This is a genomic window from Dubosiella muris, assembly GCF_004793885.1.
In the GTDB taxonomy this organism is placed as follows: Bacteria; Bacillota_I; Bacilli_A; order Erysipelotrichales; family Erysipelotrichaceae; genus Dubosiella; species Dubosiella muris.
On record NZ_SRYG01000016.1, the window covers coordinates 1 to 56262 of the forward strand.

At 51.2% G+C, this 56262-nt stretch carries 61 protein-coding genes (1 of these 61 only partly in view); 52 read left to right on the plus strand and 9 right to left on the minus strand.

The window, feature by feature from the left end; genetic code table 11:
• The first annotated feature begins 158 nt into the window (after positions 1–158).
• The 3 genes from E5336_RS08070 to E5336_RS08080 are packed head-to-tail and all read left to right on the plus strand — an operon-like array spanning position 159 to position 2209.
• On the plus strand, positions 159–1619 hold the full coding sequence (locus tag E5336_RS08070) for a DUF1846 domain-containing protein (RefSeq protein WP_135980610.1): 1461 nt from the start codon (positions 159–161) through the stop codon (positions 1617–1619).
• 6 nt (positions 1620–1625) lie between these two features.
• Entirely contained in the window at positions 1626–1910 is a 285-nt protein-coding gene (locus tag E5336_RS08075; RefSeq protein WP_135980611.1) for a hypothetical protein, read from the plus strand.
• Positions 1911–1912: 2 nt separating this feature from the next.
• Positions 1913–2209, plus strand: a complete 297-nt coding sequence (locus E5336_RS08080) for a hypothetical protein (protein ID WP_135980612.1) — start codon at positions 1913–1915, stop codon at positions 2207–2209.
• A gap of 24 nt (positions 2210–2233) precedes the next feature.
• Here the strand turns inward: E5336_RS08080 and E5336_RS08085 are convergent, their stop codons facing one another.
• A complete protein-coding gene (locus tag E5336_RS08085) occupies positions 2234–3748 on the minus strand; it encodes an NAD(P)H-hydrate dehydratase (RefSeq protein ID WP_135980613.1) in 1515 nt (504 codons plus the stop codon).
• Entirely contained in the window at positions 3738–4019 is a 282-nt protein-coding gene (locus E5336_RS08090; RefSeq protein WP_135980614.1) for a Dabb family protein, read from the minus strand. The genes E5336_RS08085 and E5336_RS08090 overlap by 11 nt, the downstream gene beginning before the upstream one ends.
• A 141-nt stretch (positions 4020–4160) precedes the next feature.
• On the opposite strand from E5336_RS08090, the gene E5336_RS08095 reads away from it, so the two are divergent.
• The 14 genes from E5336_RS08095 (at position 4161) to E5336_RS08160 (ending at position 21912) form a co-directional block, all read left to right on the plus strand.
• Complete coding sequence (locus E5336_RS08095; protein WP_168353611.1) at positions 4161–4661, plus strand: signal peptidase I; 501 nt, start codon at positions 4161–4163, stop codon at positions 4659–4661.
• 82 nt (positions 4662–4743) lie between these two features.
• A complete protein-coding gene (locus E5336_RS08100) occupies positions 4744–6360 on the plus strand; it encodes an oligosaccharide flippase family protein (RefSeq protein WP_135980616.1) in 1617 nt (538 codons plus the stop codon).
• A gap of 2 nt (positions 6361–6362) precedes the next feature.
• Positions 6363–8210, plus strand: coding sequence for a tRNA uridine-5-carboxymethylaminomethyl(34) synthesis enzyme MnmG (gene mnmG, locus E5336_RS08105; protein WP_135980617.1), 1848 nt, complete (start codon positions 6363–6365; stop codon positions 8208–8210).
• A 63-nt stretch (positions 8211–8273) separates the two neighbouring features.
• Positions 8274–8567 (plus strand): FtsB family cell division protein, encoded by a 294-nt coding sequence (locus E5336_RS08110; protein WP_135980618.1) that lies wholly within the window; start codon positions 8274–8276, stop codon positions 8565–8567.
• A complete protein-coding gene (locus E5336_RS08115; RefSeq protein WP_135980619.1) occupies positions 8564–9076 on the plus strand; it encodes a hypothetical protein in 513 nt (170 codons plus the stop codon). Before E5336_RS08110 ends, E5336_RS08115 begins: the two co-directional genes overlap by 4 nt.
• Positions 9077–9171: 95 nt before the next feature.
• The gene (locus E5336_RS08120; protein ID WP_168353612.1) at positions 9172–9639 is read left to right on the plus strand and encodes a winged helix-turn-helix domain-containing protein; all 468 of its coding nucleotides are present in this window, start codon (positions 9172–9174) and stop codon (positions 9637–9639) included.
• Between the two features lie 98 nt (positions 9640–9737).
• Complete coding sequence (locus tag E5336_RS08125; RefSeq protein WP_135980621.1) at positions 9738–12146, plus strand: glycogen/starch/alpha-glucan phosphorylase; 2409 nt, start codon at positions 9738–9740, stop codon at positions 12144–12146.
• Positions 12147–12231: 85 nt separating this feature from the next.
• The gene (gene dxr / locus E5336_RS08130; RefSeq protein ID WP_135980622.1) at positions 12232–13365 is read left to right on the plus strand and encodes a 1-deoxy-D-xylulose-5-phosphate reductoisomerase; all 1134 of its coding nucleotides are present in this window, start codon (positions 12232–12234) and stop codon (positions 13363–13365) included.
• A 56-nt stretch (positions 13366–13421) separates the two neighbouring features.
• Positions 13422–14810, plus strand: a complete 1389-nt coding sequence (locus E5336_RS08135) for a hypothetical protein (protein ID WP_135980623.1) — start codon at positions 13422–13424, stop codon at positions 14808–14810.
• A gap of 203 nt (positions 14811–15013) precedes the next feature.
• Positions 15014–16420 carry a PHP domain-containing protein gene (locus E5336_RS08140; RefSeq protein ID WP_370278769.1) on the plus strand — a complete coding sequence of 469 codons (1407 nt, stop codon included), beginning with the start codon at positions 15014–15016 and terminating at the stop codon, positions 16418–16420.
• Between the two features lie 14 nt (positions 16421–16434).
• Positions 16435–18405 carry a methionine--tRNA ligase gene (gene metG / locus E5336_RS08145; RefSeq protein WP_135980625.1) on the plus strand — a complete coding sequence of 657 codons (1971 nt, stop codon included), beginning with the start codon at positions 16435–16437 and terminating at the stop codon, positions 18403–18405.
• The gene (locus E5336_RS08150; protein WP_135980626.1) at positions 18405–18596 is read left to right on the plus strand and encodes a hypothetical protein; all 192 of its coding nucleotides are present in this window, start codon (positions 18405–18407) and stop codon (positions 18594–18596) included. The genes metG and E5336_RS08150 overlap by 1 nt, the downstream gene beginning before the upstream one ends.
• A 183-nt stretch (positions 18597–18779) precedes the next feature.
• Positions 18780–19874, plus strand: coding sequence for a methionine adenosyltransferase (metK, locus tag E5336_RS08155; RefSeq protein ID WP_135980627.1), 1095 nt, complete (start codon positions 18780–18782; stop codon positions 19872–19874).
• Positions 19875–20082: 208 nt separating this feature from the next.
• Positions 20083–21912: an oleate hydratase gene (locus E5336_RS08160; RefSeq protein WP_135980628.1), complete on the plus strand. Its 1830-nt coding sequence runs from the start codon at positions 20083–20085 to the stop codon at positions 21910–21912.
• Positions 21913–21975: 63 nt separating this feature from the next.
• Here E5336_RS08160 and E5336_RS08165 read toward each other — a convergent pair whose 3' ends face one another.
• Positions 21976–22488: an ECF transporter S component gene (locus E5336_RS08165; RefSeq protein WP_135980629.1), complete on the minus strand. Its 513-nt coding sequence runs from the start codon at positions 22486–22488 to the stop codon at positions 21976–21978.
• 230 nt (positions 22489–22718) lie between these two features.
• Between E5336_RS08165 and E5336_RS08170 the strand changes: the two genes are divergently transcribed.
• The 7 genes from E5336_RS08170 (at position 22719) to E5336_RS08200 (ending at position 28721) form a co-directional block, all read left to right on the plus strand.
• Positions 22719–24983, plus strand: coding sequence for a pyruvate formate lyase family protein (locus tag E5336_RS08170; RefSeq protein ID WP_135980630.1), 2265 nt, complete (start codon positions 22719–22721; stop codon positions 24981–24983).
• The gene (locus tag E5336_RS08175) at positions 24976–25875 is read left to right on the plus strand and encodes a glycyl-radical enzyme activating protein (RefSeq protein ID WP_135980631.1); all 900 of its coding nucleotides are present in this window, start codon (positions 24976–24978) and stop codon (positions 25873–25875) included. The genes E5336_RS08170 and E5336_RS08175 overlap by 8 nt, the downstream gene beginning before the upstream one ends.
• Positions 25875–26633: a DeoR/GlpR family DNA-binding transcription regulator gene (locus tag E5336_RS08180; protein ID WP_135980632.1), complete on the plus strand. Its 759-nt coding sequence runs from the start codon at positions 25875–25877 to the stop codon at positions 26631–26633. The genes E5336_RS08175 and E5336_RS08180 overlap by 1 nt, the downstream gene beginning before the upstream one ends.
• A gap of 26 nt (positions 26634–26659) precedes the next feature.
• Positions 26660–27412, plus strand: coding sequence for an N-acetylmannosamine-6-phosphate 2-epimerase (locus E5336_RS08185; RefSeq protein ID WP_135980633.1), 753 nt, complete (start codon positions 26660–26662; stop codon positions 27410–27412).
• Positions 27413–27745: 333 nt separating this feature from the next.
• Entirely contained in the window at positions 27746–28006 is a 261-nt protein-coding gene (locus E5336_RS08190; protein ID WP_135980634.1) for an FRAT-87 protein, read from the plus strand.
• Between the two features lie 35 nt (positions 28007–28041).
• Complete coding sequence (locus E5336_RS08195; protein ID WP_135980635.1) at positions 28042–28329, plus strand: hypothetical protein; 288 nt, start codon at positions 28042–28044, stop codon at positions 28327–28329.
• A gap of 131 nt (positions 28330–28460) precedes the next feature.
• Positions 28461–28721: an FRAT-87 protein gene (locus E5336_RS08200; protein WP_135980634.1), complete on the plus strand. Its 261-nt coding sequence runs from the start codon at positions 28461–28463 to the stop codon at positions 28719–28721.
• A gap of 116 nt (positions 28722–28837) precedes the next feature.
• On the opposite strand, the gene E5336_RS08205 is transcribed toward E5336_RS08200, so the two are convergent.
• Entirely contained in the window at positions 28838–29551 is a 714-nt protein-coding gene (locus E5336_RS08205) for a class I SAM-dependent methyltransferase (RefSeq protein ID WP_135980636.1), read from the minus strand.
• 135 nt (positions 29552–29686) lie between these two features.
• Between E5336_RS08205 and E5336_RS08210 the strand changes: the two genes are divergently transcribed.
• The 5 genes from E5336_RS08210 (at position 29687) to E5336_RS08230 (ending at position 33379) form a co-directional block, all read left to right on the plus strand.
• Positions 29687–29989: a TIGR04076 family protein gene (locus E5336_RS08210; RefSeq protein ID WP_135980637.1), complete on the plus strand. Its 303-nt coding sequence runs from the start codon at positions 29687–29689 to the stop codon at positions 29987–29989.
• Between the two features lie 66 nt (positions 29990–30055).
• On the plus strand, positions 30056–30514 hold the full coding sequence (locus E5336_RS08215) for an RNA polymerase sigma factor (RefSeq protein WP_135980638.1): 459 nt from the start codon (positions 30056–30058) through the stop codon (positions 30512–30514).
• The gene (locus tag E5336_RS08220) at positions 30504–31712 is read left to right on the plus strand and encodes a zf-HC2 domain-containing protein (protein WP_135980639.1); all 1209 of its coding nucleotides are present in this window, start codon (positions 30504–30506) and stop codon (positions 31710–31712) included. Before E5336_RS08215 ends, E5336_RS08220 begins: the two co-directional genes overlap by 11 nt.
• Positions 31709–32533 carry a hypothetical protein gene (locus E5336_RS08225; RefSeq protein ID WP_135980640.1) on the plus strand — a complete coding sequence of 275 codons (825 nt, stop codon included), beginning with the start codon at positions 31709–31711 and terminating at the stop codon, positions 32531–32533. The genes E5336_RS08220 and E5336_RS08225 overlap by 4 nt, the downstream gene beginning before the upstream one ends.
• A gap of 12 nt (positions 32534–32545) precedes the next feature.
• Positions 32546–33379 (plus strand): hypothetical protein, encoded by an 834-nt coding sequence (locus tag E5336_RS08230; RefSeq protein ID WP_135980641.1) that lies wholly within the window; start codon positions 32546–32548, stop codon positions 33377–33379.
• A gap of 23 nt (positions 33380–33402) precedes the next feature.
• Here the strand turns inward: E5336_RS08230 and E5336_RS08235 are convergent, their stop codons facing one another.
• A complete protein-coding gene (locus E5336_RS08235; RefSeq protein ID WP_135980642.1) occupies positions 33403–33882 on the minus strand; it encodes an MGMT family protein in 480 nt (159 codons plus the stop codon).
• A 105-nt stretch (positions 33883–33987) separates the two neighbouring features.
• Here E5336_RS08235 and E5336_RS08240 point away from each other — a divergent pair, with 105 nt between their 5' ends.
• From E5336_RS08240 to E5336_RS08255, 4 genes are all read left to right on the plus strand, one after another.
• Positions 33988–34638, plus strand: a complete 651-nt coding sequence (locus E5336_RS08240) for a response regulator transcription factor (protein WP_135980643.1) — start codon at positions 33988–33990, stop codon at positions 34636–34638.
• Between the two features lie 73 nt (positions 34639–34711).
• Entirely contained in the window at positions 34712–35617 is a 906-nt protein-coding gene (locus E5336_RS08245) for an ABC transporter ATP-binding protein (protein WP_135980644.1), read from the plus strand.
• Positions 35614–36408 carry a hypothetical protein gene (locus E5336_RS08250; RefSeq protein WP_135980645.1) on the plus strand — a complete coding sequence of 265 codons (795 nt, stop codon included), beginning with the start codon at positions 35614–35616 and terminating at the stop codon, positions 36406–36408. The genes E5336_RS08245 and E5336_RS08250 overlap by 4 nt, the downstream gene beginning before the upstream one ends.
• 18 nt (positions 36409–36426) lie before the next feature.
• A complete protein-coding gene (locus tag E5336_RS08255; protein WP_135980646.1) occupies positions 36427–37335 on the plus strand; it encodes a sensor histidine kinase in 909 nt (302 codons plus the stop codon).
• Here E5336_RS08255 and E5336_RS08260 read toward each other — a convergent pair.
• The 3 genes from E5336_RS08260 to E5336_RS08270 all read right to left on the minus strand — a co-directional run bounded on the left by E5336_RS08260 (position 37253) and on the right by E5336_RS08270 (position 38967).
• Complete coding sequence (locus tag E5336_RS08260) at positions 37253–37924, minus strand: hypothetical protein (protein WP_135980647.1); 672 nt, start codon at positions 37922–37924, stop codon at positions 37253–37255. The genes E5336_RS08255 and E5336_RS08260 overlap by 83 nt on opposite strands.
• Before the next feature lie 3 nt (positions 37925–37927).
• Positions 37928–38347 (minus strand): hypothetical protein, encoded by a 420-nt coding sequence (locus E5336_RS08265; RefSeq protein ID WP_135980648.1) that lies wholly within the window; start codon positions 38345–38347, stop codon positions 37928–37930.
• Positions 38348–38415: 68 nt separating this feature from the next.
• On the minus strand, positions 38416–38967 hold the full coding sequence (locus E5336_RS08270; protein ID WP_135980649.1) for a TetR/AcrR family transcriptional regulator: 552 nt from the start codon (positions 38965–38967) through the stop codon (positions 38416–38418).
• A gap of 559 nt (positions 38968–39526) precedes the next feature.
• Between E5336_RS08270 and E5336_RS08275 the strand changes: the two genes are divergently transcribed.
• From E5336_RS08275 to E5336_RS08310, 8 genes are all read left to right on the plus strand, one after another.
• Complete coding sequence (locus E5336_RS08275) at positions 39527–40699, plus strand: MFS transporter (RefSeq protein WP_135980650.1); 1173 nt, start codon at positions 39527–39529, stop codon at positions 40697–40699.
• On the plus strand, positions 40692–41846 hold the full coding sequence (locus E5336_RS08280; RefSeq protein ID WP_135980651.1) for a helix-turn-helix domain-containing protein: 1155 nt from the start codon (positions 40692–40694) through the stop codon (positions 41844–41846). The genes E5336_RS08275 and E5336_RS08280 overlap by 8 nt, the downstream gene beginning before the upstream one ends.
• A gap of 51 nt (positions 41847–41897) precedes the next feature.
• Positions 41898–42566: an HAD family hydrolase gene (locus tag E5336_RS08285; RefSeq protein ID WP_135980652.1), complete on the plus strand. Its 669-nt coding sequence runs from the start codon at positions 41898–41900 to the stop codon at positions 42564–42566.
• Positions 42567–42710: 144 nt separating this feature from the next.
• On the plus strand, positions 42711–43214 hold the full coding sequence (lepB, locus tag E5336_RS08290) for a signal peptidase I (protein WP_135980653.1): 504 nt from the start codon (positions 42711–42713) through the stop codon (positions 43212–43214).
• On the plus strand, positions 43215–43856 hold the full coding sequence (locus E5336_RS08295) for a hypothetical protein (protein ID WP_135980654.1): 642 nt from the start codon (positions 43215–43217) through the stop codon (positions 43854–43856).
• Positions 43857–43986: 130 nt separating this feature from the next.
• Positions 43987–44523, plus strand: coding sequence for a hypothetical protein (locus E5336_RS08300; RefSeq protein WP_135980655.1), 537 nt, complete (start codon positions 43987–43989; stop codon positions 44521–44523).
• Positions 44524–44534: 11 nt separating this feature from the next.
• Complete coding sequence (locus E5336_RS08305) at positions 44535–44816, plus strand: hypothetical protein (RefSeq protein ID WP_135980656.1); 282 nt, start codon at positions 44535–44537, stop codon at positions 44814–44816.
• 12 nt (positions 44817–44828) lie between these two features.
• Positions 44829–45653 (plus strand): hypothetical protein, encoded by an 825-nt coding sequence (locus E5336_RS08310; protein ID WP_135980657.1) that lies wholly within the window; start codon positions 44829–44831, stop codon positions 45651–45653.
• Between the two features lie 108 nt (positions 45654–45761).
• Here the strand turns inward: E5336_RS08310 and hdhA are convergent, their stop codons facing one another.
• A complete protein-coding gene (gene hdhA / locus E5336_RS08315) occupies positions 45762–46559 on the minus strand; it encodes a 7alpha-hydroxysteroid dehydrogenase (RefSeq protein ID WP_135980658.1) in 798 nt (265 codons plus the stop codon).
• A gap of 150 nt (positions 46560–46709) precedes the next feature.
• On the opposite strand from hdhA, the gene E5336_RS08320 reads away from it, so the two are divergent.
• From E5336_RS08320 to E5336_RS08370, 11 genes are all read left to right on the plus strand, one after another.
• A complete protein-coding gene (locus E5336_RS08320; protein WP_135980659.1) occupies positions 46710–47426 on the plus strand; it encodes an ABC transporter ATP-binding protein in 717 nt (238 codons plus the stop codon).
• A complete protein-coding gene (locus tag E5336_RS08325; protein WP_135980660.1) occupies positions 47423–48940 on the plus strand; it encodes a COG1361 family protein in 1518 nt (505 codons plus the stop codon). The genes E5336_RS08320 and E5336_RS08325 overlap by 4 nt, the downstream gene beginning before the upstream one ends.
• Entirely contained in the window at positions 48937–50307 is a 1371-nt protein-coding gene (locus E5336_RS08330; RefSeq protein WP_135980661.1) for an ABC transporter permease, read from the plus strand. The genes E5336_RS08325 and E5336_RS08330 overlap by 4 nt, the downstream gene beginning before the upstream one ends.
• Before the next feature lie 72 nt (positions 50308–50379).
• Complete coding sequence (locus E5336_RS08335; RefSeq protein WP_135980662.1) at positions 50380–50628, plus strand: hypothetical protein; 249 nt, start codon at positions 50380–50382, stop codon at positions 50626–50628.
• A gap of 66 nt (positions 50629–50694) precedes the next feature.
• Positions 50695–51072: a metal-dependent transcriptional regulator gene (locus tag E5336_RS08340; protein WP_135980663.1), complete on the plus strand. Its 378-nt coding sequence runs from the start codon at positions 50695–50697 to the stop codon at positions 51070–51072.
• 40 nt (positions 51073–51112) lie between these two features.
• Positions 51113–53275 carry a peptidase U32 family protein gene (locus E5336_RS08345; protein WP_168353613.1) on the plus strand — a complete coding sequence of 721 codons (2163 nt, stop codon included), beginning with the start codon at positions 51113–51115 and terminating at the stop codon, positions 53273–53275.
• A 79-nt stretch (positions 53276–53354) separates the two neighbouring features.
• Positions 53355–54668, plus strand: a complete 1314-nt coding sequence (gene eno / locus E5336_RS08350; RefSeq protein ID WP_135980665.1) for a phosphopyruvate hydratase — start codon at positions 53355–53357, stop codon at positions 54666–54668.
• Positions 54669–54798: 130 nt separating this feature from the next.
• Positions 54799–54981, plus strand: a complete 183-nt coding sequence (locus E5336_RS08355) for a hypothetical protein (RefSeq protein ID WP_135980666.1) — start codon at positions 54799–54801, stop codon at positions 54979–54981.
• Positions 54978–55196, plus strand: a complete 219-nt coding sequence (locus E5336_RS08360; RefSeq protein WP_135980667.1) for a hypothetical protein — start codon at positions 54978–54980, stop codon at positions 55194–55196. The genes E5336_RS08355 and E5336_RS08360 overlap by 4 nt, the downstream gene beginning before the upstream one ends.
• A gap of 73 nt (positions 55197–55269) precedes the next feature.
• Complete coding sequence (locus E5336_RS08365) at positions 55270–55833, plus strand: histidine phosphatase family protein (RefSeq protein WP_135980668.1); 564 nt, start codon at positions 55270–55272, stop codon at positions 55831–55833.
• A 100-nt stretch (positions 55834–55933) separates the two neighbouring features.
• On the plus strand, positions 55934–56262 hold the beginning of the coding sequence (locus E5336_RS08370; RefSeq protein ID WP_135980669.1) for a hypothetical protein. It continues 457 nt past the right edge of the window; the window shows 329 of its 786 coding nt (coding positions 1–329); the start codon lies at positions 55934–55936; its stop codon lies off the right edge, out of view.

The following is a 56262-nucleotide window of genomic DNA, read 5'->3' on the forward strand; positions in this document are numbered from 1 at the left end:
GGAAAGAGAAAGAAGGCGTGTTTCTGGTTTTGAGAGATCGAACGACCACCTTGCCACTGGCGAGGTTTTTTTGTTTTCGTCTTTTGGAATCTATAAAAAATATACTGGCTTCCTTCCAGAGAACAATGTTATAATCTGAAAAGCAAAGGGGTAATAATGTGAAAATTGGATTTAACAATGAAAAGTATTTAACCATGCAATCCCAGCATATTCGGGAACGAATCGAACAGTTTGACGATAAATTGTATTTGGAATTTGGCGGGAAGCTCTTTGATGATTACCATGCAAGCCGGGTTCTCCCGGGATTTGCGCCGGACAGTAAGCTTCAAATGCTTTTACAATTAAAAGATCAAGCTGAAATTGTGATTGCTATCAATGCCAACCATTTGCATGACAACAAAATGCGTTCGGATTTGCGAATCAGCTATGATGAGGAAGTGTTGCGGCTTATTGATGAATTTACTTGTATTGGCTTGTACGTGGGATCTGTTGTCATTACCCGTTATTCTGGTCAACGGGAAGCCAAACAGCTGGAAACAAAATTAAAACGCCGGAAAATACCTGTGTATCGCCACTATTCGATTGATGGCTATCCAACGAATACGAAGAAAATTATTTCAAAGGAAGGCTTTGGCAAAAACGACTACATCAAAACGAGCCGTCCGCTTGTTGTCGTGACGGCGCCAGGACCGGGCAGCGGGAAAATGGCGACTTGCCTTTCTCAGCTCTATCATGAAAACTGTCACGGGGTAAAAGCGGGGTACGCAAAATTTGAAACTTTTCCGATTTGGAATTTATCGCTCAACCATCCGGTGAACATCGCTTATGAAGCGGCGACAGCCGATTTGAACGATGTGAATATGATTGATCCGTTTCACTTGTCGGCTTACAACGAAATCACGGTGAATTATAATCGGGATATTGAGATTTTCCCCGTTCTTCAACATATGTTTGAAGAAATTTACGGAATGAGTCCGTATAAGTCACCCACAGATATGGGAGTAAATATGGCCGGACTCTGCATTTCAGACGATGAAGCGTGCCGTTACGCTTCAAATCAGGAAATTATTCGTCGCTATTTCGCGACGAAAACACGGTACGTCAATGACCAGTGTTCGGAAGAGGAACTAAAGAAACAAGAGCTTTTGATGCAGCAAGCCCGTATTACGCCAATGGATCGCCCTTGCGTAAAGGCGGCTTATGAAAAAGAGAAAAGTTCAAAGACGTTTTCCGGGGCCATCGAGCTGGAAGACGGTGCGATTGTCACCGGGAAAACCAGTGATTTTATGGGACCTTGCGCGGCGATTGTGATGAATGCCATTAAATATTTGGCCAATATTCCCGATGAGGAAATCCTGATTGACGTCGAGTCCTTCAGCCCGATTCAAACGTTGAAAACAGCTTATCTTGGAAGCGTCAATCCGCGACTGCATACCAATGAAATGCTCATTGCCCTTTCGCTTAGTGCGCGAACAAATCCCAATGCCCGAAAAGCGCTGGAACAGCTGTCGGCTTTAAAAAACACCCAGGCTCACATCACTTCGCGGGTATCCAATGTGGATTTATCGCTATTTACAAGCCTCGGCATTCAGATCACATACGAGGCACAGAAAGGATAGACGATTATGGCAAAACCACTACCATTATCCGGTGTCGGCGTTGTACGAATCATTCTCAAAAACAAGGATGCTTTTCAGTGCAATTTACGCTCCAAAGAAACGCAAGGAGAGCGAACAAGCTATTTATTCGACGTTTTTTATGAAAACGCAGCCGGAACGTTGAATATCGCGGTGGAAAAAGACGAAATTGTGCTTGCCGCGCTGAATCTTTCACTTGGCAAAGTCACGAATTTGAACAACGACGCTAATTTGAAAAAACTTTGCAAGTATGTACTTGAGAAAGCGGCGTAGGAATGAAAGCGATTCTTTACGTTGTAGTCAAAGGCTCTCTTCAAGATGTTCGTGCGATTCAGGAAATTCTTAAAAAGCGAATATCCGATATCTCGTTTTCGCCCGATCGCGAGCAGCCAAGTTTGAACGACTGTATCGAGTTTTACGCGTCTTTTCAAATCGAAAAAGACCAGTTGCCTGCCCTTGAGTGTTTTTTAAACAACGATTGGACAGGTGATTCTGGCGATTTGGAGAGCTACGGGTTCAATACGAAGATGTTTGATTCCCGGGTATATTATTTACGTCTGCAATACGATTAAAAAGCGATCAAATTTCGATCGCTTTTATTTTATGAATTGTTCGAAAACAAAATCTAAATTTTGAATGAGGTCCAGCGCCGTAAAACTAACCGGATTTGCTGCTTGCTTCGCCGCCATGGAATGCACGAGAACACCGAATTGCGCAGCCAGGAAAGGATCTTTGATCCATCCGGAAAGGCCGGTCACAATTCCGGCGAGGACGTCACCCGAGCCTCCTTTGGAAAGCGCGCTGTTTGGCGAAAACAAAACAGAAAGCTGATTTCGATAACCGATGATTGTCGCGCACGACTTCAAAACTAAGACACAATTCGGATGCGCGGCGCAAAACGAAGTCACCGCTTTGTAAGGACGTGTTTTGATTTCCTGCATCGAAAGACCGGTCAAGTCGCTCATTTCCTTGATATGCGGCGTCAAAATGACGGGAGCTTCCCGATCGAGCCAGAATGGATGCTGTCCCGCTGAAGCGATCGCGTCCGCGTCAATCACGACGGTGGCGTCGGAACTAAGAGCAGTCTGAAGCAACGCGTCTGTGGAAGGGCTTTTCCCCATTCCGTTGCCAATGCACAAAACATCAAATCGGGAAAGAATCGGCTGAAGCTGTTGGTATGCGGTCAGAGAAAAGCCATCTTTCGACGCTTCGGCGCCAATCGTCATGATCAGGCTCGAGCGGGTTTGCAAAATCGTCTGAATCGAGTCCGGAACGAATACGCTAAGCAAGCCAATTCCACTATGAAAGCAAGCCGAAGAAGCCATGGAAACGGCGCCAGGCATTTGCGGACTGCCGCCAATCATCAGAGCCCGGCCAAAAGCCCCTTTGTGCTGAAATGGGCTCCGCTTTGGGATTTTTTGGCAAAGGGATGACTTTGAGAGCCACTTGGCTTCTTTCTCATGCAAAACACTTGGAATTCCTATCGGCACACGGTGGAGCATCCCGCAATAAGGGGCGCCCTCCGGGCTGATTTCTCCCCATTTGACGCAATCGAGCGCAAAGGTATGCGCCGCTTTCACCGCAATACCTTGTGCAATCCCCGTATTCCCGTCAAGACCACTTGGAATATCGATAGAAAAAACCGGGCGGCCCGAGGCGTTGATGGCAGCGATCGTTTCGTACCATTGTCCGTGAATTGCCCGGGAAAGCCCCGAGCCGAAAATCGCGTCGACAATGTAGTCGCACGAATGAAGCAACGGTTCCAACGAACAAGCGGATAAGGGGCAAGCCTCGATCGCCAGTTTTTGCACAATATGGAGCTGGACCTTCTCATCCGAAGACATTTGATTTGAATCGGGCAGGACGATTTTTACAAAAAAACCGCGTTCCGAAAGCAGGCGGGCAATCGCCAAGCCATCGGCTCCATTGTTTCCCGGCCCGCAGACAATCAAACCTGTATCGTTTGGATGGATGTGGCTTTGCATGCGTTCGACACAGCCAAGGGCGGCGCGCTCCATCAAAACGAGGGAGGGAATCCCATAGTCGCAAATGGCTTTTTGATCTGCCAATCTGGCTTGTTCGGACGTGCAAATCGGGATGCTATTCCACATCAATCGTTACCGAGTGATCCATATAGGGCGCGAATTCTTTTTTGACAGTCACATGAAACGGATCGTTGGCGTAGCGTTCCAAATCCTGACGCTGGAGTTCGACTTCCAGGAGAACGTCATAGCTTCGCTCAGAATCTAGAAAATCCTCTCCGACAAAAAAAGAATCGGCATACGGAATGGTCTTTGTCGTCATTTTTTTTAAGATCGCGGCGACGGCTTGTTGATTTTCAAGGGTACGATCTTTGAGTTTAATTAAAACAATGTGTTTCATAGTTTCTCTCTCCTTTTTATTTATTGTATTTTCAACGAGATAAAGAATCAAGAAATAGAACGATGATAAGGAAAGAAAAGCGCTAGTTGTCAATCCAGGACAATGATGGTATCGTAATTTTCGTAAAGGGGATAGATGAAGATGAGAAAATCGGAAGAAAAACAAAAAAGGCTCGGATGGATTCGCGGGTTAGGAAACGGTTTGCTGGCGATCGTCATTTTATGCGGACTGGCGATGGTCGTTCCCGGTTTGTTTCGCATAGAAATGTTTAATGTCGTCAGTGGCAGCATGGCGCCGCAAATACCGGTTGGCAGCTTGATTGGCGTACGTTATGAAGCGCCGGAAACTTTGCAGCCCGGGGATGTGATCGCGTTTTTGCATCGCGATTCGGTCGTCACGCACCGTGTGGTCGCAAATGAAAAACAAAACCACGAGCTGATCACAAAGGGGGATGCCAACGCGCAGGAAGACATGGAGCCCGTGGCGTATACGGATCTCATTGGCAAAGTTCGTTTCCATGTTCCTGTGCTTGGCGCTTTGTTTGGCTGGTTTAGTCAAATGGAGGGAAAAATCTTTCTGATCGCGTTAGGGACGATAGGCGCGTTGCTGAGCATGGTTCCTTTTGGCAACAATCGAAATTAAAATGTCTGGTCTGCCGGACATTTTTTGTTTCTCATGTGGGAGAAAAAAGAGTATGGTATAATGGGAAGCTGAAGGAGTATCTATGCAAAAAGAAAATGTAAAAAAATCAATTATATATAGTGGATTGATTGGAACCGGCGGTTATTTTTTCGCGAAGCTTATCAGCCTTTTTTATGTCAGTCCGCTCAATTCCATTTTGGATTCAGCGCAATATACAAACTTTTATGGAACGGCGTACACTTTCTATTCCTATTTTTTAAATATATTTAGCGCTGGTTTCCCATTTGCGGTTGCCACGCTCGTTGCCAAATACACGACGCGTGGGGACGCGAAGACCATTCTGCTCATCAAACGGATCTCGATTTCCTTTTTATCTTTGACGGGATTTATCGGAATGGTCACTATGATGCTCATTTCCTATCCGCTCGCCCATGTCATTAGCGATGGAAACGACGTGAAAACGATGCAGACCGTTCTTTGTATTTTGAGCATCGCTTTATTTCTCGTGCCGGTTTTGTCCGCTTTCCGTGGTTTTGTGCAAGGACGGAAAGAAATCGAAGAATACGCGTTTTCACAAACGTTTGAGCAAATTTTCCGTGTTGGATTTTTGTTGAGTGTTTCCTGCCTTTGCGTGTATGTGCTAGGCATGGAACGGAAATGGGCTTTGTATGCCTCTGTTTCCAGTACGGTCGTGGCGGCGATTGCCGGATTGGCGCAAATTATCGCGTTCGATAAAAAAAAGATGCCGGCCATCCAGCAGCAGGCGAAAATGCAAAAAACCAAAGCGGTACCGGCAAAAAAACTATTTCGGGAATTCATTTTGCTCGCGATCCCGTACTTTGTTGTGGCGGTTCTTGGCTATAGTGACTCGCTCTACAATTCTTTGCTGCTTCCAATCGGATTGCAGTTAAAAGGATACGGGGAACAATACGATTTGATTTTAGCCGGGTTTAACTTTTCCGGTACGAAAATTATCGCGATTCCAATGATTTTGGCGCCGGGTTTTACAGCCGCGCTCATTCCGCACATCACAGTGGCGTTAGAAAACCGAAATATGAAGCTTGTGCGAAGCAATGTGCTGGATTGCCTGAATATCATTTTGTACATTGGTTTTATGCTTTCTTTTTGTATTTTCGTGTATGCGGGACCGATTAACTACGTCATGTTTTCCAGCGCGGATCTTGAACTGTCCACGTCGATTTTAAAGTGGCTGGCGGTTGAAGCGTTTACCGGAACGATTTTACCGGTGATTACCAATTTGATGATGGCGCTTGGTTTGCAGCGGCACGTTTTGAAACGGCTCCTCTACTATACGATTATCAAAGGCGTGCTCATGGTGCCGCTGATGTGGCTTGTCGGATATCCTGGCGCGATCCTTTCCTCGTTGATTGGCGCGACGTATTTGATTTATTCGAATTTGAAAGAGGCGAGCCGTGTATACCAAATCAAGTTTAAAGGATTGATTCACAAGTTTATTCTTGAGATTCTCGCTTGTTTTTTGTTGTGGGGAACCGCGTCGGTTTTGAATTGGATCGGACTGGACGGAACCGAAGGATCCCGCTGGCTTTGTTTTGTGAAACTGGCAATCAACGGATTGATTGCCGTCGGCGTGTATGGCGCGTTTACGGCGCTGATGCAAATTCCGCAAACGGTATTCCACTTGGATTTGAATGCGCATTTTGTTAGAAAGAAGGCTTAAACATGTACGATGTGATTGTTGTCGGAGGAGGCCACGCGGGCATTGAGGCAGCCATGGCGGCTGCCCGGATGAAAAAAAAGACCGCGCTCGTTACGATGGATCTCGATATGGTCGGATCCATGCCCTGCAATCCGAGTGTTGGCGGACCGGCGAAAGGAATCGTTGTTCGTGAAATCGACGCGTTAGGCGGAATCATGCCTGTTGCCGCGGATCGAACCGCCCTCCAGTTTAAGATGCTGAATACGACAAAAGGGCCGGGTGTTTGGTCGCTACGCGTGCAAAGCGATAAAATCGCATACAAGCGATTCATGAAAGAAGCGCTTCTCCAGCAGGAAAACTTGGATATCCTCGAAAAAGGAGCGGCCCGCGTCTGGATCGAGGAAGGAAAAGCGAAAGGAATCGAGTGTGTCGACGGGACGGTTATTCCATCGAAAACAGTGGTGCTGACTTCGGGAACTTATATGACTTCCAGTGTTTTGCGCGGTCATACCGCGACGAAGAGCGGACCGGAAGAGCAGCCGACAATCGACTCGTTATCGGAGAGTCTGCGCGAAGCCGGGATCCGAACCTTCCGGTTAAAGACAGGAACCCCATGCCGGGTAAAAAAAGAAACGATTGATTTTTCCAAAGGAGAAGAGCAGCCGGGAACGGACGCCTTTTTGCGGTTTTCTGAAACGACGCGGCCGGAAGATGTTTTGCCTTTCTCTGAACAGGAGATATGCCATTTGATTTACACCGCGCCGGAAACGCACGAAATCATTTTAAATCATTTGGAAGACTCGGCGATGTATTCGGGACTTGTCAAAGGCGTGGGACCCCGGTATTGCCCGAGCATTGAAGACAAGCTTGTTCGCTTTGCCGACAAACCGCGCCATCAGCTTTTTCTCGAACCCGAGTCAAAAGAGCTGGATACGATTTACATTCAAGGCTTTTCGACTTCCATGCCTTGCGAAGTCCAGGAAAAGATGGTGCATTCTTTGCCGGGTCTGGAACATTGCGTCATTGAAAAATACGCGTACGCGATCGAATACGACGCGATTGATCCACTGCAAATGAAGCCTTCGCTCGAAAGCAAAGTCGTGGAAAACTTGTTTACCGCCGGGCAAGTGAACGGAACGAGCGGCTATGAGGAGGCGGCCGGACAAGGATTGATCGCGGGAGCGAACGCGGCGTTGAAGGTGGCGGGACAGGAGCCTTTGGTTTTGCGGCGTGACGAAGCGTATATCGGAGTCATGATTGACGATTTAAGTACAAAAGGCACCAATGAGCCGTATCGGCTTTTAACGTCGAGAGCCGAATACCGGTTGCTGCTTCGGCATGATAACGCCGATCAGCGACTGCTGGCAAAGGCGCATGCGGTTGGCTTGGTTTCGGATGCCCGCTATGAGAAGTTTCAGGAAAAAATGGCAAAGATCGACGCGGCGAAAAAAGCATTGGCCGAAACGCATATCAAGCCGGATGCGGCGATCAATGCACGGCTGGCCGGGCTGGGCTACGATCCGCTTCGGCATGGATGCTCCGCTCTGGAACTATTAAAACGGCCGAAAATCACGCTTTCGCTGCTGGAGGCGATCACGGCAGACCATTATGATGAGGAAGTGGCAACCGCGGTGGAAATCGACACGAAATACGCGGGCTATATTGAAAAAGCCCGTCGGGACGCGGCGCACATGCAGGCCATGGAAGCCAAAAAGCTTCCGCAGGATCTCGAGTATTCAAAAATGGACAACTTGTCTTTGGAGGCGCGGCAAAAGCTGGACGCGATTCGCCCGCTGACTTTGGGACAGGCTTCGCGGATTTCCGGAATCAATCCAAGCGACATCGCCATTTTGGCAATGTATATCAAATGATGGTATACTATAAAAAACAGATGAGGGAGTGGAGTGATGAAACAGGTAAAAAAGAGAAAAAAAATGTCGAGATTCAAGCGATATTTCATTTCATGCGCTTTGTTGGCTGTTTCGTTCAGTCTTATTTACTTTGGAAGCCAGGAGATTCAGACGACGTTCGCATTGAAAAGCGAAATTCGAAACAACTTGAAAGAATCCGCCAAGCTGGATGATGAAAAAAAGGAACTGGAAACGACAAAAAAGAACCTTTCCAATCCCGATTACGTAGAGTACATCGCCAGAGGAAAATACTTAGTGAGCCGGGAAGGAGAGCAAGTTTTTAAATTTCCAAGCATCGACTTGCAGGAAGAAGAATGAGTTTCGATTATTCCATGTACGAGTGGCGGAAATACAAACAGTATTACACCGAGAAGGAAGATGGATCCATCGAGTTTGCGGCCGGCACGCCATCCCACGTGCGGGAGAGTTACGCGCGCTATGTCCACCAGCAGCAGTCCATGAAGGATTTTGCCACCCGTCGCGATCTCGACCGGAAAAAAGGCACTTTTGATTTTGGGATCGGGCGAAAGAAAAAGGAAAAAGGGAACCCTTCCAGCCTCGTTTCCTTTCAGGAGGCGGTCAATCAAAACGAGTCGCTTGAAAAAAACTGGTTTGATTTGAATGTGATTCATGTTGACGAACGCGGAAACGCCCATGTTGGCATGGAGCACTTCGACGGTTTTTTGATTCGCTACGAGGAAGCAATCGTGCAAGGCAGAAAAGCCGCGCTCATCGGGCTAAAAAACGAGGACCGGTTCGTTTCGATCGTAACCTTAAATCCGGCGGGGAAAATTATCCAGATCCAGGATTTTGTATCAAAAGCGTGATTGTGCGCTTTTTTTGTTTTTATTTTTAATCCAATGGCTTGCATATAAATATATCCATGCGTATCATTGAAATCATAAACAAGGAGAAAAACAAAATGGAAGAACAAGAGAAAAAGATTCCTAAATATTTAGTGATTCCATGGAATACTTCTTTATGTCGTAATGTCACACAGCAATACCCAAACGGAAATATCGAGAAGTGGCAAATCAACGACCAGCGGATCTTCGTCTTTTTTTTGGAAATCGAAGAACCCATCGTTTTATTTCGGAGCGCGGATCTGCTGATCAATTTGAATACCCGACAAGTGTGGCGCGAAGGAGTGGAGCTATCCATCAAGCGCGAAGGGTTTTCCTTGCTAAGACGGCTGGTTCTGGATTATCGCTTAACAAAATCCCGCGAGGAATTGATGATGATTACCAAACGCGGTGCGATGGATAACGCGCTGTCGCATTGCGTGAGCCGGCTCAGAAAAGCGTTAGGGACGTATAGGGGACAGCCCTATATTGACACGGTGACGGGCGTAGGATACCGCTGGCACTTTCCCGTTGTCAAAATTGAATAAATATTTCTTCTTTTCCTTCTTTTTTTTCGATGAATCTTGGGGAAAATGTTTGATTTATGGGATTCTCTTGGTATAATTTAACGACAGGAGGGAATTTTATGTCGAATTTTAGTTCGAAAGAAAAGTTTGTCGAAAGCTTTAAACTGGCAGTATCTGAGCAATATGGTCGGGATTTTGAAGACACGTATCCAGTGGAGCGGTATGTCGTATTGGGGGAGATGATTCGCGACTACGCCGGCATTCATTGGAAAGAGACGAAGAATGCGATCAAGAAATCGCATACCAAACAGCTCTATTATTTTTCTATGGAGTTTTTGATGGGACGGTTGCTGACGAGCAACTTAATGAATCTCGGACTTTATGATGTGGTAAAGGACGGATTGGAAGAATGCGGATTGAGTATTAACGAACTGGAGGAAATGGAAAGCGATGCCGGACTGGGAAACGGTGGACTGGGACGTCTTGCCGCCTGCTTCCTGGATTCGCTGGCTTCTTTGGATCTGGCGGGGAATGGAAACTGTATTCGTTACCGCTACGGTTTGTTTAAGCAGAAAATCGAAAACTTCCGTCAAGTCGAGTTGCCGGATTGCTGGCTGAAAAACGGAAACGTTTGGGAGATCTGGAAACCGCAACACGCCGTGCAAGTCAAGTTTGGCGGCAAGATCGACGCGTACATGGATTATAATGGGAAATTCCACATGGAGTACGCGCCGGATTTTGTCGTGCGGGCCGTTCCGTATGACGAGCCGATCGTGGGATATCATACAAAGACCACGAACACTTTGCGCTTATGGGATGCCGAAGTCGACGAAGACTCGGTACAGTCCGGAAATTTAAGCAAGTATTTGAATGACGTACTGGCGCTGACGACCAACGTCTATCCGGACGATTCCACAACGGATGGAAAAAAACTGCGATTAAAACAAGAGTACTTTTTTGTGTGCGCGGGCATCAACCAAATCATTGAATCGCATTTGCGCGTGTACCCAAGCCTGGACAACTTACCGGAAAAAGTGGCAATTCAGCTGAACGACACGCATCCGGTTCTTGTGATTCCGGAACTGATGCGTGTACTGATGGACGACTACAACTACGACTGGGATCCAGCGTGGGATATCGTACGCCGGACCGTGGCGTATACCAATCACACCGTCATGGCGGAAGCGTTGGAGAAATGGCCGCAAGATATGATGCGGGAGCTTTTGCCGCGCGTATATATGATCATCGAGGAAATCGACCGCCGGTTCCGCTATGAGATCGAGCATCAGGGAAAAGGCTATTTGGCTTCGCAAGTCGGCATTTTAAAAGACAATCAGGTCCATATGGCTCACTTGGCGATCGTGGGCAGCCACAGCGTCAACGGGGTGGCCAAGATCCATACGCAGATTTTGATTGACGATGTCATGAGCGCGTTCGCCGGGTTGTATCCGGGACGTTTCAATAATAAAACCAACGGGGTCACGCATCGCCGGTGGCTGCTGTACTCCAACCCGCAGCTGGCGCGGTTGATCGAGGACACGATCGGGGACGGCTTTATCAAGGATCCGGAACAGCTGACCAGACTTATGGTGCATGTGGACGATCCTCGTCTTCAGGAGCGCTTTATGCAAGTGAAACGGGAGCGCAAGGAAATACTGGCTAAATACGTCAAAGATACGCTGAATATCGACATTGATATTGACTCGATTTTCGACTGCCAGGCGAAGCGTTTGCATGCCTACAAGCGTCAGCTGCTCAACATTTTCCACATCATGCATTTGTACTTGCGGATGAAAAAAGATCCGAATTTCCGAATTTATCCGAGAACGTTCTTCTTCTCGGCCAAGGCGGCGCCAAGCTACGCGTTGGCAAAGGAAATTATTAAGCTGATCAACATGGTCGCGGACAAAGTCAACAACGACCCGGAAATTTCCCGGTTCATGAAAGTGGTGTTCATTCCGAATTATTCGGTTTCCGTGGCCGAGATCTTGTTGAACGCCGCCGATGTCAGCGAGCAAATCTCGACCGCCGGCAAAGAGGCGAGCGGAACCGGAAACATGAAATATATGATGAACGGGGCGCTGACTCTAGGTACGCTGGATGGCGCAAATGTGGAAATCGTAGAGCAAGTCGGTTACGACAACGCGGAAATCTTTGGCCTCCACGTGGAAGATATCAACGAATTGCGGAAGGAAAACTCCTACAATGTTTGGAATCTCTACAACAACAACGCCAATATCCGCGAGGTAATCGAGAGCCTCAAAAACAACACATGGTCGAACGATCCAAACGAGTTCCAGCAAATTTACAACGATTTGATGCTTCGCAACGACGAGTTCTTCGTTTTGGCGGACTTCGAAGCGTATATTTACGCGCAGTCCCTTGTGCAGCAGATGTATGAGGATCGCTCGCGCTGGGCGCGGATGATGCTGGTCAATATCGCGAAATCCGGTTATTTCTCCAGCGATCGGACGATTCGGGAATACGCCAATGAAATCTGGGGATTGACTCCAATTCCATTCGACTAAAACAATCCTTTGAGAGGAACGACAAGTTCCTCTTTTTTTGCGTCGAATTGACGTATAATAAAATCAAAAAACAAAGGAGATCACTATGAAAAAAATATTATTGCTGGGGGCGACGGGGTCCATCGGGCAGCAGACCATCGACGTCATCGAGCAGCACCCCGATTTATTTGAACTCGTAGGTGTCAGCGCCGGAACGAGCGAAGCAGCGCTTCACGATATCGTCGCCCGCCATCCGGGCATTCAAGTGGTTGGAATGGCGGTCGCGCCCGAAACGGCGTTCGAAGGAAAAAAAACATTTGTCGGAGAGGACAATATGACAGAGTGCATTCAGAACTGCGATTACGACTTGCTGGTGAACGCGACCGTTGGATTTCGAGGGTTGAAGCCGACGCTCGCCTCGCTCAACAAAGGCGTCGACGTGGCGCTGGCCAACAAGGAAAGTCTAGTCGCGGGCGGCGCGCTCGTACGCAAGACACTGGAGGAAACCAAGACCAGGTTGTATCCAATCGACTCGGAGCATAGCGCAATCTTTCAATGCCTGCAAGGCAATACGACGCGGGAGGTGTCCCGTCTGATTATTACGGCTTCCGGCGGCAGCTTCCGGGATCTCGACCGCAGCCAGCTGCGCGATGTAAGCGTCGAGCAGGCGCTGGCCCATCCAAATTGGAATATGGGAAAACGGATCACGATTGACAGCGCAACGATGGTCAACAAAGGCTTTGAGGTCATCGAAGCCCATTATTTGTTTGACTTGCCTTTTTCGCAAATCGACGTCGTTCTCCACGCGGAAAGCATTGTGCACTCGATGGTTGAATTTGCGGATCACGCCGTGATGGCACAGCTTGGAAGCGCGGATATGCGTTTGCCAATCCAGTACGCGCTGGCTTATCCGCAACGACTCGATCTCCAAGAGGAAAAGCCGCTGGATATGACGAAAACGAGGGATCTTCACTTTCGGCAAATGGACGAGGCGCGCTTTCCGATGCTGCGCGTCGCCTACGAGGCGGGCGAAAAGGAAGGCAACGCCGGAGCGATTTTCAATGGTGCCGACGAACAAGCCGTGGAAATGTTTTTGCGCGGGAAAATCGGATTTCTTGACATTGAAACGAGCATCCAAAAAGCGCTGGAGCACGTCGAATACATACAGGATCCGGATTATGAGCAGCTGGCGCAAAGCGACTACAAAGCGCGGGAATTTGTGAAAAACTATTGGAGCTAGCAATCTGATTTAAATCTTGATACAATGAAGTGTGTGCGCAGAAAGGATGTGAGCGTATGAACAAACGATTGTGGATCACCATGGCCGGCACGATGCTTGGAATGGGCACCGTCACCGCCGGGATGCCGATAACGGCTCAGGAAACTTTGACAACAGTCGTCGTGCAAGATCCGACCGTCATCACAACGGCCGATCAGTTTATCGACACTTATTGTTCGATCCAGATCCAGCAACTTGATCCGGTGACGAAAGCCGTCATCATGGATCCTGCCACCGCAAAACCGAAAACGACCCCGCAGCTCATCACAGGGGTAGATGAAACCAATTATACGATCGTGCTGGAGGGCGCGGGAAAACTACCTGCGTTTTCCGCCGCTTTTCAGCAAGATGTCAAAACGAAGTTTGGCGAACGGATCGCGCAGGCGAAAGCCAATCCGGGTCTGGGCGTCATTACGCTGACAACCTATGACGACCTGGTGGCTGCCGCCAATCAGGTCAAGGCGAAAATCGACGAGGAAAACGCGAAAAAGGAACAAGAGGCAGCCGCGACGGTGAACCCGCAGCCTACGCCGGAACCGACGCCGATTCCGGAACAACCGGCTGAAAATCCGACGCCGGAACAGCCAGTCGATCCGACTCCGGTCCAGCCTGCTCCACAGGCTCCGGCTGAGCAACCGCAGACACCAGCGGAAGAACAGCCTGGTCCACTTGAGCAACCGGCGCCTGCGCCGACCCCGGAGCAGCCGGCTGAAAATCCGGATTTGCCATCTGTCGAGAAAACTGAGCCAGACGAGGAGACACTCGAGACGCCGGAAGATCCGGTTGAGCAGCCAACCGCTTTCCAGCCGATGACGCTCGCTTTCGTGAGCGAGAACGCCGAACCGGCTTTTGGTGCCGAGCCAAAAACTTCCTTGCTGGCGCAAGCCGCTTTCGAACCGGAAGTGCAGCCGCAGCAAGAGCTCGTTTTACCGACAGCCGCAGCGCCGGTTTTGCCGGTCGAAGCCGCGCCGCAGGTAGCGCAGCCGGCCGAAACGACCGTGGCGAAAAACGAAGCGGTATCGAAAACAGAAGAGCCGACGCCCAAGTCGTCGAGCGCTGCGGATGAATTTATCGCCACGTATGCCAGCGAGAGCGGAATGATGTATCGAAGCGCGACTGGCGCCAATTACACCAAAATCATTTCCGGTTTGTCTTCCTGGAATAAATTGAGCCGTTCGGATAAAGAGGCGGTCAATACCAAGCTACAAAACGCAGGCGGAAAGTCGTATCAGAAGCTGCTGCAGGAAGCGCAGTCGATCCAGTTTGCGACGCCGGCTGTCACACCGGGGCGTCTTGTTCCGCGAATCAACACCGCGACGACGACCCATGCCGGTCTTTACGGTTTGCTTTGTGGTCTGGCGAGCGCTGTGCTTGGCTATTTGTTCACAAAACGAAAAGAATTCTAAAGAGAGTCGTATGACTCTTTTTTTCGTTCGTTATTTTTTATATAATAAAAGATAGCAGAAAGGTTTGTGAAGAAATGAACTCAATCAAACAATATATTGGGCTAATGCTGAAAAGAGCCCAGCTATACCGTAACGGCGGATATAAAAACGCAAAACCTCTCACGCGAACTGTTGAAGATTATCAAGCGCATTTTTTCGCTTTTTTGATCGATGTGAATATTTGTCTTCTTCCTGTCTATATTTGGGTTATTGAGTTTTTGCTCATTTTATGCGGGTTGATCCCGCCCCATTTTTTTGATTTGCTGTTTTACTTAATGTACGCGTTGCTGTTTGTCACGTGTGTGATCCTTCTTTCGGTCGTTACGGCCCGCTTTCAAGGGCAGACGATTGGATATTCCCTGATGGGATTGCGCCTGGTGGGCCGGAACAAGCGGGAAGCTTCGCCTTTGACGCTCATCATGCGGCAGGTTTTCGGCTTTGGCGTGCCGACAATGGTGCTTGGCTTTTTCTTTAAGACGACCGGTATGGTTGGATGGTGGGCGCTCAACGGATTGTGCGCGCTGGCCATGCCAAACCAGCAGACGATCTTCGATCTCGTTTTCAAGCTGATTTTAGTCCGCGATCCGGAAACGAACATCGAGATTCGGGAGAAAGCGGAAGCCGAGCCGGCGAAGGAGAGAAAACCCGCAGTCAAAAAACAAAAAGAGGAGCTGGACGTTTCGCCGATCGACTTGCACATTCGCTCCAATTACAGCGACGACGGCTACTACGACGTGGAGGAGATTTTCAAGCAGGCGAAAAAACTGGGACTGGAAACGATTTCGATTACCGACCATAACTGCGCCCGCGTCAACGCGGCCGCTCCGCGATTCGCGAAACTGTACGACATCCAGTACATTCCAGGCGTGGAATTTGATTGTCAGTACAATGGCGAGCGGCTTCGTATTTTGGGCTACTACATTGACTGGAATCAGGAAATCTTCAACGTTTTGGAGCAGGAATCGTTGCGTCGCGAAAAGGAAATGTCGATTGAACGGGTGAAGAAGTTCGAACAGTATTCGGGCATCGTCATCGACCTCGATTCCCTGATGTCCAATTCCCGGTTCCAGACGATTACCGCGCAGCAAATCACGGAGATGGTTTTCCGGAATCGGCAAACGCGGAAACTACCGTTTGTGACAAAATATTTGGATCGCTGCGCCAACGAGAAAGAGGCGATGGCCCGTTTTAAAAACGACGTGTTCGGTAAAAGCGGTTCATGCTTCGTGGAAGGAAAATATCCTTCCGCTGAAGAAATCATCGACGCGATCCACGACGCCAACGGCATCGCGATCTTGTCCAGCTGGCATTTGGACTACATCGACGACCACACGATCGAGGAGCTGATCGGATTGGGTCTGGATGGAATCGAGTGCTTCTCGCCGGCGATTCAAAAACAGACGATGACCGCGTTGCTGCGGCTTGTTCAAAAAAATAAACTATTCGTTTCCGCCGGAAGCGATTTCCACGGCCCGAACCGGCCTGGACGCGATCTGGGCGTAACGAACTGCCCGGATAAAGGTCTTGCGCTCGTTCGCATCTTTACCAAAGCGGCGGACATGACAAAGTAGAGAGGAGTTCCTTTATGAGTACAAAAGAACCTTATTATTTAACTACGGCCATTGCTTACACATCTGGCCGTCCCCACATTGGAAATACGTATGAAATCATTCTTTCGGATGCGATCGCGCGATTCAAACGGGCCCAGGGATACGACGTGTTTTTTCAAACCGGTACCGACGAGCACGGAATCAAGATCGAGGAAAAAGCGAAAGAAGCGGGAATCACGCCGCAGCAGTTTGTCGACGACGTGGCGGGAACGATTCGCGCCAACTGGGATTTGATGAACACAAGCTATGATTATTTCATCCGGACCAGCGACGAAGACCATGTCAAAGCGGTCCAGAAGATTTTCAAGCGGTTTTACGAGCAAGGCGACATTTATAAAGACGAATACGAAGGCTGGTACTGCACCCCTTGCGAATCGTTTTGGACTGAAAGCCAGCTTGTGGACGGGAAGTGTCCGGATTGCGGCAGACCCGTTCAAAAAGCCAAAGAGGAGGCGTATTTCTTCAATATGCAGAAATACGCGGACCGGCTCATTCAATACATTGAGGAGCATCCGGATTTCATTCAGCCGGAATCGCGCAAAAACGAAATGCTGAACAACTTTTTGCGTCCGGGACTTCAAGATCTTTGCGTATCCAGAACGTCCTTTACATGGGGCGTGCCGGTCGACTTCGATCCGAAACACGTGATTTACGTTTGGGTCGACGCGTTGAGCAACTATATCACAAGTCTTGGATACGACGCGCAAGCCGAGGAACAGTCGGACCAGTTCAAAAAATACTGGCCGGCGACGCACATTATCGGAAAGGATATTTTGCGCTTCCACACGATTTACTGGCCAATCTTTTTGATGGCGCTGGATTTGCCGCTGCCAAAGAAAGTCTTCGGTCATCCTTGGCTGTTGTTTGGCGATGGCAAAATGTCAAAATCGAAAGGCAATGTCATGTACGCCGAAGAGCTCGTTCGCTATTTTGGCGTCGACGCGGTACGCTATTACTGCCTGCATGAGATGCCGTTTGCCAACGACGGAACGATTACGTGGGAATTGCTTATTGAGCGGATCAATTCGGATTTGGCCAATATTTTAGGCAATCTGGTTTCCCGCACGATTTCCATGGTGAACAAGTATTTTGACGGGGAAATTACCAACCCGAAAGTTTACGATCCGGTGGATGAGGGGCTTATTTCGACCGCTCTGGAAACGAAGGAAAAAGTCGAAGAAAAGATGGAAGACCTGCAAGTGGGCGCCGCTTTGGATGAAATATTCAAACTGCTTCGCCGGACCAATAAGTATATTGATGAAACGTCGCCTTGGGTCTTGGCGAAAAACGAAGAGGATCGCGCGCGGCTGGCGACGGTATTGTACAATTTGCTGGAGTCGATTCGAATCGCGGCGGTGTTGCTGGAAAGCTTCCTGCCGGAAACGAGCGAAAAGATTTTGGACATGCTCAATACCGGGCAGCGGTCGCTGGAATCGACTGAGTCGTTTGGCCATTTGGAAACCGGCGGCCATGTCGTGAAGAAAGCGCCAGTCTTATTCGCCCGTATTGATGAAAAGGAATTTTTCGAACAGCTTGAAAAAGATCAGGCCAAAGAAAAGAAAGCGAAAGAAAAAGCCGAGAAAAAAGACGCCAAAGTCGAACCGGTCGCCAATGAAAAGAAGCCTGAAATCACGATTGACGACTTCGCGAAGGTCGAGCTGAAAGTCGGCACGATTATCGAATGCAAGCCGCACCCGAAGGCGGACCGTTTGCTCGTGGAGCAAATCGACTTGGGCGACGAAGTGCGGCAAGTGGTGAGCGGAATCGCCGAACACTACAAGCCGGAAGAGCTTGTGGGAAAACAAGTGATCGTCGTCACCAATTTGAAGCCTGTCAAGCTGAGGGGAGTCGAATCGCAAGGCATGCTGCTTTGCGCGGCCAACGACAAGGATCTTAGCTTTGTCAGTGTGGCCAAAGACATGCCAAATGGCACGACTGTTCGCTAATGAGCGATGAAATGAAAGTCCTGTTCCGCCAGCTGCAGCTGGCGGGGCTTGGAATCGTGATCGGCGCGGTTGGCTTGCTGGCGGATCGAATGCCGATTTTCTATATCGGGATTGGCGTTCTTTTGCTGGGAATCGCCCGTTTTGTGATGCTGAAAAAATATATCCGCGATTTGAACGAGAAAAAGGATTGAAAATCCGGGCGGATTTTGTTTAAATAAAGGCACAATTTGATCAATTATCAAGAGATGAGGTAGAGAGTTAGCTCGGCGACCTCACACCAACCTGATGCAAATTAAGGTGGTCCTGCTAACACCGATAAGAAGTACCGTTCTTTGACGCATGCTTCCGGGCATGCGTTTTTTACAGGAGGAAACATGAAAAACTATATTTTTACAAGTGAAAGTGTAACGGAAGGCCATCCAGACAAGATTTGCGATCAAATCGCGGATGCCATTCTTGACGAAGCCCTCGCCCAGGATCCCGATTCCAACATGGCGGTGGAGGCGACAATCAAAGATGATTTCGTGCTCGTGTATGGCGAGGCCAACACAAAAGCGAAAATTGATTATGAAAAAATCGCGCTGGATACAATCAAAAAAATCGGGTACGACGAGGATTACTACGTGACCGTCGTTGTGAACGAGCAGTCTCCGGAAATTCACAACGCCGTCAACAAGGAGGAAATTTGCGCGGGCGACCAAGGTATCATGTTTGGCTACGCTTGCGACGAGACACCAGAATTCATGCCGATGCCAATTTACTACGCGCATCAGCTGGCGATGCAGCTGGCCAAGGTTCGTCGAAACAATCCGCTTTTGAAACCGGACGGAAAGACCCAGGTCTCGGTGGAATACGTGGACGACGAGCCAAAGCGAATCGACACGATCGTGGTTTCGACGCAGCACGACGCGTCGCTAAGTCAGGAAGAAATCAAAAAGCTTGTGATGGAAGAGGTCATCGCGCCCGTCGTCGACGCGAAATGGCTGGATGAAAACACCAAATATTTTATCAATCCTTCGGGAAGCTTCGTGGTAGGCGGAAGCTTTGGCGATTCCGGAACGACGGGACGAAAAATCGTTTGCGACACGTATGGCGGACGCGGACGGATTGGCGGTGGCTGCTTCTCGTCAAAAGATCCAACCAAGGTGGATCGTTCGGCAGCGTACTATTGCCGGTACGTCGCGAAAAGTATTGTCGCTTCCGGCTTGGCGAAACGGGCGGAAGTGCAAGTGTCGTACGCGATTGGAAAAAACGAGCCAATCAGTATTTGCGTCGACACGTTTGGAACCGGTAAACTAAGCGATGAAAAGCTGCTGGAGGTCGTGGAGAAAAACTTTAATTTCAACGTCGACAACATTTTAAAGGAGCTGGACTTGCGCAAGCCGATTTACAAAAAGACAAGCTGCTATGGACATTTCGGGGATCCGCAATTTACCTGGGAGCAAACCAAGGCGCTGAAGACCGAATAACAACGGAAATCGAGAGAACCTTTTTCGCTTTTTTGGCGGGAAATCAATAAAAAAAGATTTTAAATCGGGAAACAAAAAACAAAATTTTGGTTTTATCCCGATTTTTTTTTGTTTTAGTCAGGCAATTTAAAAGCAATTTGCACGTTGAAAATTTATAATAAAGATATTGAAAGCCAAAGGGGATTTGCGTCTCAAGGAGGATTTATTCATGTATTATTCAAGTGGAAATTATGAAGCGTTTGCCCATCCGCTCAAACCGGAAGGCATTGAAAACAAGTCGGCGTACATCATTGGATCCGGACTGGCCGCGCTTTCGGCTGCCTGCTTCCTTGTGCGGGACGCCCAAATGGACGGAAAGAGAATCCACATTCTTGAAAAAGACGCGCTGCCTGGCGGGGCCTGCGACGGATACCAGTATCCGGGTCTGGGCTATACGATGCGTGGCGGCCGCGAAATGGACAATCACTTTGAAGTCATGTGGGATTTGTTCCGCGACATCCCATCCATCGAAGACCCGAACATGTCCGTTTTGGATTACTATTATTATTTAAACAAGCGCGATCCAAACTACTCGTTGTGCCGGGCGACAGTCAATCGTGGACAAGACGCGCACACGGACAAGAAATTTGGATTGTCCGACAAAGCCCAAATGCAAATCATGAAGCTGTTTTTCACCCCGGAAGAAGAATTGGAAAACAAGAAAATCACCGAGTTTTTTGACGACGAAGTGCTGGACTCCAATTTCTGGATGTACTGGCGGACGATGTTCGCTTTTGAAAACTGGCACAGTGCGCTGGAAATGAAACGCTACATTCAACGCTATATCCATCATATCGACGGTCTGCCGGATTTCTCCGCGCTCCGGTTCACAAAATACAACCAGTACGAGTCGATGATCCTGCCAATGATCAACTATTTGAAAGCGCACGATGTCGATTTCCAGTACAATGTAAAAGTCGATGACGTCATGTTTGAAATCGAGCCGGATCACAAAGTCGTGACTGGTTTGCTTGTGACAGAAGCGGACGGGCAACAAAAACAAATCGACTTGACAGAAAACGATTTGGTGTTCATCACCAACGGAAGCTGCGTGGAAAACTCTTCGTTTGGCTCGCAAAACGAACCAGCCAAATTCAACACCGAGTTAAAACAAGGCGGCGTATGGGATATGTGGAAAAACATCGCCGCGCAAGACAAGTCGTTTGGCCATCCGCATAAGTTCTGCTCGACGCCGGAACTCACCAACTGGGAGTCCGCGACCGTGACGACGCTGGACGACAAGATTCCGCCATATATTGAAAAAATCACGAAGCGCGATCCGTTCTCGGGTCGTGTCGTCACAGGCGGAATCGTGACCGTGATGGATTCAAACTGGCTGTTGTCCTGGACCTTCAACCGGCAGCCTCAATTTAGAGATCAGCCAAAAGACCAGCTTGTCGGCTGGATTTACGGTTTGTTTACGGACAAGCCAGGAAACTATGTAAAAAAAGCGATGCGCGACTGCACCGGAAAAGAAATTTGCATGGAGTGGCTGTACCACCTGGGCGTGCCGGAAGATCAAATTGAAGAGCTGGCAGAAAAGAGCGCCAACACCGTGCCTTGCATGATGCCGTACATTACCGCGTTCTTCATGCCAAGACAAAAAGACGATCGTCCAAATGTCGTGCCGGAAGGAGCGAAAAACTTCGCGTTCATCGGTCAATTCGCCGAAACGCCGCGCGATACGATTTTCACAACCGAATACTCGATGCGCACCGGCATGGAAGCCGTGTACACCCTTTGCGATGTCGACCGCGGCGTACCGGAAGTATGGGGAAGCGCGTTCGACGTGCGTGACTTGCTTTACGCGACAACGAAGCTGCGCGACGGCAAGCCAGTCACCGACATGAAGCTGAATCCAATCGAAAAAGCCGCGTTGCAGGCGGGTATCAAAAAGCTCAAAGGCACCGACATGTACGACTTGCTCGTGCAGTTTGGCAACATTCCGGATGAGGAATTGAAAGAAGAGCTTCCAGACGCCAAAGCGCAAATTATGTAAGCATAAAACCAATCAAAAAGTCTTGTCGTTCGGGCAAGACTTTTTTGAACCGCATTTTTGCGCTTATTCCGCTTTCAAGTGCCGCGTTCTTCCCAAAGCTTTTTGGATGATTGGATAAGCCGCCCAGGCGATGACGATGCCCACCACGCTTTGCAGGATGTTTTCCGGCACGCCCGACAACGCGATGAGCGCGCTGCCCTTCAAAAACCATTTCGCGAAGAAGTAGCCGACCACCATGACGATGGCGCCCAGGCCATAGTAGCCCAGCTTGTATTTCGGACCAAACCGGTGGAACAGCTCGGAAATCAAAAACGCCTCGACGCCTTTGATCAGCAACGTCCAAATAAAATAATACGCGTAGCCGCCCGCAACATCCGCCAGAGCGGAACCCAGGCCGCCAACCAAAAACGCGCAAAACGGATTCAGCATCCCCGCAAACAACATCAAAAAGCCATCCCCTAAATTAAAATAGCCGTCGAGCGGGTTGGGGATCTTAATAAACATCGTCGCCACGAACACGAGCGCCATGCCCAGCGCCGTCAAAACGATTTCATTCGTCGTGTGTTTTGTTTTCATAGCTATACCTCATTTCTGATGTGCCCATCGTATCAGAAATCTGCTGATGAAAAAATATACAATTCTTCAAAATAAATCGTAGACAGAGTGGACAAAACCGCAACAAAAAAGAGGGACAGAACTTGATGTGAACTATTTTGAATAAAAATGAATAAAAAAGAATAAAATTGGATTGAACATTCCAAAATAGATGCTATAGTAAAGGCAGAAAGAATAAGAGGAAGAATGCGATGGCAAAAATCAATATCGACGGCGTGCAAAACGTGGAAATCTCCAAAAAGATCCCTTGCGAAAAGCCGGTTATGGAACAACTCGAAATCATGGAAAGATATACAGACGCCTACAAGGCGAATCAGCACGAGGACAAGGCGAAACGGGAAATCGAATGTCTAAAAACAATTTATCCGACTTTGTTTCGTACCATCGAAGACGACGACTTGATCGCGGGACGACTCGATTTTCTCCCCATTGGATTCGGGGCCGTCACCAGCGTTGGCGGCGTGGGCCACTATTGCGTGTTTCACAAGCTGCGCGCCTTTAAAGAACAACTGCCCGAAAGCGAATGGCACCGTGTGGACGCGCTGTATGATTTCTGGCAGGACCACGACGTCAAGACGTTGTATTGTCAGGACGTTCTCAACGACACGACGACCGGCCGCTTTATCGACTGCAAATATCCATTCATGGCGACCGCCCGCCTTTCGGGCATGATGCTCGACTATCAAAAACTTATGCGGCAAGGCATCGACGGCCTCCAACAGGAAATCGAAAGCCGGCCATCCAACCCGTTCATGGACGCGTGCGCGCAGGCGCTCGATTTGTTCAAAGACGTCCTTCGCCGTCAAATCGAACTCGTCCACGAAGCTAAACAAGGAAAAAGCGCGAAACGGATCCAGGAACTCGAGCAAATGGAAGCCGACCTCGACTTTCTGCTCGACCACAAGCCCGCCACCTTCCGACAGGCGCTCCAGCTGTTTTGGCTGTACGCCTTATGCGCCGGCTGCATCAATTACGGCCGCCTCGACATCGTGCTCGGCCCGTATTTGAAACAGGACATCGACCGGGGAACACTCACGGAAGACGAAGCGTACCGGTTGCTCAAATCGCTTTGGAAAATGATTGAGAACCGACGGACGACCGTCAATGGCCGCATCATTGTCGGCGGCCAGGGAAGAAAAGACAAGGAAGAGTGCGATCTGTTCACGAAGATCTGCTTGCGGGTATGCAAGGACACCCGGTACGTCGAGCCGCAATTCACCCTTCGCTTCGATCAAAACACCGATCCCGAAATCATGGACATGGCCTACGAGTGCATCGCTTCCGGCGCCACGTATCCCACGCTGTACAACGACGATGTCAACGTGCCCGCCGTCCAGTACGCGATGCGCGTGCCCAAAGAGCTTGCCGAGCAATACATTCCGTTTGGCTGCGGCGAGTTCGTCATCCAGGGCAAAAGCGTCGGCACGCCCAACACGCTGCTCAATTTAGTCAAGCTGCTTCAAATCGCGCTCAACGAAGGCGTCGACCCGATGGATGGCGTGTACAAGGCGGGCCCATTATCCCTCAAGCCGCTTTCGGAACTGACGACGTTCGACGCGCTGTACGATCAATACAAAGCCGTTCTCGACTACTATTTTGATTTAAGCGTCGAAGCCCAAAAACATAGTTATGAAACGATGAGCGAGGAAGTGTCGTTTTTATTCAATTCGATTTTGATGGATGATTGCCTTGGACGCCAAAAAGCGCTGCTTGATGGCGGTGTCGAAATTTTAGGCGGCACCAACGAAACGTATGGCAACATCAACGCCAGCGACGCGTTATCCACGATCAAAACGCTCGTATACGACGAAAAGAAGTACACTCTGGAACAACTCAACAAAGCCGCGCTCGCCAATTTTGCCGGCTATGAAAAGCTCCAGAAGGAAATTTTGACGCTGCCCAAATACGGCAACGACGAAACCGAATGCGACGAGCTCGCCAACGATTTGTACGAGTACGTCGCCAAAGGCATCCGGCAAAAAGGAATCGAGGCGGGCCTTGGCTATTACTTGATCGTCATCTCCAACAACCAGACGAACACGGACTGGGGCCATGAAACCGACGCCTCGCTGGACGGCCGCAAAAAAGGCGTGTACATGAATCCCGCCAACAATCCGCAAGGAGGCAATGCCAAAAACGGGCCGACCGCCGTGCTCAAATCGCTCGCCCGCTTCGACGCCAAATACCATGGCGGCAGCGTGCAAAACATCAAGTTCACGCCGCGCATGATGCACGAGGACAAAGAAAAAGTCAAAGCCCTCTTTCAAACGTACTTTAAAAACGGCGGGTGCCAGCTCATGGTCACCGTCGTGGATCGCGGCGTTTTGGAAGACGCGCAAATCCACCCGGAAAACTATCCCGATTTGATTGTCCGCGTCGCCGGATACAGCGCCGTGTTCGTCAATTTGACCAAAGACGTGCAGGAAGAACTGCTCAGCCGGACGCTTTATGATTAGAGTAACCAATATCGAGCGATTCGCCACCCACGACGGTCCCGGCATCCGTACGACGATCTTTTTCAAAGGCTGTCACATGCACTGTCCGTGGTGCGCCAATCCCGAAACGTGGAGCCAAAAAGTCGAGCTGCTTCACGATGAAAAAAAGTGCGTCCACTGTCAAATGTGCCGGACGGTGTGCCCGGCTTCGGCCATCGCGTTTCCTGAAGGAAAATGGCAGATTGACCGGTCGCGCTGCAAAGGCTGCCAGGCATGCGCCCAAGAGTGCCTGAACGACGCGATCACGTTTTCGGGCACGGACTACACCGAAGACGAGCTCGTGGACATCGCGATGAAAGATTGGGATTTTTACGAGGAAAGCGGCGGCGGGGTGACGCTGTCGGGCGGGGAAGTGTTTATGCAGCCCGAAGGATTGAAAACCTTGCTCAAAAAGCTCAAAGCCCAAAGCTTGCATGTGGCGCTGGAAACGACCGGTAGCTACGCGCCGGCCATGCTGCGTGAAGTCGTGGATGACGTCGACTTGTTTTTGATGGACCTCAAGCATCTCGACGCGGGAAAGCTGAACGCCATCACGGGTGGCAACGGCGAGCTGGTCGTCGCCAATTTCCGGTACTTGGCGAAAAATCATCCCGAAAAAATCGTGATTCGCATGCCGGTCATTCCCGGATTCAACGACGAGTCCGAAACGATTGAGGCTGTTCTCGATTTTGCGGCCAGCAACCGCATTCAGGAAGTCGACTTGCTGCCGTTCCATCCACTGGGCGCTTCCAAATGGAAAAATCTTGGACGGCCATACGCGTATGAAAAGGAGAAAATGATGGAAAAACAAAAATTGGAACCGTATATCGAAACCGGCGCGAAAAAAGGCGTGAAAGTGCGGGTGGGCGGCTGATGCTAAGCGCCCAGCGATTGATGCTCATTCGGGAAATGATCGAGCGCGACGCGTTCGTTTCCGTCAAGGAAATCATGGAGCGCTTCGACGTATCCAGATCGAGCGCGATGCGCGACTTGATCGAGCTTGAAAACCAGGGCGTCGTCATTCGGGAACGGGGCGGCGCCGTGCTTAAGGAGCGGGCCGCCACCGTGTCGAGCGCCAACGAAGTCGCCATTCGCGCCAAGGAAAACGTGAACGAGGCGCAAAAGCGGCTTTTGTGCGCCAGAGCGGCGCGAACGATTCACGAAGGCGACTGCATATATGTCGACGGGGGCACGACGACGTTGTTTTTGGCGGAATGGATCGCGACCATGCGTGTCACCGTCATTACGCCGAATACGTATTTTTTGCAAAAGCTGCCCGCCACGTTTCCGGGAACGATTTATTTGCTGGGGGGCGAATTCGGTTTGAACCGGGACATGTCGTATGGTCCGCTGACGATTGAGATGCTCAAACAATTCAATTTTGACTTGGCGTTTTTGACGACCAACGGCATCGACCTGGAACGGGGCGAGGCGAGCGTGTTCGATTTTGAAGTCGGCCAGGTGAAAAAGGAAGTGCTCAAGCGCTGCCGGCACAGCCGCTTGCTTGTCGACGCGTCCAAGATCGGCAAGCGGGCGCTTTGTTCCTGGGCCAGACTGGACGCGTTTCAGGATATTTACATGGACGCGTGCCCGGAAGACGAGCGGCTGGAAAACATTGTGATTTGCGATTGAAGCAGCGGAACAGGAGGAAAGAGAGTATGAAGACAACCGATGCGCGGAAAAAGGAAATTTTGGAAAAGATGAAAGGCGGGCTGATCGTCAGCTGCCAGGTGCAGCATGACGATCCGATCTATACTGACGATATGGTCGTGAAAATGGCGGAAGCGGCACGCTGGGGCGGGGCCGTGGGCATCCGCGCCAATTCGCCCGAGCAAATCAAGGCCATCAAGCAGGCGGTTCCCGAACTGTCGATGATCGGCCTTTGGAAAGTGTGGCACGACGACACCGACGTGTTCATCACGCCGACGATGAAGGAAGTGCGCGCCATCTGGGAAGCGGGCGCGGAAATTATTGCCCTGGACTGCACGGCGCAAACGACGCATGAAGGCACGCAGGCGTGGGACTTGATCAAGGACGTCAAAAAGGAAATCCCGGAAGCGATCGTGTTCGCGGACGTGTCCAACTACGAGGAGGCGAAGCGGGCCATTGAAAACGGCGCCGACATCGTCGCGCCGACGCTGTATGGCTATACGAAGGAAACCGCGCACATTGAAGGACCAGATATGCGGATGTTCGCGAAAATGTGCCGGGATTTCAAGGACGATGCGTACGTGATGATGGAAGGACACATTTACACGCCGGAAGACGCGATGAAGTGCATTTTCCTTGGCGCCCACAGCGTCGTGGTGGGAAGCGCCATCACAAGGCCGCATTTGACAACAAAGCGGTTTACCGATCTGCTGAGCGGCTATCAGGACAACTGGCGGGACGCCGAAAAGGCAAAGCACTGAAAAAGTTGACGAAACTTGTTATGGGGGGAAAAGGCAAAGTCGGGAAAAAAGTTAGAAAGTATTATTTATAGTAATACATATACCTGAAAAACGCGGAATTCATCTATTTTTTAAAGAAAAAGGCAATTTTTAAAAAGATTTAAATTTCATGATGCATATTGCTGTCAATTTCGAATGAAGGTTTGTATTATGAGAATGTAAAGTAACAAGGCATTCAAAAGCCCCAACTCAGACCTGAATTTATGAATTAAAATGATGAAAATGAAAGGTTAAAGCATTCCAGAACAGGCCGAGATAGTAAAAGACTTTACAGTAGGAATGTAGGTAATTATCATGACAAAAGATGAATTCAAAAAAGTATTGACTGACGCAATCGGCGGAAACGCATACGGTGACGAAGTAGTTGCTGACTTGGTTGAACATTTCGACGAGACTGGCAAATACGCCCAGACAGCAAAAGATCGTCTTGACGAGCGTTTGGCAACACTTAAAGGTTGGGAAAAGAAACATCGCGAAGAAGGCGACGCTGCAAAAGCTGACGAAGAAGCAGCAAAAATTGCTATCGTAGAAAAAGCAATGAAAGCAATCGCTTAATTCAAAAAAACTTAACCAAGAAATCATGGATTGAAATGAAATTAGGAGCTGTTCCCGGCTCCTTTTTTCATGCCGATCCAAAGACGAAAATCCAAAAAAACTGGATAGAAAGTCAAAAAGGAAGGATAGGACATTTCAAAGGATTTGAAAGCCGGAAACAAACGAAGAAAGAACGATATGTATTGTTTTCTGTAGAACTTAACGCCAAAAACAAGCCCGATTCTGTCCTTTTTGGCTCAAAAAAGCGATTTTTAAAAAAAATTCAATTTCATGTTGCATCTCGCTGTCAATTTCGAATGAAGGTTTGTATTATGAGAATGTAAAGTAACAAGGCATTCAAAAGCCCCAACTCAGACCTGAATTTATGAACTAAAATGTTGAAAATGAAAGGTTAAAGCATTCCAGAACAGGCCGAGATAGTAAAGACTTTACAGTAGGAATGTAGGTAATTATCATGACAAAAGATGAATTCAAAAAAGTATTGACTGACGCAATCGGCGGTAATGCTTATGGTGACGAAGTAGTTGCTGACTTGGTTGAACATTTCGACGAGACTGGCAAATACGCCCAGACAGCAAAAGATCGTCTTGACGAGCGTTTGGCAACACTTAAAGGTTGGGAAAAGAAACATCGCGAAGAAGGCGACGCTGCAAAAGCTGACGAAGAAGCAGCAAAAATTGCTATCGTAGAAAAAGCAATGAAAGCAATCGCTTAATTCAAAAAAACTTAACCAAGAAATCATGGATTGAAATGAAATTAGGGGCTGGCGACAGCTCCTTTTTTCTATGGATCCGGCAAACAAAAAAGCGAAGAAAACGAGAACTTCGCTTTTTATTTGCGCGCTTTGACAAGCAGCATCATCGGCCGGCGCATCTCCAGCGCGTAGGTTTTCGGATCAAGAAGCTTTGACGAAGGAACGACCTCCTCCACCGCTTCCAATGTAAAGCCGGTTTGGAGAAGCCCGTTCAGCAGCGTCGTCAGCGTGTGATGGTATTTTACGACTTCGCAATCCAAAAAGCGGGTCTTCCGCGCCCCCTCCTGAAAATACGCATCCACTTTCCATACCGGATGGTTGGTGTCTTCGCCAATCCACTGCTGATCGCCGGCGGTAAATACCGGATGCTCGATATTGAACAAAAAGACACCACCCCTTTCCAACGTGGTGTAAACCTGTCGAAAAAGCGTGGAAAGATCGTCCACATAGTGCAGGCACAAGTTCGAGAACACGAAATCAAACGAGCCTTCGAACGAAAAGCTGGACAAGTCGGCTTGCCGGTATTCGATTTTTGGTGAGCGATGCAGCGCCCTGGCTTTGGCAAGCATGTTTTCGCTGAGATCAAGAGCGAGCACAAAGCGAGCCCCATGATCGACAAAATAACGGGCATGCCACCCCATCCCGCAGCCTAAATCAAGAACCCGTTGATTGGATACGTCGGGAAACAGCGCTTGCAGCTGCTTCCACTCGCCCGCGTATTCGAGTCCCTGGCTGCGCTCCATGTTTGCGTAATTCGCAAAGAATGTATCCTCATCGTAAATTCCAGCCATGTTTTCCTCCTTTGGTTCGTCTATGAAAAGAATATAACGATTTCGTTAAAGCACCTTTTCTTATACAATGAGATTATAGTCAAAAGAAGCGCGGAATGAAAGCGCTTTTAAAACGGAAAAAGAAAGAGGGAAACGATGAAAACGATTCGAATCACAGCGATGAAGCAGGTGGAGCATCGTGACTTGATGGAACGATTTGAAAACGAACTTGAGGAAGCGTGCACGATCGAGGTCGGACAAAGCTGGATCGTCGAGAACCTGCGAAAACCGGAAGGCTTTTGCGACAGCGCGTGGCAGACGATTTACCCGTTCGCGATGACGCTGGCGTATGGCGGCGGCGACATTTACGAAGGCTGGATGAAAGACAAGCACGCGGTTATGCTCAGCTGCAACGACGGGTTTCGGCCGGTGAGCTTTTATGTCGAGGCTCTGGATTAAAAAAAGAAAAAAGTTTGTAACGAAAACGGAAAAAAGCGTACCGATAGATGAAAGGAGGAAGAAGAGTTGGACGAGATCTATGAAAAATACGCGCGCTTCGTCTATCGCTACCTTCTTTCTCTAGGCACGGGGGAGGATGTGGCCGAGGAGCTGACGCAGGAAACGTTTTACCAGGCGGTGCAATCCATTCACCGCTTCAAGGGCGAGTCGAAGATCTCGACGTGGCTTTGCGCGATCGCGAAAAACCAGTACGCGATTTGGCGCAGGAAAAATCCCGAGCTGCTCGAGCTCGACGAGTCGTTCATGGCCCGCTCGTTCGGGGAGGAAATCGACAAAGTCGAGCTGCTGAAGCGGCTGCACAACTTGCCGGAAGCGAGCCGGGAGATCTTGTATTTGCGCATATACGGCAACTTGAGCTTCCGCCAAATCGGCGAAGTGTTGTCGGTCAGTGAAAACGCCGCCCGCGTCCAGTACTATCGGGCCCGCGAAAAGCTAAGAAAGGAGTTGGAGGAAGATGGAGCATGAAAAACTGCACGCGCTAGTGAACGACTTGCTGCCAAACTACATCGACCATTTGACGAGTCCGGAAAGCGACAAGCTCATCGAGGACCATCTGGCGCATTGTCCGCGCTGTCAAAAATCGCTTGAACGAATGCGCGAGGAACAAGAAAGCGCCATGGAGGACGCCATCGAAGTCGATTACTTGAAGAAAGTGCGCAAAAAAGGCCGCCGCAACGTGATCGTGGCGGTGTGCGTGGCGCTGCTGGCCGTCAGCGCCGGCATCGGCGTCTGGGTGTTTGGCTGGGGAACGAAAGCCGATCCCGCCACGCTGGGCTACACGGTGGACGTCAAACTGGACGACGTCGTGCTGCAAGTGGCCAGCGACGTGGAAGGACGCAAAGTGTCCCGGGTGGCGTGGAGCGAAACCGACGGGCGCGTGCAAGCCGAAGTGTACACGGTGCCGGGCACGCAGCAGGCGCCGGAAACGGTCGTTTACACAGCCAATGGCGGCGTCGAAAAAGTGGACGTGGGCGGCTGGACGGCGTGGGAAAACAACCAGGCGATTTCAAGCGAGCTGGCCGCCTTGTACGCCCGCCGCGTCGAGTACGTGGGGGACGTGTCGGGCGTGTCCCGGCTGCTGGAGACGATGCGCGTGTCCAACTGGATCGGCGGCTACACGATGGAACTGGACGATACGAGGCTGATCGTCGATGGAGAGCGCGTGATGAACGAGGCGTACACGAAACAAAACGCCCTTCTCCTGCTTTCGTTGATCACCAACGCGAGCGCGCTGACGTGGCGAAGCGGGGACCAGGAGCAGACGATCACCGCCGAACAGCTCAGCGAAGAAGTCGGCCGCGACATCAAGGAAGGCTACCGTTCCGTGGCCGTCCTACAGCAAAATCTGGACCGGCTGGATGAGGAAGGCTACGCGTGGCTAACTTACTATTTGGATTTAACGCTGGAAGACGATTTTTCAAAGGACGAGGTCGTCACGATCGAGGTGTGGCGCGATGGAAAGATGGTGGCGAGCCAGAGCGCGCGGGTGCGGGACTGGCTGCAAGGAGCGAATCGGCTGGAGCAGGCGTTCTGGCTGGAAAAAGGCGACTACACGTGGACGATCACGCTCGATGGACAACAAAGCGGGCCGATGCCGCTGGAACCGCATACGCGTTATACGGCCAAGGCCGGGCAGTGGAAAAAAGAAGGAGAAGGACAATGAAGATCATGAAAGCGGCGCTGGCGGCTTTGCTGGTGTGCGGGTGCGCCAGGCCCGATCCGGCCGCGGTTTCCGGACGGATGGTGGCGATGTTTGAAAAGATGGAGCGAACCGATTCGTACACAATGCACGTAAAGGAAACGGAAGATGACGCGCGCTACGAGATCTTTTACGAAACGTGGAAAGACAAGGACGAAGTGTACAGCTACGTCGACTCGCCGTGGCATCGGATCGTTTCGCGTTTTGACGACGGCCATGCCAAAACGGTGTCGGGAAAATGGAGCTTTGACGTGTTCGAAGTGCAGTCGATCGACCAAACCGGGCAGGCGGGCTCCCGGTATTTGGGCAATGTGTATGAGTATGTCCGCTTTCCGTTTCTCTTTGACGCCGAGTCGAACGTGGACGGATTGAAAGACTTTTTCGACTGGACGATTGAAAAAGACAACACGTACCGCGCCACCTTGCAAAAAAAGCGCATTCCCGAATTGAACGAGGGAATCGTGCAGGAATGGCACGATCTTGGCAAGGATTTGAAAACGCTCGACTTGAAACAGTGCGATTACACGTTCCATTTGAACGGGCAGGATGAGCTCGTCAAAGTGGACATTGTACAGGACTACACGTTTTCCAAAAAAGACGGCGAGCCCGAATCGCGTCGTGTCGAAACCGAGATCGGATTCGCCTACGATCAGGGCAATGAAAAGGTGCGCGAACAAACGAAAGCGCTGCTGGATCAAGACCATCAGATCGGGGACAATGTGCCATGGGATGGAGAAGGCATCCCGCAGCCGGCAGGGGAATTTCCTTTGCCGAAAAACAGTTGAAAGGGGAAAACGATGAAAACGATCAAACGAGCAATCATCGGCCTGGTTTGCGTGGCGCTTTTGGCCGGCTGCGCCAGCGCCGATTCGACCGATGTGACAGAAACCATGATGGACGCGTTAAAGAACGTGGAGGCGACGTCTTCGTACTCGATGCGGACAACATATGAAAAACCGGAAGGTGTGCGTTTTCTTGAAATGGTGTGGAAGACGCCGGAAGCGCAATATGAATATGTTCGAAGTGAAAAGAAAAATCAAATGCCAGCCGATAGCTTGAGGCAGAGGACAAAAGATCAAATCAAGAAAATGACTGGAATTCTCGCCTATGGCGTCTTTGAAGTCAAGTCGGTGCAGACGTATCCGGTGCATGATGCCGAGCAGGATCCGTATACCGAGTCTTTGGAGTTTGATTTGAAGCGTCCGATGCGGCTGGACGATCAGGGACGGTGCATTGGACTGAAAAGCGAATTTGCATGGGAGCAGGACGGGCAGAAAGTGAAGGCTTCCTTGCGCAAGAGCGCGATGCCGCAATTCAACAAGCTCTTGTTGGAGGAGCAGCAAAGAAGCAACGAAAGCATGACTGACTACGATATGAGCCGCTGCGATTTTACGTTTTGGCTGGACGAGGAAGGCCGCTTCCAGAAAATCGAGGCCGACATCGAGTTGAAAGTGAAATATGAAGGTTATGTGGACTGGATCGACCGGTCGGAAAAATACACGGTCGACGTGTCGTACGACGACGTGCCGGAAGCCTTCAAACAAAACACGCAAAAGGTGTTCGAGCGCGATCTCGCGGTGGGGGAGACGATCGAGTGGCCGAAAGAGGACACCATCGAATGGAAAGAGTAAAAGACCCGGAGTTTCCGGGCTTTTTACTGGAACGGGAACAGGGCGGACTCGAAGTCCTGCACAAAGTATTTGATGGGCTTGCGTCCTTTCTGGACGATGACGTGGCCCTCGGCTTCCAGACGTTGTTTTTGGGCCAAAACGCCGCCGGGATACTTCGGATTGAGCTCGCCGCCGGCTTTGAGCGTTCGCCAGTACGGCGTTTTATCCAGGTCGCGCTGCTCGCTCGCCCAGGCGGCAATCGAAACGAAGATGCCCGCCGTGATGGTATCGGTAAAGTCGGCATTGTTTGCTCGGGCTAAAACATCGCGCAGGATGCCGACCGTGACGACTTGGCCGAACGGGACTTGCTTCATGAGCGTGTCGTATGTTTTGGGCGGCGCGAAAAACATCCGGCTTCCGCCGTATTTTTGAATGCTTTCGGGATCCGTGATGACGACGGTTTTTGGCATGTCTTTCGAATCGTCGAGCATCGCGTTGAAATCTTTTTTGGACTCGTTTGCCATGGTTTCACCTCTTTTTTCTTCAGCTTAGCCAAAATAGAAACGACATGCAATGAGACGATTGAAAAAAGTCAGGCAGGCCGGCGTCGTTCGGTATACAATAAATCCATGAAAACGATATTGATCGTCGAAGACGACGAATACATTGGCAACATGATCGAAGCCGCGCTCAAAAACGAAGGATTCGCCACCTGGCGGGCGTATTCGGGCAGCGAGGCGCTCCTCGTCTTTCAAAGCCGGCCTGTCGACCTCGTCGTGCTGGATTTGATGCTTCCTGGACTGTCCGGCGAGGATGTGCTGTCCGCCATCCGGACGGTTCCCGTGGTGGTGCTGAGCGCCAAGAGCGATCTCGACCACAAAGTCGAGCTTCTGCTTCAGGGCGCTGTCGACTACATGACCAAGCCTTTCGAACTGAAGGAGCTCGTCGCCCGCGTTCGCGTCCACTTGCGGCCTGTCGACGCCACGCGCCAACAAACGCTCCGCTACAACGATCTCGCTCTCGTTCAAAACGAGGCAAGGCATGACGGCCAAACGATCAGGCTGACGCCCATTGAAACCAAGATCCTGTCCGCTTTGATGCAGGCGCGCGACGGGACGATGACGCGAACGGCCCTGCTCGATACATTGGCCAGCCAGGATGTGCTGATGAGCGCCTCCACGCTCAAAGTGCACATGTCGCGTTTGCGCGCGAAGCTGAAAACATTGACCGGTACGGACCGGATCGAGGCGCTTTGGGGCATTGGCTACCATCTTTCTTAACAAAAACGTAACCTTTTCTTTCCCGAAAGCGTAACCGGGCTTTGGTACGATGGAAAGGAAGGGAAGTGAAACGATGGAAGATGTTTGTGTATGCCGGAATATTGAAAAAGCGTACGGACAGCCCGTGCTCAAGGGCTGCTCACTCCACATTCCGGCCGGAAGCATTTACGGACTAATTGGAGAAAACGGGGCTGGCAAGACGACGCTCATTCGCATCTTGACCGGCCTGCAAAAGCCGGACGCCGGAACGTATTCGCTCTTTGATGTCGACGCGAGCGACAAGGCGATTCACCTGGCGCGCAAACGCATGGGCGCGATCGTCGAGATGCCCGCGCTCGATCCGGAACTGGACGCGTTATCCAACGTACGCGCCCAAGCCAGACTGCTCGAACTGGAACCCGGGCACGAAAAGGAAGCGCTCGAATGGGTGGGACTGAACGATCCGGGCACGAAGAAGGCGGGCGATTTCTCGCTGGGCATGCGGCAGCGGCTCGGGCTGGCGATGGCATTGATCGGCCATCCCGACTTCATCCTTTTGGACGAGCCGACCAACGGACTCGATCCGCAAGGCATGATCGAGCTGCGGGAACTCATTTTAAAGCTGAACAAGGAGCATCGCATCACGTTTTTGATTTCAAGCCACGTTTTAGCCGAGCTGGCCAAGCTGGCCGACTGGTACGGCTTTTTGAAAGGCGGGAAGATCGTGCTGGAAACAAGCGCGAAGGAACTTGACGAACACGCAAAACCAGTCGTGGAAATCGAGGCGAAGCCGATGGAAAAACTCGTTTCCTATTGGGATCGAAACCGGATGGCGTACAAGGCGCTGGGCGCCGACCGCTGGCGGGTGGAAACCAATCGTCCGGCCGGAGAGCTCGCCCTGGAATTGGCGAAAGCCGGCATCGACGTGCGCTCGATCCAGATCGTCAACGAGGACCTGGAAGCCGTGTACATGCAAATCATGAAAGGCGGGACACGATGAGAGGGTTGTTCTGCGCGGACGGATTTCGGATCCGCCATTCGAAAGGATTTTGGATCGTGACGCTGGCGCTGCTCATACTTTCCGGCATCGTGCTGAGTGTTCGCGCGAACGACGCGGCAACCATGAACGACGGCTTGTGGATCACGCTGCCGGTCGTGGCTTTGGCGCAAAGCGTGTGTATCCCGGTATGGACAGGCAATGACGAGGCCAACGGCCTCTTGCGCAACAAACTCATCGTCGGCAAGACGCGTTCCGCCGTTTTCTTGACATACGCGCTCACGAGTTTGGGCATCACGTTGTGGTTCGAAGCGCTCTTTTTGCTCGTGCAAATCGGCATCGGCACTTTCGTGCTGGAAGCTGCGTCCATCGGAACGACGGTTCTCTTGCTCACAAGCGCGCTAGTCGCGCTGGCGTTTTTCTTTACGCTTGTCAGCGTTTGCCCGATCCAGAAAACGACACGCGTCATTTTGTGCCTGCTTGGATTGATTGCGTTGTTTTTGGTGGCGTTTCAAATCCAGAACCGGCTGATCGAGCCGCCAAAGACGCTCGTGCTCGAACAGCAGGTCAACGGGGAAATGGTCAACGAGCCCGTTTTGAATCCGAAGTTTTTGGACGGAAACGCCCGCGCCGTGGCCGAAACCGCGCTGTCGTGGCTGCCAACCGGCGCGATGATGCAGCTGGTGTTCGGGTTCGTGTGTCCACCTGTCGTTTTGGCAATCCAGCTGTTCGTGGAAGCCATTGTGTTCATAGGCGCGGGCTGGCTGGTGTTCACGCGCAAGGAAGTGCGGTAGAAAAAGGGAGGCGACGGTATGCTTGGATGGCTGGCGGCAGGATTTTTCTTGTGGAAATGGCTTGGTTTGAAACACGCTTTGCGGCGTTTGAAAGAAGAGTGGAGCGCCTGTTCGGCGTCGGAAACGAATCGAAGGCTGCCGGTCGTGGCGTCCGACGCCTCTTTGCGCGCGCTGACAGGCGCGTTGAACGATTCGCTGGAAACGATCCGGAAGGAACGCCTACGTCTGGATCGAAGGGCGCGCTGGCTCAACGAGCAAATGGGAACGATCGCTCACGATTTGAGAACGCCGTTGACGGCTGCGTTGGGATACACGCAGCTTTTTTGGCAGGAAAACGATGAAAGGCAGCGACAGGAGGATGTCCGGGTCGTGGAAGGACGGCTGCGCGCGTTGCAGGCGATGAGTGAGGAGCTGTTCGAGTTCGCCCGTTTGCAGGACGGGGCCAATCCGCTTGCTTTGACCGAGGTGCGTGTCGACCATGTGCTTGAGGAGACGATTGTCGGAATGCGGGCGCTTCTGCAAAAAAAACAGATCGAGCTTTCGCTCGACCTGAATCCGATGGTCGTGACGGGCAACGCGCCGGCGATGGCGCGGGTGTTTACGAATTTGCTGGCGAACGCGGCGAAGTACGCTCCCGACGGCATCGCGATCGCCATGATCGACGAGCGAACGGTCGTGTTTGAAAACGGATTGGGCGCCTTGCGCGTCACAGATGTGGAAAAGCTGTTCGAGCGCTACGCCACGCTGCGCTTTCACAACGATTCGCACGGTCTGGGTTTGCCAATCGCCAGGGGTTATATGGAAAAGATGGGCGGTTCGCTGGTGGCGGAGGTACGCGATGGCGTCATTCGCTTTGCGTGTCGTTTTTCATCGCCCGATAACCGATCCAAATCGTCCAGACGTAGGCGCACGTCTTGGGAATCATGAGCATGCCGATGGCCGGGATTTGCTCGGCCCACAAGACGACGGGAATGTAAAAGGCGAAGCTGAGCACGATCGTGAGCGCCATCCAGCGAAACGGCTTGTCGTTCGTTTGTTTCACTTTGTACGCGAAGAGCACGATGATCAGCAAGCCGAGCAGGGCGAACGGAATGTTGCGGATCACGCCCCAAAGCAATGGAGGTCTGGCGCTGAGCCACTCGTTTTGGGGCAGCATGCAAAGCAGGATGCGCAAACCGGCCAGACTGTACACCAAAGCGCTCAAACCGTTGTGCTGGCGAATGGCGTAGCGTTTGCGCCATACGAAATAGAGCAGGACGTAAAACACGGTCATCGTGATGGAGGTGATCCATTTGCCGATCCCTAAAGCACTCGTGTAGTGGTCCAGTCCTGTCGTGCACAGGGCGATGGCGCGCGGAACGAGGTGGAACGCGTCGCCGGCGCCAAGAACGACGGCCATCCAGCCAAACAGCCGGTACTGGGAGCGGGACTTGCTTTGGCGGATCATGAGGACGCCAAGCGTCGTGACGGTGACAAGGTAGACGATGTCGAACGTGGTTTCAAACAAGGCGCGCATCGGTTATGCTCCTCTCTTGACGGCTTTGCCGTAGCTGCATCCAAACAACAGGCCGGCCCACAGCAGGGAGGCGCCCAGTCCGGTGTAAAAGACGGCGATGAATCCGTCGGGCAAAAGATGGAAGGCGCGGATCGCGATACCGCCCGCCATCATAAAGGCCATGATCAAAAACGATTTGACGTCGAAAAACTTTAAAAAGAACTGGCGTTCCTGAATGTAGTCGAGGATCCGCTTCGTATGTTTGGTGACGAGTTTTCCAAAGACGAAAAGCTGGAAAAGGGCGAACACGACGATGGACAGCAATACGTTGTACCACGTCAAATACGGCGGGTACGTGACGACGCCGATGCGTAAAATGTTAAAACCGGCCAGGCACCAGACGAGGCAGGCGATCAAAAGCAATGTATTCTTTTTAACTTTCATAAAAAGGACTCCTTTCTGAACGTTGTTCACTTTGAGGCAAAAAAATATCCCGCCCGGTGCAAGGAAACTTAATACACCGTGCGGCGCACGATCTCGAGCACGACGTCGGGGTCGAAATCGTGGCGAAGCCACGCCGACATCATGAGCGAAAACAGGACGTGGGCGAACTGTTTTTCGGACAGGCGGGCATTGAAGGCGTCGGGGCGGATGTTGGGATCGCTATGCAAAATGGCGCACAGGCTCGCTTCCATATGTGTCCACGTTTCCTCCATGCGTTTCTTGCCTTCGGATTTTTCGGGCTTGGCGAAACTGAACGCGTGCAGCGTGAAGAATCCGGGATAGGCTGTCTGAGCGTAGCGCATGCGCTCAAACATCCAGCGAACGCACGCTTCGATCGTTTGAAACGATTCGTCGGGCTGGTGGAAGATCTCAAGCCAGACGCTTGCGATCGTTTCCGATACAAGCTCCGCCTTTGAAGGAAAATAGTTGTAAATGGAGCCCACCGACACGTGGCAGGCGGTCGCGAGGGCGCGGATGTTGATGGCGTTCCAGCCTTTTTTTTGCAGCAGCTCGCGGCTGTGTTTTAAAATTTCCTCTTTGGATGTGATGATCGTATTCATGGCTCACCTCAATCTGAACAATGTTCATTATAGTCAAGCGACACGGATTGTCAATCAGAAACCTCAAATCCATCATTCGAGAGAAATCGTTGATTCTTCAAAAATCGTTAGTAAATTCGAGAGAAATCGTTAATTCTTCAAAAAATCGTTGATAAATTCGAGAGAAATTGTTGATTCTTCAAAAAATTGTTGATAATTTCGAGAGAAATGGAGTCGGGATAGTATTGCGAATCATTTTCTCTTTCCGATTTTGATAAACACTTTAAAAATTTTTTATGAAAGCGTTGACAACTTGTTGAAAACTATGTAAAGTAATGAAAAACAAGGAGGAAAGGATATGAAAACATTTACAGTGAAAAACACAATCCAGTTGAATTTGTTCGCAACGTCTTTTCTCCTGACTGAAGAAAACTCCTTTTACGCTGTCCCCGCAGCACCTCGACCGTGCACAATCGAATGAGAAAACACGAACGAAGAGTCTGGGGATAGAACGATTCACATGAAAACCGAAGACGCTTGTTCTTTGGTTTTTTTTGTATTTATTCAAAGGAGAAAAAGTATGACAATCAAAAAAATCAACGCGATCTACTTTTTGATTTTGCTCGCCTATGGCGCGGTGGACAAAATCTACGGATCGTCGTTCATGGAAATTTTATATTCCAGCGGGATCGGTGTCGGTCTGATCAGCGTGCTGTTGTCCATCGAGGACTTCCTGCTGCTCGTTTTCGAGTTTCCTTCGGGAATGATCGCGGATCGCATCGGCCGCAAGAAAGCGAGCGCGATCGGCTTGTTCGTGCTCATGCTTGGCTACATCGCGTTCATCGTATCCAAAAACTTTCTTGTCTTTGTATTGGCCGCCATTTTGAAATCCGCGGGCAACGCGCTCTTTAGCGGCTCGCCACAAAGCTGGTACTACGAGGAGCTGAAAGAAAAGGACGCGCTCAAAGAGCGGGAAACAATCATTCCGGTTTTGCGCGGCGTCATGAACGCCGTATGCATCGGGGTCTTGCTGTTGTGCACGATGTTTTTCGCCGCCTCCCGCACATTGCCAATGCTGCTGGCCATCGCGATCCTGGGCGTGGTTTCCGTCGTGACGCTTGTCGTGGGCAAAGACAACTACGGGACCATCCGGGAGGAAAACGGAAGCGGATGGAAAGAGGTCGTTTCCATTTTCTCGCATCCAGTCTTTCGGCGGCTGGCCGGGTTCAACATGTTGTTCACGATTCCATACGCGGTGTTCATCCTGACGTGGCAGCTCATTTTGCTTGAGCACTTTCATCAAAACGCGTCCATCATTAGCAGTATGATGATCGCAATCATGGGCGTGTTCGCGCTCGCCTCGTTTGTGACGACCGCCCTGCTGAAGCGCTGGAAGCAGACGACGCTCATCAAAGCAACGCTTGCTGTGCTGACCGGGGTGTGCGTGCTCATCGCGCAAGTCCGCTCGCTTGGCGTCTACATCGCCCTCGTACTCTTGTTTGAAGGGGCGCTTGGCATGTACATGACGCTGGAAGACATTTGGATGCAGGAACAAATTCCTTCCGAAAACCGGGCTGGGTTTTATTCGGCCGTCAACGCTTTCACCGCGCTGGCCAACGCCCTTGTTTTGATGGGGCTGGGATGGATCGTCCAGCACACGAGCTTGTTTTTCGTGTACTGGATCGCCGCGATCGTGGAAAGTATGGCTCTTTTGTATTTTGTTTATCGACTGGAAAGGAGAACCAATGATTGAACGGGAACAGACTGGCGCGTTTTTAACCAGGCTGCGCCAAGCCCACGCGTGGACGCAAAAAGACGTGGCCAGCCGGCTGCACGTCAGTGCCCAGGCGGTGTCCAAGTGGGAAAACGGAATGGCCGTCCCGCCGCTGGATTTGCTGCTGGAGCTGTCCAGACTGTATGGCGTAACAATGGAGGAAATCGCGAACGGACGCTTTGAACAGGAGAAAATCGACCACGCCCATTTGGATGTGCACGTGGAAAGATGGGACCGGTTCAACGAGGAAAGCCATCCGGACAACGTCTGGAATCCGTCGTTTCGCGGCGGCGTGCTGGAGAGAAGCGATGGCTCGCTTCTCGTGTCGAGGACGCTCGAACCGGGCGCCAAACAGCATCTCGCCTTCGAGCAAGGCGCTTTGAAAGAGCTTGTCGACGACGCGCTTTTGACGCTAGGCAACGATTGGATGACGATGAACGCCCGTCCGCTCGCGCTGACGATGACAATCTTGAGCGGACAGGAAAATCTTCCCCTGTTTTCCCGGCTTACAGCGCTTGCTCGAACGGCGGGAAGAAAGCGGGGAATGCCATTGATTGAGGCGCAGCGTTCGGTCAAACCGTTCATGAAACCGGAAGAAACGCAAATCGTCTTTACCGGGATCGGGGAGGCGAAGCGGCCTTACGATGCGCGGCGTATCGAGGCGGGAGACTCGATTTACTACTGGCCGTCCAACGGGCTGCACCATCATGGCTTTACGATTGTGGAGGCGCTTCTGGAACGAAGGCCGGAATGGAAAACGAAACGGCTGCTGGATGAACTTTTGAAAGCGCCGGCTTGCTACGCGGGGATGACGAACGGGTACGAGGACATCAAATGTCTGGTCCATATCACGCAGTTTGGATTGGAGCGCAACGTCCGCCGGGTGTTGAAACCGGATCAAAAAGCGGTGTTCGAACTGGACAACGTGAAGATACCTCCCGTTTTCCACTGGCTGAAGCGCGCCCTTTCGTATACGGATGCGGAAATGATGAAAGCCTTCAACTGCGGCATCGGGGTGCTTGTGATCGCCAAAAACGGGGACCCGGCGTATCGCCTTGGTCAAATCGAGTCAAGAAACGACAAAGAGGAGGCGGTCGTGATCCACTCGCCGCTCCACTGGCAGTAGAAAAAAGGGGAAAAGTTCAACGAATCGCTGCGTGTTTTCCAGAAGGATCGCTTGTATCGTAAAAGAGGAAAGCGAGGAAAAACAATGCAGATGATTGGCAGTGATTTTGACGGGACGATCGTCCAGCGCAAAACGATTTCAACGAAAACACGCGAACAAATCGAGGCGTTTCGCAAGCGGGGAAACCAGTTCGTGATCGTGAGTGGACGAACCGTCGCCAAGATGAAAGAAGGACTGAAAAAATACGAGGCCGATTTTTACGACGCGATCATCGCGTGCAACGGCGCGGCGATATTGGATGGGAATTTAAACTGGATCGAAGAACAGACGATGGATGAGGAAACGGTGAAGATGCTGCTGCGCGATTTGGCGGCGTATGCTCCCGTCGCCGATGGCGGCCGGGCCGTGTCGTTTGCGCTTCAGGACGGACAGGGGATGCCGATCCTTCCCGACAATGTGCAGGCGTTTCGCAACGGGCCGTATGTCGATGTCGTCAAGCGGGGCGTGTCCAAGGCGGCCGCGTTGCGCAAGCTGACAGGCCGGTACGAAGTCGAGCGGTTGTTTACGATCGGGGACGGGCTCAACGACATTCCGTTGCTTGATTGCGCAAAGGACAGCTATTCGTTTGCGCACTGCCCGGACGAGGTGAAGGCGCACGCACATACGATCCACACAAAGATCGAGGACGTGCTGGAAGACATTCTTCATATCCAGTCCTAGAACACAGGCCGCTTCGGCAGGGAAACCGGAAGCGGCTTTTTTTATGAAGTCCAAACAAGAATAAACGAACAGGTCAGTTGAAATAATTTGTTTACATGCGACATGTTCATTTTATGATGGAATCAAAGAAATGGGAGTAAGAATATGAAAGGAAAACGAAAGTGGCGGCTTGTTTTTGCCGCGGGGATGATTTTTGTGTTGTTGAATGTTTTTGTGGCGACGTTTGGAATCACGAAAGGACGCTCTATGAACATTGCGGAGTATTCGGTAATCGTGAAGTATAAACTTCCGGTCACGTTGCGCAAATTGAACGCGGGATACGTGTTTCCATTAAAGCGAGGCGAAATCGTCAGTTTTTGGAAAGAGGGACATGAAAATATCGCAAAGCGGGTTGTCGGATTGCCAGGCGAAAAGATTAGCTATCGACAGGGGAATTTGTATATTGAGGATGCGCTTGTGGCGGAACCGTATTTGAAACCCAATCAAAAAGATCAAAGCAATCTTCCTTCTTTTCGATTGCAGAAAGACGAAATCTGGGTCATGGGCGACAATCGAATCGACTCTTACGATTCAAGAAGATTTGGGCCACTAAAAATCAATGAAATCAGAGGAAAGATCTTACCTTTTCATGCAGAAGGAGGGGAATAGATGCGACGCAAATCAATCATCCTTATGCTTTGCGTTTTTGGGTGCTTGTTTGGATGCCAGTCCAAACCGTTGCCTTTGTCGTTTGACGTGCCACCCGCGCTTTGCTTCGAGGGAAAGATTTACTGGCAGACGGAAAGTGAACCGGTTGTGGAAAACCAGACGCCAATCGCCACAGTGGAAGCAGTCAGCTCGGATTTCCCGGACCAAAACAAAACCGTGAATCCAAGCGGCCAGGACTGGGTAGACGCCGCGATCTATCGGAATGGCGACGATTTGATTTTGGAACACGAAGACAACATGGCCCGTTTCGAATACCGTAACGCTCCAACGAAGCAGGAACGGGTGCTGAAAGATTTCGATGAAACCGGTGAAATCGCGCTGCCGGGGTTGACGCTGCCGCACTTTGTGTACGAGAACATGGCGTACTTTTTGCTGGGAAAAGCGAGTGCCGGGGAAGCGGCTTTGCTGGAACCCGCTGGAACGATCAAAAAAGTATGCGAGATCGCCGGGGAAAACTTCGATGGCGTCGGCCATGTGGGCGACGAGCTTTACGCCAGTCCAACGCAAAACCGGTATATGATTTTGCACGATATCCAAAACGACACATACGCATGGTATGAAAATGAAAACTATTTTTATTAGAGGAGAGCGGCTTGTTCTCCTCTTTTTTCGCAAGTGGTAAAAAAGGGAGTGTAAGTGGTTGGGTTTTAAAAAGCGCTGCTTGTTTTAAAAGGGTATAATGATCGTAAGAAGAAATAAAAAGGAGGTTAGGATGAAAAAGAGACGTTTGTATTATGGCCCTGCGCTCATTGACGACTTTGACATAGGAAGTCCGCTCGGGATGGGGAATCCAATGGGATGCGTCATCGAATGGACTTCGTCGGATTTACGCATTCGTGCGCGACATGAGGAATACGCGGAAATTTTATTTGGCAAAGGAATCCGCGAAATCGTCATTCCCTATGTGGATATGGAAAAAGTGACGTTATCCGTATGCAGCCGCATATGGGGAATGAATTTGTTTACGTTAGGACGAAAGATTTATAATTTCGACGTGCAGATTTTAACGAAACAATGGGAAACGATGCATTTGGAATTTGCGGCATGCTTCGAATTTCGGACGATTTTGCAGCGTATGAGCGAGCAGGGGGCAACCGTATGCGATGCATTAAACATTTATTCGATGTTTCCCGACAAGCATTCGTTTGAAAAAGGGTTTGGCGACTATTTTGAAACGCATTTCGCGGCGCTGGCCGAACAATACGGGCTCGACGATCCGCGCGTTGGATTTACAGAAGGCAGAATGTGAGGAGAACGAGGATGGAGAACATAAAAGCAAAACTCCTGGAACCGCGCGTCATCAAAGTGTGCAACGGGCTGGCGGTAGCCGGCCTCGTCATCGCGGCCGCGATGATGTACGCGGTCAATCGGGATGTGACGTTCATGGATGCGTTTCAGTTTCTATTTGTCTTGTGGATGTACATGACGCTGCTTGGAACGAAAAAAAAACACATTGTGGCGCATGACGTGGTTTTGATGGGTGCGACTTTTTTGTACGCGCTGGCGATGATCGTGTATTTTGGACAGCATTTGCGGTTTTAAAGGGAGAGTTTCATGAAAAAGAAAGGAAACGTCTGGGCAAAGGCGCTGACGCTCGGGATGCTGGCCGGGTTGGCGGGCTGCTCCGCTCCCAGTGTGGATGACAAAGTCGTTCAAGGACTTCACAAACTCGATGCCCAAGCCGAATACGCGATGGATGTGGATTGGGAACTGAACACGAAAACCGATTGGAAAAACGACAATGACGCCCAGAAAACGCTTGTCTGGAAGTCAGGGGGCGCCATCTACGAATACGACCGGTTTTTCATGGATGACGGTTTGGAAAAAGCGGAAATCATGAAAACAGTCGACCACGACACGACAATCCTGACGCTTGTTCCCGATGGAAAAGGGGACACGGTTGTCGAATCGGTCATGAAAGCAAGCCATCTCGACGAGCCGTTTTTACGTCCTTTGCTGGAACGGCTCCTCTTTCCATTGGATTTGGATGCGCAAGGAAACATCACGATCCCATCCATGTTTCGGCGCGATGATTTCAACACCGAATTCCGGCTCGTGCTGACGGAACTGACGTCCTTCGCGAACGCCTACGCCGACGAGTTTCGCCAGCGCCATCTTGATCCCGGCGATCCAGAGCTGACATGGGGGCCGTATCATATGATTTATGATTTCAAAACAGAAAAGGACCGCTTTGCTCAAATCGACATCGACGAGGAAAGCGCGGGCCGGCTTGGAACGCGGGAATTTCATATCAACCAAAAAGGAACGGTCACGTTTCCGCCCTTCGCCATGACTTCCTCGCAAAAGCGGACGGTGGAGGCGCTGTTTGCCCGGCCGGTTCAGAAAGGCGATCGTGTGGAACTTGAAGTTTTGGGATAAAAATCCGAAAACTTTTTATTTTCGAAAGTTTTGGGAAATAAATCCAAAAAATTCAAAAGAAAAATGGTGCACCGGGTTTCCGGAACACCATTTATCGTTCACGTGCTCTTAGCGCTTGGTACCGCCGCCAGCCAAATCGCCAAACACCGGCGTTGGAATGCCAAAGCCTCCCGCCACCTCGACGACTTGTCCGGTCGTGTATGCCGATTCGTCGCTGGCAAAGTACACCGCCAGCGCCGCGATCTCATCCGGATTGCCCATCCGGTTCAACGGGATGTGTTTCAAGAAAAACGTCTTGAACTCGTCGGATAAATTGTCCTTGACCGCGTCCGTCGCGATCATGCCCGGGCAAATGGCGTTGCAGCGGATGTTGTATTTGGCCGCCTGCACCGCGATCAGCTTCGTCAAGTAGTTGATACCCGCCTTGCTCGTGCCGTAGGCGACTTGCGAAATATCCGGCACGACGCCGCCAATCGACGAAATGTTGATAAGGCTGCCGCAGCCGTTTCCTTTCATCGCCCGAATGGCTTCCTGGCACGGAATGTAGACGCTGGCCAGATTCGTGTCGATGGTTGAAATAAAATCGTGAAAGTCCGTCTGCTCGATGTCTTTGTCCTTGCGCGGATCGCTCGTGCCAAAGTTGTTGACGAGCACATCCAGGCGGCCTTCCTCCTCCACGATCGTTTCGATCATGTCTTTATACGTTTGATGATCGTACGCGTCACAGTAAATCGCTTTGATGATCCGGCCTTGCTCGTTGAGTTCCTTGACCTGCCGGCGCGCGTCCTCCACGCGCCGAACCGCCATATAGACAATGGCGCCTTCCTTGGCGCACGCCTGGACAATCGCCCACCCAATGCCTCGTGTCGAAGCCGTGACGGCAATGACTTTGTTTTTGAGTCGCATAGTTGTTCACCTCTTTTTCATTCATTGTCCGGCAAAAGGGGCGCAACATCAAACGAGACGCTTGGAAGGAAACGACATCTTTCGGAATTTTTAAGAAATTTGTTTTTTGTTTCTGATACAATGATGTTAAAAAAGAAAAGGATATGGACTATGGAACAAGCACCAAAGATCGTACAAGTTCGCAAACTGTACAAGATCTACGACATGGGAGAAGAAAAAGTGTACGCGTTGCGCGACATTCACCTTGATATTCGCAAAGGGGAGATCTGCTGCATTTTCGGGCCGTCCGGCTCTGGAAAAAGCACGCTGCTCAACCAGCTGGCCGGCTTGGAAAAACCAACCCGGGGCGGGGTGAAAATTTGCGGGCAAATCATTTCGCGAATGGACGAGAATGAGCTCGCCGCGTTCCGCCAGAAACATTCCGGATTCATCTTCCAGTCCTACGATTTGCTCCCGCACTTCAGCGCGCTCGAAAACGTCGCGCTGCCGCTCATGTTCGCAGGCGTCCCCTTGAAAGAGCGGAACAAAAAAGCCGCGCGCATGCTCCGGCGGGTCGGACTTCAAAAACGGATGAGCCACTATCCAAACCAGATGTCAGGCGGCCAGCAGCAGCGAGTCGGCATCGCCCGGGCTTTCATCAACACGCCCGAAGTCGTTTTCGCCGACGAGCCGACCGGCAATCTGGATTCGAAAAGCACGAAGGAAGTCATGGAAATGATGGTCGCGTTCGCCCGCGAATACGACCAGACGCTCATTCTCGTCACCCACGACAAGGATATGGCCGCTTACGCCGACCACATCGTCACGCTGCATGACGGGGAAATCGTACAAGAAGAATGGAAAAAAGAAGAGGAAATTTTGATATGAAAAGAAATCACAAACTCGCCGCCCTTTTTTTGGCGGCATGCATGGCAGGCAATCCGGTCGTTTTCGCGCAAGAAACAATCGAACCCGCCAATCCGGTCGAAAAGCCCGAAGCCAAAGCGCAAAGCGCGTTTTCCGTCAACAGCTATTCGCTCGTCAACGAGCAGGGCGAACCGATCGAAACGCTGAAAAAAGGCGAGAAGTTCACGCTCGTCGTCACAGCCAGCGATCCGGCTGTCAGCACCCAGAAAGCGCTGGAACAAGAGGAAATCGACAAAATCAACCAAAGCATCCACTCGCTCAACATCGAGCGGCTCACCGACGACTTTTCCGGCGGACAAACGATGCAGGCGATTCTTCTAAGCAAGGAACAAGAACCGCTCAAAGTCAAAATCGTGTTCAAAGACGTCGTCTGGAAAGGAAAAGGCGACGAGTTCCGCTTTCAAATCGGCTACTCCGCGCTCCAAATCGGCTATACGACGCCTTCTATCGCGATCAAGGAATGCGACGAGCAACCAGCGCAGCCCGAGCAGCCCGATACACCCGATCAGCCCGCAGACACGCCCGTCGACACCCCGACATGGGATGGCGGATACGCTGGCGGAGGGGACGATGGCTACTCGTCCAAAGTCGTCAAGAGCGCGGCGCCCAATCTCATCGTCAAAAAATACTCGTACGGCAAGGATCCAATTTATTCGGGCAAGGAGTTTGGGTTGTCCCTCGAGTTTTACAACACGTCCAAAACCCTGGCGACCGAAAACATCGTCGTGGCGCTCGAAACCGGCGAAGGGCTCTCCATCGCCAATTCCAGCAACACGTTTTACTTCGAAAGCCTGGGCGCCGGCCAGTCGAAAAAGATCGACTTGACGATGAAGGCGCTCGCGATCGAAAAAAGCACATCCGCCGTCGTGGACGTGAACTTCCGCTACGACTATGTGGAAGATGGCGAACGCGTCAACCAGACAATGGCGGAAAAAATTTCCATCCCGGTGTATTTGAAAGACCGCTTCGTCATCAACGAGCCGGTTTTGCCCGAGATGGCTTCTGTCGGAAGCGAATGCGTCGTGTCGTTCAATTATGTGAACAAAGGGAAATCGTCCCTGAGCAATGTCGAAGTGAAAGTCGAAGGCGATGTTCCGGCGCTGCAAAAAGTGCAAAACGTCGGCAACATCGAGTCAGGAAACAGCGGCTCGATCGACGTCATCCTGATTCCAGACAAGCCCGGCCAGCAAAAGGCCACAATCGTGATTTCGTATGAAAACGCGAACGAGGATCTAGTCGAAGAAAAGTTTCCAGTCGAACTCAATGTCGGGGAAATGGCGCCCGTCATGCCGGATGGCGGCATGGAAATGCCAGTCGAAGAGCCCTCGTCGCCCTGGGGCTGGGTGATTGGCGTCGTCGCGCTGGCCGGAGCCATCGTGGCTGTTGTGCTTTTGCGAAAACGCCACAAAAAGAAAAAACAAGCCGACAGCGTCGAAGAACTCGACTTTGACGACGACAAGGATGACGGACAATGACGTTCCGCGATCTTTGGCGCATGTGCCTCAACAATCTCAAGCGACGCAAGTCGAGAACGATCTTAACCGTTCTTGGCGTCATGATCGGGTGCATGTCGATCGTCGTCATGGTATCCATCGGCGTCGCGATGGACGCTTCGCAAAAAAAGATGCTTGAAAGCATGGGCGATTTGCGCATGATCACGATCTACCCCAACTACGATCCAACTTCGCAAACCAAACTGGACGAGGCGGCGCTCGACAGCATCAAAGCCATTCCCGGCGTGCAGGCCGCCAGCGGCAAGTTCGAGATCCAGGACTATCCAATCACGATCTCGACAGGCTCCAACGGTCGCTACGAGGCGATGTACGCCCCGCTGGTCGGCATCGACTTTTCCGAGCTCGAAGGGTTTGGCTACGAGCTCAAAGACGGGACGCTTCCGATTCCCGGCGCGCAAAAGCAGGCGCTGGCCGGCGAGCGCTTCGCGTACAACTTCAAAGACACGGCCCGGCCGGACGGCAGCAACACGATCGACTACTACTCGATGCTGTATGACGAAAACGGCAACATGAACGAGGACAACCTGCCCGATCCGTACTTTGATCCGCTCAACGCCAAAGTCGACCTTTCTATCGCGGTCGACGAGCAAAACAAATTCAAGGAAACCGTGACCGTCACCGGCCGTTTGAAGGAAAACTACATGATCGGCTACGAAACCGGCGAAGGGCTTTTGATCGACATGAACGAGATGAAGACGTTGTGGAAAGATGCCAACCGCAAAGCCGGCAAGCCGTCCACCACGTTCAACTACTCGGGCGCCATGGTCAAAGCCGACGCCATCGAAAACGTTTCGGACATCGAAAAACAAATCCAGGGGCTGGGCTTTCAAACCAACTCGATGGAAAGCATGCGCGAGTCGATGGAGGAGTCGACCCGGATGATTCAGATGGTGCTGGGTGGCATTGGCGCGGTTTCGCTGCTGGTCGCCGCCATCGGCATCACGAACACGATGATCATGTCCATCACCGAGCGGACCCGGGAAATTGGCATCATGAAGGCGCTGGGCTGCTTTACGAAAAACATCCGGGCCCTGTTTTTGATGGAGGCCGGCATGATCGGGCTCATTGGCGGCGTCGCCGGGCTGGCTCTCAGCTTTGTTTTATCCATGGTCATGAACTCTTTCGCCAACGCCCAGGCGCCCGCCCAGTCGTTTGGTGAGCAAGTCTTGTTTTTGTTTGGCATCGAAGGAACGCCGCTGTCTGTCATTCCATGGTGGCTGGCGTTGTTCGCCCTGCTGTTTTCCGTTCTCATCGGCGTGGTATCCGGCTACTATCCGGCCAGCAAGGCGGTCAAGGTGCCGGCGCTGGAAGCCATTCGCCACGAATAAGGTTCGTGAAAGCATATGACGACCATTTCCGGGGCGCCTTTTGTACAATAGGAGCGAAACGAGGTGACAGTCATGAGCGAAGACATCGTCCGCGAGCAAAAAGCGGTTCGTTTGTGCGAGGAAAACGCGAGCAAGCTATTCGTCTATACCGGTCCGGATTTGGAAATGTACGGCAAAACCGGATATTTTGAAATCATCCACGATATGAATTGCTGCGCGCCAACGGATTCCATCCTCTTTTGCTTTCAAACGAAAAAGCGAAGATTCGTGATGGACGCGGCCGGCCTGATCGACACGTTCGAGCATTCCACGTTTGTGTGATGCCCGAAATTGACAAGGCAGTTAGCGACCGCTAAAATAAGGATGGATAGAACAGGAGAATTTGAGATGCAGCATTACGGCGAATCATTGGAAGATTATCTTGAAGCGATCTTGGTATTGTCCGGACAACTGCCGGTCGTGCGCAGCGTCGACGTCGCCAGTTATCTTGGATATTCGAAACCGAGCGTTTCCCACGCAGTCAAATTGATGGTGGAACAACAGCTGATCGAACTGGACCACAGCAAGTGCATCCGCTTAAGCGAGCTTGGAAAACAAGTCGCCGAGGAAACCTACCAGCGGCACGTGTTTTTTTCCAGCATGCTGGAAGCGATTGGCGTGCCCCGCGACATCGCGCAGGAAGACGCCTGCCGCATTGAGCATGTGATCTCGCAGCAGACGTTTGAGGCCATCAAGGCGTTTTATGAGAAAAACGAAGCACGGTAACCGTGCTTTTTTTGAACGATTGAAGGAGAACTACACAAAAATGAACCACCCAGAAATACTTGCTCCGGTTGGAAGCCGGGAATCTCTTGAAGCGGCATTCGCCGCCGGCGCCAACGCGGTTTACTTTGGCTTGCCGGAATTTGGCGCCCGGGCCTTCGCCAACCGCTTCACGCTGGAGGAAACCAAAGAAATCATCGAGCGCGCCCACACCATCGGCATGAAAGTGTACATCACGATGAACACGATTTTGTACGAGGACGAAATCGAGCACGCCTACGAAATGGCGAAAGCGCTGTACCATATCAACGTGGACGCTGTCATCGTGCAGGATCTTGGCTTGATCCATTTGCTCCATAAACGGCTTCCCGACCTGGAAGTCCATGCCTCGACTCAGCTTTCCGTGTCGACGCCGTTCCAAATCGAGCAGCTTCGCAAGCTGGGCGTGCGCCGCGTCGTGCTGGCACGCGAGTGCACCCTCGAGCAAATCAAAGCGTGCGCGGCGACCGGGATGGAAATCGAAGTGTTCGTGCATGGCGCGTTGTGCATCTCCTATTCGGGACAGTGTCAGTTTTCAAGCGTTATGTACAAACGCAGCGGCAACCGCGGCATGTGCGCCCAGCCATGCCGGATGCCGTACTACTTGAAAGAAGATGGCGAAAACATCAACAAGATTCCGATGTACCTGCTTTCGCCCCGCGATCTTTCCCTCATCCACGATATGCAGGATTTAAAAGACGCCGGCGTGGCTTCGCTGAAAATCGAAGGCCGCATGAAATCGGCGGAGTATGTGTACGCCAGCGTGGAAGCAATCAAAAAGGCGCTTCGAAACGAGCCCGTCACGCAGGAGGACGAGGAGCATTTGGAAGTGACATTCAACCGCACATTCACCGAAGGCCACACGTACGGAAAACGGGGCAGCCAGCTCATGGAAATGAAAGCGAGCAACCACCACGGCTTGACGATCGGGAAAGTCAAGGCGGTCCGAAACAAGAAAATCACGATCGAGCTGACGCACGAGCTCAACCAAAACGACGGGATCTGCTTTGAAACGAACCGGTCGTCGACGGGCTGCCACGTCAATTATATGTACGACGGACGCAACCGCCTCATCGCGCAAGGAGCGGCCGGACAGACGATCACGATTGACGGCCCCGAAGGCGTGAAACCGGGCAGCGTCGTCAAAAAGACCGTCGACGCCAAATATCGCAAGGAAGTGGCGGAATGCGTGAAACACGCCCATCGGCAAGTGGGAGTCACGGCCAAAGCGGTTTGCCAGGGCGTCGGCCACCCTCTCACGCTGGAAGTCAGCGACGGGACGCACACGGTGCGTATCGAATCGCACGGCAAGGCCGAAGCGGCAAAAAATCAGGCGACCGACGCGGCCGTCCTTGGAAAACAACTTAACAAAACCAACGATTCATGGGCGTATTTTACGGCAATCGACTACGATTTGGCGCCCGGCATTTATTTTCCGATTAAAGTGATGAACAACTTGCGCAAGGAGGCGCTGGAGCATTTGCGCCTCAAGCGGCTCGAATATGTCATTCACCCCCAAAAGCCGTATGTGTTTTTTCCAGTCGTCAACGAGGAGCCGGTCGTGCTGGCCCAAATCGAGTCGTTGAGCCAGAAGGGGGAGGAAAACGTCACGTGGATCGCGGAAAATCTGCCGGAAACGGCAAAAAAAGGCCGCATCGACACCATGGAAGCCGACGTGCTGACCCATCTTGGAAAAGGAAAGATCATTTTGGATATGAATGTGACCAACTCGTACGCGATCGCCGCGCTGCTGGAGCTTGGATATGAAAAAGTCGGGTTGTCCGACGAGATGCGTCTGGACCAAATCGAGCAGACGCTGGACGCGTTTGAAGCGCGCTACGAGCAAAAGGCGCCCGTGATTGTGTGCGTGTATCAAAAGCGGCGGCTGATGCTCATGAACCATTGTCCAGTCAACACGTTGAAAAAAGATGGCCGGCGGGTTGGCTGCCGGCTGTGCCACGAGCACGAATACACCTTGGAAGGAACGGATGGTCGCGAGGTGCTTTGCCTAGGCGACAGTGGCTGCCGGATGCGCTTGTTCGACACCCAGACGTGCGATCGTCTTTTCTGGGTGGATCGTTTGAAAAAACGGGGCGTCAATGGTTTTTTGTGCGTCTTTATCAATGAGGGAAAAAGCGAGATCGAACGCGTCTTGAAAGCGCTTTAGATTCCAAATTTTATTGAAAATAGAGGGGGGGAGTGTTAATATTTTATTAGCTCAAAGCTTAGAGGAGGATATTTTAATTATGCCTATTATTACTGATGTATATGCACGCGAGGTTCTTGACTCCCGTGGAAATCCAACGGTTGAAGTGGAAGTGACGACGGAATCCGGTGCGTACGGACGTGCGATGGTACCAAGTGGTGCAAGTACAGGCGAACGGGAAGCGTTGGAGCTTCGCGATGGCGACAAGAGCCGTTACCTGGGAAAAGGAACGACGAAAGCCGTGAATAATGTAAACACGATCATCGCGCCAGCCGTAATCGGTTTGGATGTTCGGGATCAAAACCTGATCGACAAGACGATGCTTGAACTGGATGGTACGCCATTCAAGAAAAACCTCGGCGCCAACGCGACACTGGGTGTTTCCATGGCTTGCGCGATCGCTGCCGCTGACTTCTATGGAATGCCTTTGTTCAACTACTTTGGCGGATTCAACGGAAACACGCTGCCAGTGCCAATGTGCAACGTAATCAACGGTGGAAGCCACGCGGACTCCACAGTTGACTTCCAGGAGTTCATGATCATGCCTGTTGGCGCGAAAAACGAAAAAGAAGCGGTACGTATGGCTGCGGAAACGTTCCACGCTTTGAAAAAAGTTTTGAAGGACAAAGGCTACAACACAAACGTTGGTGACGAAGGCGGATTCGCCCCTAGCTGCAAAGACGGAAACGAAGAACCACTGGAACTGCTCGTTGAAGCGATGAAAGCGGCTGGATACGAACCAGGAAAAGACATGATGATCGCGATGGACGTTGCGGCATCGGAATTCCACAACCATGAAACAGGAATGTACGAATTGACAAAATCCGGACAAGGAAACAAAACTTCGGATGAAATGATCGACATGTACGCGGCATGGATCGAAAAATATCCAATTATCTCCATCGAAGACGGACTTGGCGAACGCGACTGGGACGGATGGAAAAAGATGACCGAGCGTCTTGGCGACAAAGTGCAGCTCGTTGGTGACGACCTGTTCGTTACAAACCCTGCCATCCTGGCAGAAGGTATCGAAAAAGGTATCGCGAACGCCATCCTGATCAAAGTAAACCAGATCGGTACGCTGACAGAAACATTCGACGCAATGCAGCTGGCCAAAGAGCACAACTACACTTGCATCGTATCGCACCGTTCGGGTGAAACCGAAGATTCGACAATCGCCGACATCGCTGTTGGTTTGAACGCCGGACAAATCAAAACCGGATCGCTTTCCCGTACAGACCGGATCGCGAAGTACAACCGTTTGATGCGTATCGAGGACGAACTCGACAAACGTGGCGCAACGGCAATCGCCCGTTACCCTGGCTTGAAAGCGTTCTACAACCTTTACAAATAAGGATTCGATTGAAACACAAAAAGAGACTGGCATTTCCGGTCTCTTTTTTTTCTTAAAGTGGTTTTTCCTTGTGGATTGAAAAAAGAACGATAAAATGAAATTAAAATAAAATCCAGAAAGGAGAAATTCGATGACAAGAAAAATGAACGGGATCTCTCCGGCGCAAAAAGCCGCGTATTTGAAACAGTCGCGGGAAGTCATGGCGAAATACGATTCGTTTTTAAAGGACAACGCGTCGTTTTCCAAGGCGCTCATCGCGTTGTCCCTGTTGTCTTTGGCGGCGTTCATCACGTCGATGATGAAAGGCGCATGATCCAGATCGTCAGCGACTTCGTGCCGTTTTACGGCCTGATCGTGCTGGGCGGCATCGGCTGGCTTTTTCTTTTGATTGGACTGCAATGCATGCAGTTCGCGGCCAAACTCAACGGAACGAGCGAACGGTGCTCAACCATTTTCGCAAAGCTGATGGTCATCACCGGCATCCTCGCGCTGGCCGGCTTGTTTTGGTGGCTGGCGCAGCATACGTAAGTGGACGAATCGCCGGATTCGTCCATTGTCTTTCTTCCGTGTGGTCTTTATGCTGAAAGCGGAGGAAACAACAATGGAAAAGACACTTGTTTTGATGCGCCACGGAGAAACGCTGTTCAACGCGCTGCACAAGATCCAGGGATGGTGCGACTCGCCCCTGACACAACGGGGCATCGAGCAGGCGAAGGCGGCCGGAAAAAAGCCTCGGGAACGCGGCTTTCGTTTCGACCACGCGTACTCGTCGACGTCGGAGCGCTGCTGCGACACGCTCGAACTCGTGTGCGATTTGCCGTACACGCGCCTGAAAGGGCTAAAGGAAAACAACTACGGATTGCTGGAAGGGGAAAGCGATTTTCTGGCGGAAAACGATCCGGTCCGATGCGAGACGTACTATCTTCAATTCGGGGGCGAATCGAGCAACACGACGCGCGACCGCATGGTGGTCACGCTGACGGAACTTATGGAAAAAGAGGACCATCAATGCGTGCTCGCCGTTTCGCATGGCGGGGCGTGCTTCAATTTTTTACGCGCCATTCAGGATCCGTCCGAGGAGCTGAAAAAAGGGTTTGGCAACGGCTGCCTGTTCGTATATGGATACGAGGCGGGACGATTCGCCTTGCGCGAAGTTATTCGGTGAGAACACGCTTTGGCGTGTTTTTCTTTGGGAAACTGTAAGGGATGGCGCCGGTATTTCTTTGGCGGACATGATAAAATAAAAAAGAACGGAGAAACAGAATATGAAAAAAAGATGGATATATACAATCGCGGCCGGTTTGCTGGCGTTTGGCTTGAGCGGCTGCTCCCGCTCGCTTTCGGGCGACTTTTTAACGCTTCACGACGCCATCGAGCGCAACAACGCGTGGCGCTCGTGGACGATGGACACAAAGCTGGTGGAAAACGAGCAAGTCAAGACGACGATCCGGGAGCAGGACGCGATCAAGGAAGACACGGTCTATATGATTGAAACGTACGATTCCAACGAGGAAACGCTGACGCGAGTCGAAAAGACAGGCAAAAAGACGCAGGATATTTTTATCGTCGAGCCCGTGGACGGACGTGACATCGT

What these genes read in the sequence shown, in the direction of transcription:
- E5336_RS08075 (WP_135980611.1), top strand. Translation starts at nt 1,626, where the DNA reads ATGGCAAAACCACTACCATTATCCGGTGTCGGCGTTGTACGAATCATT.
- E5336_RS08080 (WP_135980612.1), top strand. Translation starts at nt 1,913, where the DNA reads ATGAAAGCGATTCTTTACGTTGTAGTCAAAGGCTCTCTTCAAGATGTT.
- E5336_RS08085 (WP_135980613.1), bottom strand. Translation starts at nt 3,748, where the DNA reads ATGTGGAATAGCATCCCGATTTGCACGTCCGAACAAGCCAGATTGGCA.
- E5336_RS08090 (WP_135980614.1), bottom strand. Translation starts at nt 4,019, where the DNA reads ATGAAACACATTGTTTTAATTAAACTCAAAGATCGTACCCTTGAAAAT.
- E5336_RS08095 (WP_168353611.1), top strand. Translation starts at nt 4,161, where the DNA reads ATGAGAAAATCGGAAGAAAAACAAAAAAGGCTCGGATGGATTCGCGGG.
- E5336_RS08100 (WP_135980616.1), top strand. Translation starts at nt 4,744, where the DNA reads ATGCAAAAAGAAAATGTAAAAAAATCAATTATATATAGTGGATTGATT.
- mnmG (WP_135980617.1), top strand. Translation starts at nt 6,363, where the DNA reads ATGTACGATGTGATTGTTGTCGGAGGAGGCCACGCGGGCATTGAGGCA.
- E5336_RS08110 (WP_135980618.1), top strand. Translation starts at nt 8,274, where the DNA reads ATGTCGAGATTCAAGCGATATTTCATTTCATGCGCTTTGTTGGCTGTT.
- E5336_RS08115 (WP_135980619.1), top strand. Translation starts at nt 8,564, where the DNA reads ATGAGTTTCGATTATTCCATGTACGAGTGGCGGAAATACAAACAGTAT.
- E5336_RS08120 (WP_168353612.1), top strand. Translation starts at nt 9,172, where the DNA reads ATGGAAGAACAAGAGAAAAAGATTCCTAAATATTTAGTGATTCCATGG.
- E5336_RS08125 (WP_135980621.1), top strand. Translation starts at nt 9,738, where the DNA reads ATGTCGAATTTTAGTTCGAAAGAAAAGTTTGTCGAAAGCTTTAAACTG.
- dxr (WP_135980622.1), top strand. Translation starts at nt 12,232, where the DNA reads ATGAAAAAAATATTATTGCTGGGGGCGACGGGGTCCATCGGGCAGCAG.
- E5336_RS08135 (WP_135980623.1), top strand. Translation starts at nt 13,422, where the DNA reads ATGAACAAACGATTGTGGATCACCATGGCCGGCACGATGCTTGGAATG.
- metG (WP_135980625.1), top strand. Translation starts at nt 16,435, where the DNA reads ATGAGTACAAAAGAACCTTATTATTTAACTACGGCCATTGCTTACACA.
- E5336_RS08150 (WP_135980626.1), top strand. Translation starts at nt 18,405, where the DNA reads ATGAGCGATGAAATGAAAGTCCTGTTCCGCCAGCTGCAGCTGGCGGGG.
- metK (WP_135980627.1), top strand. Translation starts at nt 18,780, where the DNA reads ATGAAAAACTATATTTTTACAAGTGAAAGTGTAACGGAAGGCCATCCA.
- E5336_RS08160 (WP_135980628.1), top strand. Translation starts at nt 20,083, where the DNA reads ATGTATTATTCAAGTGGAAATTATGAAGCGTTTGCCCATCCGCTCAAA.
- E5336_RS08165 (WP_135980629.1), bottom strand. Translation starts at nt 22,488, where the DNA reads ATGAAAACAAAACACACGACGAATGAAATCGTTTTGACGGCGCTGGGC.
- E5336_RS08170 (WP_135980630.1), top strand. Translation starts at nt 22,719, where the DNA reads ATGGCAAAAATCAATATCGACGGCGTGCAAAACGTGGAAATCTCCAAA.
- E5336_RS08175 (WP_135980631.1), top strand. Translation starts at nt 24,976, where the DNA reads ATGATTAGAGTAACCAATATCGAGCGATTCGCCACCCACGACGGTCCC.
- E5336_RS08180 (WP_135980632.1), top strand. Translation starts at nt 25,875, where the DNA reads ATGCTAAGCGCCCAGCGATTGATGCTCATTCGGGAAATGATCGAGCGC.
- E5336_RS08185 (WP_135980633.1), top strand. Translation starts at nt 26,660, where the DNA reads ATGAAGACAACCGATGCGCGGAAAAAGGAAATTTTGGAAAAGATGAAA.
- E5336_RS08190 (WP_135980634.1), top strand. Translation starts at nt 27,746, where the DNA reads ATGACAAAAGATGAATTCAAAAAAGTATTGACTGACGCAATCGGCGGA.
- E5336_RS08195 (WP_135980635.1), top strand. Translation starts at nt 28,042, where the DNA reads ATGAAATTAGGAGCTGTTCCCGGCTCCTTTTTTCATGCCGATCCAAAG.
- E5336_RS08200 (WP_135980634.1), top strand. Translation starts at nt 28,461, where the DNA reads ATGACAAAAGATGAATTCAAAAAAGTATTGACTGACGCAATCGGCGGT.
- E5336_RS08205 (WP_135980636.1), bottom strand. Translation starts at nt 29,551, where the DNA reads ATGGCTGGAATTTACGATGAGGATACATTCTTTGCGAATTACGCAAAC.
- E5336_RS08210 (WP_135980637.1), top strand. Translation starts at nt 29,687, where the DNA reads ATGAAAACGATTCGAATCACAGCGATGAAGCAGGTGGAGCATCGTGAC.
- E5336_RS08220 (WP_135980639.1), top strand. Translation starts at nt 30,504, where the DNA reads ATGGAGCATGAAAAACTGCACGCGCTAGTGAACGACTTGCTGCCAAAC.
- E5336_RS08225 (WP_135980640.1), top strand. Translation starts at nt 31,709, where the DNA reads ATGAAGATCATGAAAGCGGCGCTGGCGGCTTTGCTGGTGTGCGGGTGC.
- E5336_RS08230 (WP_135980641.1), top strand. Translation starts at nt 32,546, where the DNA reads ATGAAAACGATCAAACGAGCAATCATCGGCCTGGTTTGCGTGGCGCTT.
- E5336_RS08235 (WP_135980642.1), bottom strand. Translation starts at nt 33,882, where the DNA reads ATGGCAAACGAGTCCAAAAAAGATTTCAACGCGATGCTCGACGATTCG.
- E5336_RS08240 (WP_135980643.1), top strand. Translation starts at nt 33,988, where the DNA reads ATGAAAACGATATTGATCGTCGAAGACGACGAATACATTGGCAACATG.
- E5336_RS08245 (WP_135980644.1), top strand. Translation starts at nt 34,712, where the DNA reads ATGGAAGATGTTTGTGTATGCCGGAATATTGAAAAAGCGTACGGACAG.
- E5336_RS08250 (WP_135980645.1), top strand. Translation starts at nt 35,614, where the DNA reads ATGAGAGGGTTGTTCTGCGCGGACGGATTTCGGATCCGCCATTCGAAA.
- E5336_RS08255 (WP_135980646.1), top strand. Translation starts at nt 36,427, where the DNA reads ATGCTTGGATGGCTGGCGGCAGGATTTTTCTTGTGGAAATGGCTTGGT.
- E5336_RS08260 (WP_135980647.1), bottom strand. Translation starts at nt 37,924, where the DNA reads ATGCGCGCCTTGTTTGAAACCACGTTCGACATCGTCTACCTTGTCACC.
- E5336_RS08265 (WP_135980648.1), bottom strand. Translation starts at nt 38,347, where the DNA reads ATGAAAGTTAAAAAGAATACATTGCTTTTGATCGCCTGCCTCGTCTGG.
- E5336_RS08270 (WP_135980649.1), bottom strand. Translation starts at nt 38,967, where the DNA reads ATGAATACGATCATCACATCCAAAGAGGAAATTTTAAAACACAGCCGC.
- E5336_RS08275 (WP_135980650.1), top strand. Translation starts at nt 39,527, where the DNA reads ATGACAATCAAAAAAATCAACGCGATCTACTTTTTGATTTTGCTCGCC.
- E5336_RS08280 (WP_135980651.1), top strand. Translation starts at nt 40,692, where the DNA reads ATGATTGAACGGGAACAGACTGGCGCGTTTTTAACCAGGCTGCGCCAA.
- lepB (WP_135980653.1), top strand. Translation starts at nt 42,711, where the DNA reads ATGAAAGGAAAACGAAAGTGGCGGCTTGTTTTTGCCGCGGGGATGATT.
- E5336_RS08295 (WP_135980654.1), top strand. Translation starts at nt 43,215, where the DNA reads ATGCGACGCAAATCAATCATCCTTATGCTTTGCGTTTTTGGGTGCTTG.
- E5336_RS08300 (WP_135980655.1), top strand. Translation starts at nt 43,987, where the DNA reads ATGAAAAAGAGACGTTTGTATTATGGCCCTGCGCTCATTGACGACTTT.
- E5336_RS08305 (WP_135980656.1), top strand. Translation starts at nt 44,535, where the DNA reads ATGGAGAACATAAAAGCAAAACTCCTGGAACCGCGCGTCATCAAAGTG.
- E5336_RS08310 (WP_135980657.1), top strand. Translation starts at nt 44,829, where the DNA reads ATGAAAAAGAAAGGAAACGTCTGGGCAAAGGCGCTGACGCTCGGGATG.
- hdhA (WP_135980658.1), bottom strand. Translation starts at nt 46,559, where the DNA reads ATGCGACTCAAAAACAAAGTCATTGCCGTCACGGCTTCGACACGAGGC.
- E5336_RS08320 (WP_135980659.1), top strand. Translation starts at nt 46,710, where the DNA reads ATGGAACAAGCACCAAAGATCGTACAAGTTCGCAAACTGTACAAGATC.
- E5336_RS08325 (WP_135980660.1), top strand. Translation starts at nt 47,423, where the DNA reads ATGAAAAGAAATCACAAACTCGCCGCCCTTTTTTTGGCGGCATGCATG.
- E5336_RS08330 (WP_135980661.1), top strand. Translation starts at nt 48,937, where the DNA reads ATGACGTTCCGCGATCTTTGGCGCATGTGCCTCAACAATCTCAAGCGA.
- E5336_RS08335 (WP_135980662.1), top strand. Translation starts at nt 50,380, where the DNA reads ATGAGCGAAGACATCGTCCGCGAGCAAAAAGCGGTTCGTTTGTGCGAG.
- E5336_RS08340 (WP_135980663.1), top strand. Translation starts at nt 50,695, where the DNA reads ATGCAGCATTACGGCGAATCATTGGAAGATTATCTTGAAGCGATCTTG.
- E5336_RS08345 (WP_168353613.1), top strand. Translation starts at nt 51,113, where the DNA reads ATGAACCACCCAGAAATACTTGCTCCGGTTGGAAGCCGGGAATCTCTT.
- eno (WP_135980665.1), top strand. Translation starts at nt 53,355, where the DNA reads ATGCCTATTATTACTGATGTATATGCACGCGAGGTTCTTGACTCCCGT.
- E5336_RS08355 (WP_135980666.1), top strand. Translation starts at nt 54,799, where the DNA reads ATGACAAGAAAAATGAACGGGATCTCTCCGGCGCAAAAAGCCGCGTAT.
- E5336_RS08360 (WP_135980667.1), top strand. Translation starts at nt 54,978, where the DNA reads ATGATCCAGATCGTCAGCGACTTCGTGCCGTTTTACGGCCTGATCGTG.
- E5336_RS08365 (WP_135980668.1), top strand. Translation starts at nt 55,270, where the DNA reads ATGGAAAAGACACTTGTTTTGATGCGCCACGGAGAAACGCTGTTCAAC.